The following is a 55,890-nucleotide window of genomic DNA, read 5'->3' as shown; positions in this document are numbered from 1 at the left end:
GGCCAGTTTAACCGAATCGGCCGGGGAAGGTTTGCGCTGGGTCATGTGGGAGCAGGGCGCCCCCACAGATTTCGAGTCGATCAGCCCGGCGGCCAGTTCATCTGACGTTGACCGAGTACGTGCATATGAATGTGGTAGACCGTCTGCCCACCCTTTTCATTGCAGTTCATCACCACCCGGAAGCCTTCTTCGCAACCCAGTTCCAGCGCCAGACGCTGGGCGGTGAACAGAATATGCCCGGCCAGTGCCTTGTCGTCTTCGGTCAGGTCGTTGAGGGTGCGCACCGGTTTCTTCGGGATCACCAGAAAATGCACCGGTGCCTGCGGGGCGATGTCGTGGAACGCCAGAACCTGGTCGTCCTCGTAGATGATCTTCGCCGGGATTTCCCGGTTGATGATCTTGGTGAACAGAGTATCCACAGCTGTTTTCTCCGTTGTGTGAGCTGGGCCGAGTGTACCCACGAGGGATCACCACGCCCAGCCAGTTGCCTGCCGGCCCTTCAGCGCGGGCAGTAAGCTTTGTTGACCATGCCGACGATGGTGCGGTTGAGCCAGCGCGAACCCAGTCTGGGCAGAAAGGCGAACCAGCGGTTCCGGCGCCCGGGAATGATGATTGCGCGGTTTTTTTCCAGGGCGCGCACGGTATACAGCGCGACCTCTTCGGGGCTCATCAGCAGTTTGCTGGCGTTAAGTTTGTCGTTGTTCAGTTGCGCCGTACGGAAGAACGCCGTGCGCGTCGGGCCTGGACAGAGCACCGAGACTTTCACGGCGCACTTTTTCAATTCCACCCGCAGCGCCTCGGAAAAATGCAGAACGTAGGCCTTGCTGGCGTAGTAAGTGCTCATCCACGGGCCGGGATTGAACGCGGCCACCGACGCCACATTGAGAATCTGCCCGCCACCCTGCAGGGCCATGCTGTTACCGATTGCATGGCAGAGGCGGGTGAGGGCGAGGATGTTCACCTCGATCAGGTCTTGCTCGGTCATCCAGTCCTGGGCCAGGAACGGGCCGCACGTACCGATGCCGGCACAGTTCACCAGCAGATCGATCTGCCGGTCGCCTTCTTCAAGCTCCAGCAGAAACCCGGACAGGCGCAGCGGCTCGCCCAGGTCGCAGGCGCGGAACAGCACCTCCACGCCGAAACGCTGGGTCAGTTCAATCGCAATGCTTTCCAGCTGATCACGCTGTCGGGCCACCAGAATCAGGCTGCGGCCACGGCGAGCCAGGGCTTCGGCCATGGCCAGGCCGATGCCGCTGGAGGCGCCAGTGATCAGAGCGTAACGGGTCATGCGGTTCTCCATCGCAACAGCTCCGCGCCGTGGACGCAGGTGTCACGGCGGGGAGCGCTGTTCATTCTTTCGCAGAGTCTACAGGGGCGGGTGCAGGTTCGGCTGCATCATCCACCGGATTCGGCACGGGCTCGACTTCGACATCGACTTCATCGGCAGTCACCGAACCGCTTTCATAACTGCTTTCGAGGCTGGTTTCGTACTCTTGCTGGATGGCGGAAATACCGCCCAGCATTCCACCGACGAAGAACAGGCCGATGAAAACGATCCACAAGGAACACAGTACTTTGACGGCGGTACTGTTCGGCGGCGGTGGTGGGCCATAGCGGTTGGCGCCGGTATTGCCCGGCATGACCATGATCACCAGCGGAAAGAAGCTGCCCACGAACGGAACCAGAGTCAGCAGCCAGAGCCAGCCTGACCAGCCGATGTCGTGCAGACGCTGAATGCTGAACAGGATGCCGACGATTGCGAAGGCCAGGAACAGGAAGAAGGCGAAGATACCGCCGATGATCAGGCCGCTGGTCGAGTCGGTGCTCACCAGCCCCAGACCGATCAGCGCGAAAACGCCGACGATCGGCAGGGTTACCAGACTCAATACCATCGACCATGCCAGGTAGCGCAGGCGTCCGATCCGGCCTTCGACACTGAAGGGTTTGAGCGTGGCGAATTCTGCCAGTCGTTCACCGACACTGGCCCGGGGTGGGGCATATGGGGAGTCAGGGTCTGCCATCGGGGCGGAGTGTTCCTGCACATCGGACAGATTCAGTTCGATGGCTGTTTCCGGTTCGATCCGGGCGTCGATTCCGGTCTTGCCCAGCGCTTGCAGATAAGCCTGGGCATCGCTGTGCGACAGGTCGCGTTTAAGGGCGACGGCGCGTCCATTGAACAGACGTTCGATGGCGGCCACATCGCTCTTGAACAGGTCGGCCAGATTGAGTTTTGCCGTGGTGATATCGACGCCGGGCTGCAGGGCTCCGTCGAAAACGATCTTGTAACGGGGTTCGCTCATGGCCGAGGCATCCTTGTCGCGAAAAAATTGGGTTGATATATATCGCAGCCGCCAAGTGTAAGGCCAGTCAGGCAGCAACTGGCCGGAATTTTCTTAACGCGGCCAGCGGTTCGGGAGCTGTTCTGCGTGTTTCAGGGCCTGCCGATACTCTGCATCGAGGCGCGCCACCAGTTGGTCCACGCTTGGCAGATCTTCGATCTGGCCAACCCCCTGACCTGCCGACCACACGGTTTTCCAGGCTTTGGCCTCATCGTTGATCGGCTTGAGCTTGTCGCCGAAGTTCACTTCACCCTTGCCTTGCAGTGCTGCCATATCGAAACCGGCAGCTTCCAGGCTTTGGCGCATGAAGCTGGCCGGGACTCCAGACACGGCAGGAGTATGAATGATGTCCGCTGCCTTGGCTGTCAGGAGCATCTCCTTGTAGGCGTCGGGCGCATGACTTTCAGTCGTACCGATGAATCGCGTACCGAAGTAGGCCAAATCCGCGCCGAGCAGCTGTGCGGCGAGAATCTCATGGCCGTGGTTCAAACATCCTGCAAGCAGCAGCGTCTTGTCGAAGAACTGGCGAATCTCGGCGATCAGCGAGAACGGGCTCCAGGTGCCAGCATGTCCACCGGCGCCGGCGGCAACCGCAATCAAGCCATCGACGCCTGCTTCGGCGGCTTTTTCCGCATGTCGGCGGGTCGTCACGTCGTGAAAAACCAGGCCGCCGTAGCTGTGCACCGCATCGACCAATTCCTTCACCGCACCGAGGCTGGTGATGACGATGGGCACCTTGTGCTCGACGCAGATGTTCAGATCCGCCTCCAGACGCGGATTGCTTTTGTGAACAATCAGGTTCACGGCATAAGGCGCCGGGTTGTCCAGTGTCGCCAGCCCTGCTTCGATCTGTTCCAGCCAGGCCTTGAAGCCGCTGCTCTCGCGTTGGTTGAGCGCCGGAAAGCTGCCGACCACGCCGTTGCGACAGCACGCGAGCACCAGTTCTGGATTGGAAATCAGGAACATCGGCGCAGCCACGACGGGCAGGCGCAGACGTTGTTCGAGCAGAGCGGGCAGCGACATCGGAAGTCCCCCGGAAAGTTGAACGTATTGAAGTTAGAACGGCTTGACCACGACCAGAATTACGATAGCCAGCAATATCAGAACCGGGACTTCATTGAACCAGCGATAAAAGACATGGCTGCGGGTGTTCTCGCCACGGGCAAAACGTTTTACCTGCGCGCCGCACATGTGGTGATAGCCGATCAACAGCACCACCAGGGTCAGCTTGGCGTGAATCCAGCCACCGCTGCTGAAGATGCCCGGGTTCAGGTAAATCAGCCAGCCGCCGAAGATCAGCGCGGCGATCATCGCCGGGCCCATGATGCCGCGATACAGCTTGCGCTCCATGACGCTGAAGCGTTCCTTGCTGATCGTATCTTCACTTTGTGCGTGATAAACGAACAGTCGCGGCAGGTAGAACAGTCCGGCAAACCAGCACACGATGCTGACGATATGCAGCGCTTTGATCCACAGATAGAGCATTTTGGTTATTCCCTAATACACGGTAGGCCGGATAGTAGAGGCTTGAGCGTCCGCACGTCACCTTGATGGTTGTCGCAGGGCGCGCGCGCCCCTATTATCGACGGCTTTCCAGTGGGTTCGTTGAGGGCAGGTTTATGGTCAAGGTCGGTATCGTCGGCGGCACGGGTTACACCGGTGTCGAACTGCTGCGTCTGTTGGCACAGCATCCGCAAGCAGAAGTGGTTGTGATCACTTCCCGATCCGAGGCCGGTCTGGCCGTGGCTGATATGTACCCGAACCTGCGCGGCCACTACGACGGTCTGGCGTTTAGCGTGCCGGACATCAAGACCCTCGGCGCTTGCGACGTGGTGTTCTTCGCGACTCCGCACGGCGTTGCCCACGCATTGGCTGGTGAATTGCTGGCGGCGGGCACCAAGGTCATCGACCTGTCGGCGGACTTCCGTCTGCAGGACGCCGATGAGTGGGCCAAGTGGTACGGCCAGCCGCACGGCGCGCCGGAGCTGCTGGACGAAGCGGTTTACGGCTTGCCGGAAGTCAACCGTGAGCAAATCAAGAAAGCTCGCCTGATCGCGGTGCCGGGTTGTTACCCGACCGCAACACAGCTCGGTTTCCTGCCATTGCTTGAGGCGGGCATTGCCGACGTTTCCCACCTGATCGCCGACTGCAAGTCCGGTGTCAGCGGTGCCGGTCGTGGTGCTGCCGTAGGTTCGCTGTACTCCGAGACGTCGGAAAGCATGAAGGCTTATGCGGTGAAAGGTCACCGTCATCTGCCGGAAATTCGTCAGGGTCTGCGTCGTGCGGCGGGCAAGGATGTCGGCCTGACTTTCGTGCCACACCTGACGCCGATGATTCGTGGCATTCATTCCACGCTCTATGCGACCGTGGTGGATCGCTCCGTCGATCTGCAGGCGCTGTTCGAGAAGCGTTATGCCAATGAGCCGTTCGTCGACGTGATGCCGGCCGGCAGCCATCCGGAAACCCGCAGCGTGCGTGGCGCGAACGTCTGCCGTATCGCGGTTCACCGCCCACAGGATGGTGATCTGGTGGTGGTGCTGTCGGTGATCGACAACCTGGTCAAGGGCGCGTCGGGTCAGGCGGTGCAGAACATGAACATTCTGTTCGGTCTGGATGAGCGCTTTGGTCTGTCCCACGCGGGCATGTTGCCGTAAGACTGATCTTGCATGAAGAAAAGGCCCGTCTGACGGGCCTTTTTGCATTCCGGGTCGCTGATGGCTTTATTGATATACCGTAACAATAGTTGACCGATTTTCTAGGACAAGCGGATAATGCGCGTCATCACGCATTATGGCGGCGTAACGCCGGGAGATAGTCAGCATGAGCGTCGAATCCTTCACCCCCACGGCTTTGCAATTCACTCAGGGTGCCGCGCACAAGGTGAAGAGCCTGGTCGATGAAGAGGGGAATGATCGCTTGAAGCTGCGCGTATTCGTTACGGGCGGCGGTTGTTCAGGGTTTCAGTACGGCTTCACCTTCGATGAAGATGTGGCCGAGGACGACACCATCGTCGAGCGCGAAGGTGTGAGTCTGGTGGTTGATCCGATGAGCTTCCAGTATCTGGCAGGTGCCGAGGTGGACTACCAGGAAGGTCTGGAAGGTTCGCGCTTCGTGATCAAGAACCCGAATGCCACCACGACTTGTGGTTGCGGTTCTTCGTTCTCGATCTGATCTCGCTTCACCGTACACAACAAAACGCCGCAGAACCTCACGGTTCTGCGGCGTTTTGTTATCTGCGTTTTGTCTTAATTGGGATAGATTGCGCCGAGTACGCGCAGGCCTTTTGCACCGGTGACGCTGGGGCGATTGGCGGTGATGCCTTCAAGGCAGCAATGCGCCAGCCAGGCAAAGGCCATGGCTTCGACCCAGTCTGGATCTACACCGTGGGTCGTGGTGCTGGCGACTTTCGCGTTGGGCAGCAGTTCGGCCAGGCGCTTCATCAGCGTGGCGTTGTGGGCGCCACCGCCGCAGACCAGGAGTTCTTCGGTATTCGATTGGGCGCTTTGCAGCGATTCGACGATGGTCAGCGCTGTCAGTTCGAGCAGCGTTGCCTGTACGTTTTCGGGGGCGAAATCCGGCAGGTGCGACAGTTGCTGTTCCAGCCAGGGCAGGTTGAACACTTCCCGGCCGGTGCTCTTCGGGCCTTTGGTCGAGAAGAAGGAATCGCTCAGCAATGCCTTGAGAAGGGTTGGTTCAACTTTGCCGCTGGCTGCCCATTGACCGTTGCGATCATAGTTTTCGCCACGCTGCCGGTGAATCCACGCATCCATCAGAACATTCCCAGGGCCGCAGTCGAAACCGGCTACAGGCTTGTTCGGCTCAATCAGACTGAGATTGCTGAAACCGCCGACATTCAGGACTGCGCGGTTACCGGTACGCTCTTCGAACAACGCCTCATGGAAGGCAGGAACCAGAGGGGCGCCTTGACCGCCGGCGGCCACATCGCGGCTGCGGAAGTCACTGACTACCGTAATGCCAGTCAGCTCGGTCAGCAGGGCAGGGTTGCCGATCTGTACGGTGAAACCGCGTGCCGGTTCGTGGCGAATGGTCTGGCCGTGGCTGCCGATTGCGCGAATGGCTTCGGGTTTGAGCTGTTGCTGTTCGAGCAGGGCTTGGATACCTGTTGCTGCAAGCTTCACCCAGTTCTGCTGGGCGATGGCCGAGCGGGCAATCTCGTCGGGACCGCTGGCGCACAAGCCAAGCAGCTCGGCGCGCAGGGATTCAGGCATGGGAATGTAGTGCGTGGCGATCAGGTTGATCGCCGAGGCATGCTCGATCAGGGCGATGTCCAGACCATCGAGACTGGTTCCGGACATCACGCCGATATAAAGAGCCATGGCTTAACGCTTGCTCGAGGCCAGCATGGTGGCCTTCTCTTGGTCCATGCGAGCCATCAGCGGCTGGCTCTGCGCCAGGAAGCGCGCGCGCTCGGATTTGGCGATCGGATCGGCCATCGGCAGTTTTTGTCCCAATGGATCGACGTGAACGCCATTGACCTGGAACTCATAGTGCAAGTGCGGGCCGGTGGACAGGCCGGTAGTGCCGATGTAGCCGATGACCTGGCCTTGTTTGACCGTACCGCCGGTTTTCACGCCTTTGGCGAAGCCTTGCATGTGGCCGTAGAGCGTACGGTAGGTATTGCCGTGCTGAATGATCACGGTGTTGCCGTAACCACCACGGCGACCGGCCAGCAATACTTTTCCGTCACCGGCAGCCTTGATTGGCGTACCGCGTGGGGCGGCGTAATCGACACCTTTATGGGCGCGGATCTTGTTGAGGATCGGGTGTTTGCGGCCCATGGAAAACTTGGAGCTGATGCGGGCGAAGTCCACCGGGGTACGGATGAACGCCTTGCGCATACTGTTGCCGTCGGCAGTGTAGTAGCTGCTGTTACCTTGCTTGTTGGTGTAGCGCACGGCGGTGTAAGTCTTGCCGCGGTTGGTGAAGCGGGCGGACAGGATCGGGCCGTTGCCGACGGCTTTGCCATTGACCACTTTCTGCTCGTAGATCACGTCGAACTCGTCACCCTGGCGGATATCCTGGGCAAAGTCGACGTCGTAGCCGAACACGCTGGCCATGTCCATGGTCAGGCTGTGGGACAGGCCGGCGCGGGCGGCGGACTGGGACAGGGAGCTGTTGATCACGCCGTGGACATAGGCGGTACGAACGGTTGGCTTGGCGGTAACGCGGTTGAAGACATAACCCTTGTCGTTCTTGGTCAGGGTGATGGTTTCAACGTCGCTAATCTTGCTGTGCAGATTGGTCAGTTGACCTTGTGGATTGAGTTCGAATTCGAGTTTCTGGCCGTGTTTGAGCTGGCTGAACTGCTTGGCCTGTTTGTCGCTGGCCAGAACTTCGTGTACGGCAGCGGCGGGGAGGCCAACCTTCTCGAACAATGTCGAAAGGGTGTCACCCTTGGAGACGATCACTTCCCTGTGGCCTGGAGTCTTCTTTTCAGGCGCGACCGGTGCAGGCACTGGTGCGGCCTGGGCGGTTTCGGGTGTGTCTTCTGCGCTGTTTTCGATTTGTGCGAAGGGTGAAGCTACCGGCTCATTTGTGGCTTGAACCGCGTCAGCAGCGTCTTGATCTTGTGTCAGTTGTTCGGCAGGACTTTCCAGCTCAAGGCTCAGGGTCGTCTTTTTGGCTTCAACATCACTGGAAGGAAATACCAGGAGCGCCAGGCTGAGAAGGGCGGCGATCCCACTTGCGGCAAGCAGGTGGGTCTTCGGGTAAAGCGGTGGCGCTTTAGACGGTTCAGTGGTCATAAGTAGTTTTGACTTTGAAAAGATGAATTGGAAAAGATGAATGACATGATGAAGATGAAATAACTGTATAAAATATAACCAAATCATCTCTGAGGCAAGTCCGCAGGCATCTCGCTCGTGGATTGGTATCCGTGCGCCGGGCAAAACTTGTAATTGGTGCACGATCTTGTATGGTTGGTTCCCTTTGAATCTGAGCCTTGCGGGTCTGTTATGAAGTCGGTTGAAGAGCAGCTAGCGCTGATTAAACGTGGTGCGGAAGAACTGTTGGTCGAGTCCGAGCTGATCGAAAAGCTCAAGCGTGGCCAGCCGCTGCGAATCAAGGCCGGCTTCGATCCAACGGCGCCGGATCTGCACCTTGGACACACTGTGCTTATTAATAAGCTGCGTCAGTTCCAGGAACTGGGGCATCAGGTGATCTTCCTGATTGGCGACTTCACCGGAATGATCGGTGATCCGAGTGGCAAGAGTGCAACTCGTCCGCCGCTGACCCGTGAGCAGGTTCTGGAAAATGCCGAGACCTACAAGACTCAGGTATTCAAGATTCTTGATCCGGCGAAAACCGAAGTCGCGTTCAACTCCACCTGGATGGATCAGATGGGGCCTGCAGACTTTATTCGTCTGACTTCGCAGTACACCGTTGCTCGTATGCTCGAACGTGATGACTTCGACAAGCGCTACACCACCAATCAGCCAATCGCCATTCATGAGTTCCTCTATCCGCTGGTTCAGGGGTATGACTCGGTTGCATTGCGCGCGGATGTTGAGCTGGGCGGTACCGATCAGAAGTTCAACCTGCTGATGGGGCGCGAACTGCAGCGTGGTTATGGTCAGGAAGCTCAGTGCATTCTGACGATGCCGCTGCTCGAAGGGCTGGATGGCGTTAAAAAGATGTCCAAGTCGTTGGGCAACTACGTCGGTATCCAGGAAGCGCCGGGTGTCATGTACAGCAAGCTGGTTTCGATTCCGGATGCGTTGATGTGGCGCTATTTCGAGCTGCTCAGCTTCCGTTCGATGGATGAGATCAATGCTTTCCGTGCTGATGTAGAGGCGGGTGCCAATCCTCGCGACATCAAGATCAAGCTGGCTGAAGAAATTGTTGCGCGCTTCCATGGTGAAGAGGCTGCTGCCAATGCTCACCGTGGTGCGGGTAACCGTATGAAGGATGGCGAGTTGCCGGATGATTTGCCGGAAGTCGAACTGACTGCTGCCGAAGATATGCCGATTGCTGCCGTCCTTAATAAGGCTGGCCTGGTGAAGAACTCGGCGGCTGCTCGTGATCTGCTGGCTTCCGGTGGTGTGCGTATAGATGGCGAGGTTGTCGATCGCTCCTTTATATATGTGCTGGGCGCGACTCACGTTTGCCAGGCTGGCAAGAAGGCTTTTGCACGGATTACGCTGAAATCCGAGTAAAGTTGAAAATAGGGGTTGACGGCAGATTCTGAGTCTCTATAATTCGCCCCACTTCCGGCGCAGTCGAAACGGAAAACTCCTTGAGATTCAACGAGTTAAGTAGGTTTCGATAGCGGCTCGCTTCAGATCATCGAGGCCTGGAAGGAGTTGGAAATGCCGGCTTGTCTGGCGCTTTCAACGGTTCGGTCTTCTCGATCGAAAGCGGAGAAAAAGAGGTGTTGACAGCAGCGTGTAACGCTGTAGAATTCGCCTCCCGCTAACGAGAGATCGGAAGCGCAAGTGGTTGAAGTTGTTGAGGAAATCTTCGAAAACTTCTGAAAATAATCACTTGACAGCAAATGAGGCTGCTGTAGAATGCGCGCCTCGGTTGAGATGAAAGATCTTAACCAACCGCTCTTTAACAACTGAATCAAGCAATTCGTGTGGGTGCTTGTGGAGTCAGACTGATAGTCAACAAGATTATCAGCATCACAAGTTACTCCGCGAGAAATCAAAGATGTAACCAACGATTGCTGAGCCAAGTTTAGGGTTTCTTAAAAACCCAAAGATGTTTGAACTGAAGAGTTTGATCATGGCTCAGATTGAACGCTGGCGGCAGGCCTAACACATGCAAGTCGAGCGGATGAAGGGAGCTTGCTCCTGGATTCAGCGGCGGACGGGTGAGTAATGCCTAGGAATCTGCCTGGTAGTGGGGGACAACGTTTCGAAAGGAACGCTAATACCGCATACGTCCTACGGGAGAAAGCAGGGGACCTTCGGGCCTTGCGCTATCAGATGAGCCTAGGTCGGATTAGCTAGTTGGTGAGGTAATGGCTCACCAAGGCGACGATCCGTAACTGGTCTGAGAGGATGATCAGTCACACTGGAACTGAGACACGGTCCAGACTCCTACGGGAGGCAGCAGTGGGGAATATTGGACAATGGGCGAAAGCCTGATCCAGCCATGCCGCGTGTGTGAAGAAGGTCTTCGGATTGTAAAGCACTTTAAGTTGGGAGGAAGGGTTGTAGATTAATACTCTGCAATTTTGACGTTACCGACAGAATAAGCACCGGCTAACTCTGTGCCAGCAGCCGCGGTAATACAGAGGGTGCAAGCGTTAATCGGAATTACTGGGCGTAAAGCGCGCGTAGGTGGTTCGTTAAGTTGGATGTGAAATCCCCGGGCTCAACCTGGGAACTGCATCCAAAACTGGCGAGCTAGAGTATGGTAGAGGGTGGTGGAATTTCCTGTGTAGCGGTGAAATGCGTAGATATAGGAAGGAACACCAGTGGCGAAGGCGACCACCTGGACTGATACTGACACTGAGGTGCGAAAGCGTGGGGAGCAAACAGGATTAGATACCCTGGTAGTCCACGCCGTAAACGATGTCAACTAGCCGTTGGGAGCCTTGAGCTCTTAGTGGCGCAGCTAACGCATTAAGTTGACCGCCTGGGGAGTACGGCCGCAAGGTTAAAACTCAAATGAATTGACGGGGGCCCGCACAAGCGGTGGAGCATGTGGTTTAATTCGAAGCAACGCGAAGAACCTTACCAGGCCTTGACATCCAATGAACTTTCCAGAGATGGATTGGTGCCTTCGGGAACATTGAGACAGGTGCTGCATGGCTGTCGTCAGCTCGTGTCGTGAGATGTTGGGTTAAGTCCCGTAACGAGCGCAACCCTTGTCCTTAGTTACCAGCACGTAATGGTGGGCACTCTAAGGAGACTGCCGGTGACAAACCGGAGGAAGGTGGGGATGACGTCAAGTCATCATGGCCCTTACGGCCTGGGCTACACACGTGCTACAATGGTCGGTACAAAGGGTTGCCAAGCCGCGAGGTGGAGCTAATCCCATAAAACCGATCGTAGTCCGGATCGCAGTCTGCAACTCGACTGCGTGAAGTCGGAATCGCTAGTAATCGCGAATCAGAATGTCGCGGTGAATACGTTCCCGGGCCTTGTACACACCGCCCGTCACACCATGGGAGTGGGTTGCACCAGAAGTAGCTAGTCTAACCTTCGGGAGGACGGTTACCACGGTGTGATTCATGACTGGGGTGAAGTCGTAACAAGGTAGCCGTAGGGGAACCTGCGGCTGGATCACCTCCTTAATCGACGACATCAGCTGCTCCATAAGTTCCCACACGAATTGCTTGATTCATTGAAGAAGACGATAGAAGCAGCCCGAAATTGGGTCTGTAGCTCAGTTGGTTAGAGCGCACCCCTGATAAGGGTGAGGTCGGCAGTTCGAATCTGCCCAGACCCACCAATTTTGTGTGGGAAACGCCTGTAGAAATACGGGGCCATAGCTCAGCTGGGAGAGCGCCTGCCTTGCACGCAGGAGGTCAGCGGTTCGATCCCGCTTGGCTCCACCACTACTGCTTCTGAAGTTTGAAAGCTTAGAAATGAGCATTCCATCAGGTTGATGATGAATGTTGATTTCTGGTCTTTGACTGGATCGTTCTTTAAAAATTTGGGTATGTGATAGAAAGATAGACTGAACGTTACTTTCACTGGTAACGGATCAGGCTAAGGTAAAATTTGTGAGTTCTCTTAGTTGAGAAATTCGAATTTTCGGCGAATGTCGTCTTCACAGTATAACCAGATTGCTTGGGGTTATATGGTCAAGTGAAGAAGCGCATACGGTGGATGCCTTGGCAGTCAGAGGCGATGAAAGACGTGGTAGCCTGCGAAAAGCTTCGGGGAGTCGGCAAACAGACTTTGATCCGGAGATGTCTGAATGGGGGAACCCAGCCATCACAAGATGGTTATCTTGCACTGAATACATAGGTGCAAGAGGCGAACCAGGGGAACTGAAACATCTAAGTACCCTGAGGAAAAGAAATCAACCGAGATTCCCTTAGTAGTGGCGAGCGAACGGGGACTAGCCCTTAAGTGGCTTTGAGATTAGCGGAACGCTCTGGAAAGTGCGGCCATAGTGGGTGATAGCCCTGTACGCGAAAATCTCTTGGTCATGAAATCGAGTAGGACGGAGCACGAGAAACTTTGTCTGAATATGGGGGGACCATCCTCCAAGGCTAAATACTACTGACTGACCGATAGTGAACTAGTACCGTGAGGGAAAGGCGAAAAGAACCCCGGAGAGGGGAGTGAAATAGATCCTGAAACCGTATGCGTACAAGCAGTGGGAGCAGACTTTGTTCTGTGACTGCGTACCTTTTGTATAATGGGTCAGCGACTTATTTTCAGTGGCGAGCTTAACCGAATAGGGGAGGCGTAGCGAAAGCGAGTCTTAATAGGGCGTCTAGTCGCTGGGAATAGACCCGAAACCGGGCGATCTATCCATGGGCAGGTTGAAGGTTAGGTAACACTGACTGGAGGACCGAACCGACTACCGTTGAAAAGTTAGCGGATGACCTGTGGATCGGAGTGAAAGGCTAATCAAGCTCGGAGATAGCTGGTTCTCCTCGAAAGCTATTTAGGTAGCGCCTCATGTATCACTGTAGGGGGTAGAGCACTGTTTCGGCTAGGGGGTCATCCCGACTTACCAAACCGATGCAAACTCCGAATACCTACAAGTGCCGAGCATGGGAGACACACGGCGGGTGCTAACGTCCGTCGTGAAAAGGGAAACAACCCAGACCGTCAGCTAAGGTCCCAAAGTTATGGTTAAGTGGGAAACGATGTGGGAAGGCTTAGACAGCTAGGAGGTTGGCTTAGAAGCAGCCACCCTTTAAAGAAAGCGTAATAGCTCACTAGTCGAGTCGGCCTGCGCGGAAGATGTAACGGGGCTCAAACCATACACCGAAGCTACGGGTATCACGCAAGTGATGCGGTAGAGGAGCGTTCTGTAAGCCTGTGAAGGTGAGTTGAGAAGCTTGCTGGAGGTATCAGAAGTGCGAATGCTGACATGAGTAACGACAATGGGTGTGAAAAACACCCACGCCGAAAGACCAAGGTTTCCTGCGCAACGTTAATCGACGCAGGGTTAGTCGGTCCCTAAGGCGAGGCTGAAAAGCGTAGTCGATGGAAAACAGGTTAATATTCCTGTACTTCTGGTTATTGCGATGGAGGGACGGAGAAGGCTAGGCCAGCTTGGCGTTGGTTGTCCAAGTTTAAGGTGGTAGGCTGAGATCTTAGGTAAATCCGGGATCTTAAGGCCGAGAGCTGATGACGAGTTGCCTTTAGGCGACGAAGTGGTTGATGCCATGCTTCCAAGAAAAGCTTCTAAGCTTCAGATAACCAGGAACCGTACCCCAAACCGACACAGGTGGTTGGGTAGAGAATACCAAGGCGCTTGAGAGAACTCGGGTGAAGGAACTAGGCAAAATGGCACCGTAACTTCGGGAGAAGGTGCGCCGGTGAGGGTGAAGGACTTGCTCCGTAAGCCCATGCCGGTCGAAGATACCAGGCCGCTGCGACTGTTTATTAAAAACACAGCACTCTGCAAACACGAAAGTGGACGTATAGGGTGTGACGCCTGCCCGGTGCCGGAAGGTTAATTGATGGGGTTAGCTAACGCGAAGCTCTTGATCGAAGCCCCGGTAAACGGCGGCCGTAACTATAACGGTCCTAAGGTAGCGAAATTCCTTGTCGGGTAAGTTCCGACCTGCACGAATGGCGTAACGATGGCGGCGCTGTCTCCACCCGAGACTCAGTGAAATTGAAATCGCTGTGAAGATGCAGTGTATCCGCGGCTAGACGGAAAGACCCCGTGAACCTTTACTATAGCTTTGCACTGGACTTTGAATTTGCTTGTGTAGGATAGGTGGGAGGCTTTGAAGCGTGGACGCCAGTTCGCGTGGAGCCATCCTTGAAATACCACCCTGGCAACTTTGAGGTTCTAACTCAGGTCCGTTATCCGGATCGAGGACAGTGTATGGTGGGTAGTTTGACTGGGGCGGTCTCCTCCTAAAGAGTAACGGAGGAGTACGAAGGTGCGCTCAGACCGGTCGGAAATCGGTCGTAGAGTATAAAGGCAAAAGCGCGCTTGACTGCGAGACAGACACGTCGAGCAGGTACGAAAGTAGGTCTTAGTGATCCGGTGGTTCTGTATGGAAGGGCCATCGCTCAACGGATAAAAGGTACTCCGGGGATAACAGGCTGATACCGCCCAAGAGTTCATATCGACGGCGGTGTTTGGCACCTCGATGTCGGCTCATCACATCCTGGGGCTGAAGCCGGTCCCAAGGGTATGGCTGTTCGCCATTTAAAGTGGTACGCGAGCTGGGTTTAGAACGTCGTGAGACAGTTCGGTCCCTATCTGCCGTGGACGTTTGAGATTTGAGAGGGGCTGCTCCTAGTACGAGAGGACCGGAGTGGACGAACCTCTGGTGTTCCGGTTGTCACGCCAGTGGCATTGCCGGGTAGCTATGTTCGGAAAAGATAACCGCTGAAAGCATCTAAGCGGGAAACTTGCCTCAAGATGAGATCTCACTGGAACCTTGAGTTCCCTGAAGGGCCGTCGAAGACTACGACGTTGATAGGTTGGGTGTGTAAGCGCTGTGAGGCGTTGAGCTAACCAATACTAATTGCCCGTGAGGCTTGACCATATAACACCCAAGCAATCTGCAGACTCGAAAGAGGCCAGATTGCGGTGTGTGAAGACGAAAGAACCGAAAGTTCGACGCTTACAAAACACCGAAAACTATCCCATACCCAATTTGCTGAAGCGAGGCCAACCGGTCACGAGTCAGTACCCGAATTTCTTGACGACCATAGAGCGTTGGAACCACCTGATCCCATCCCGAACTCAGAAGTGAAACGATGCATCGCCGATGGTAGTGTGGGGTTTCCCCATGTGAGAGTAGGTCATCGTCAAGATTAAATTCCGAAACCCCAATTGCGAAAGCAATTGGGGTTTTGTTTTTTCCGCAGGAAAGTGGGCTGTTTGAATTCTATGCAACAGCTCGGTGCATGGCTATTATTCGGGCCTCATTCCGAGGCGAGACCTGCATGCTGACGTTGTTGAACCTTCTGAAGGATGGGCAATTCCATTCTGGCCAGGCTCTGGGAGCCACCCTGGGAATTAGTCGAAGTGCGGTGTGGAAGCAGCTTCAGCATCTCGAGGCTGAGCTTGGGCTGTCCATACATAAAGTTCGAGGGCGAGGCTACCAGTTGGCTTCGCCGCTGGCGTTGCTCGACCCGCTCAAGATAGAGGAAAGTCTTGCAGGCTGGTCCGTGAGTGTCTTCAGCTCAATCGACTCTACTAACGCCGAATCGCTGCGCGCCGTTGAGCGCGGTCAAATGGCCCCCTTTCTGGTGCTGGCTGAGCGACAAGTATCCGGACGTGGGCGCAGAGGTCGCAAATGGGTAAGCCCGTTTGCCGAGAACCTCTATTACAGTCTCGTGTTGCGTATTGACGGTGGGATGCGCCAGCTTGAAGGGCTAAGTCTTGTTGTCGGTCTTGCGGTCATGCAAACCTTGCGAGCGCTTGGAGTGGCGGGTGCCGGGTTGAAGTGGCCCAATGACGTTTTGGTGGGGCGAAAAAAAATCGCGGGAATCTTGCTGGAGCTGGTTGGGGATCCGGCAGATGTGTGTCATGTAGTGCTGGGTATCGGCATAAACGTGAACATGCAAACAACCGATGAGGTTGATCAGCAGTGGACTTCGATACGGCTCGAGTCGGGAAAGCCATGTGATCGCAATAGTCTGGCGGTTGAGTTGAGTAAGCAGTTGCAACTTTATTTGCAGCGTCACCAGTCAGGCGGTTTCTCAGTGCTTCAGGCAGAGTGGGAGGCGAGCCATTTATGGCAAGGACAGCCGGTTTCTCTCACTGCCGGCGTCACTCATATAGATGGCGTGGTGCTGGGGGTCGATAATCAAGGTGCGCTGCGATTGAATGTAGATGGTGTGGAAAGAGTCTTTAGTGGTGGTGAGCTCAGCTTGAGGTTGCGTGATGATTCTTGAGCTTGATTGCGGAAACAGCTTTATCAAGTGGCGGGTGCTGAATGCCGAGGCCGGTACCTTGATCGCGGAGGGGGTGGTTGACTCTGATGGGGCATTGGTCGGCAATCTTCGCTCGCTCGATAAGTTGTCTCTCGGCAAATGCCGCCTTGTCAGTGTAAGAACAGAAGACGAGACCAATTTGCTGATTGGTCTCCTCAAGCGTGAGTTCGATATATCCGTTGTCTGTGCGAAACCTGCTCGCGAAATGTCTGGCGTTAAGAACGGCTATGAGGACTACGAGCGTCTGGGCCTTGATCGCTGGTTGGCGATGCTTGGTGGCTTTCATCTGGCTGGTGGGGCTTGCCTGGTTCTTGATTTTGGGACGGCGGTGACTGCTGATTTCATCTCGTCGGAAGGGGAGCACCTGGGAGGCTTCATTTGTCCTGGTATGCCATTGATGCGAAATCAATTGCGTACGCATACTCGAAAGATTCGCTATGGCGACCTGGCGGCGGAGCGTGCATTGACGAGTCACGTTCCGGGGCGCAATACGGTCGAGGCGGTGGAGCGTGGCTGTTCGTTGATGCTCAGGGGATTCGTACTGACGCAGTTGGAGATGGCGCGTTCCTACTGGGGGGAAGGCTTCAGTGTTTTCATCACTGGAGGGGACGCCGAGCTGGTGTCGGATGTTGTGCCTGAGGCCAGGGTGGTTCCCGATTTAGTGTTCGTAGGTTTGGCTATGGCATGTCCTTTGTCCTGAGGTTTGTATGCGCTGGTTGTTTCTCCTGCTTCTTGTACTCAATGTGTTTTATTACGTCTGGCATCAGCAGGAGGCGCCATTGCGTGCAAAGGATGTCACGCCTCTGCGTCTTTATAGTGGTTCGCAGCAGGATATCCGTTTGCTGAGCGAGGCTGGTGATGCTACGCGGGGCGTGAAGACTGATGGGCAGTGTCTATATGTAGGTGGGTTGAGTCGTCCTGAAGCGGCACAATCTCTGGGGCTGAGTCTGGCTGAGTTGGGAGTGAAGGCTCAGGCTGTGCCTAAAGACCTTTCCAGCAATGCATATTGGTTCCGAATTACACCCGAAACCCAGCGTTTGCTGGGGGATGTTCAGATGCAAAACCTTTCCAAGGAATTCAATGAGTTAAAACATAAAATAATGCTGTGTGAGGGGGTTGCACCTGCGGAATAGTTTGCATAGAATGGCGCCCGCTCCACAGCGAAGACCTGAAAGGGTTTAAGCGGTGAGGTGATGTCAACGCAGCTAACCTCAGGTTTTTAAATGAGAAAATGCTTGACAAGGGTTCGGCATAGTATAGAATGCCGGCCTGATTAGGAGGGGTTCCCGAGCGGCCAAAGGGATCAGACTGTAAATCTGACGTCTACGACTTCGAAGGTTCGAATCCTTCTCCCTCCACCAGATTTTAGCGTGAGCTGCAGGCTCCGCGGGTATAGTTTAGTGGTAGAACCTCAGCCTTCCAAGCTGATGATGCGGGTTCGATTCCCGCTACCCGCTCCAAGTTTGCAGGTTGTGCAAAGTGTTACGCTCTTGTAGCTCAGTTGGTAGAGCACACCCTTGGTAAGGGTGAGGTCAGCGGTTCAAATCCGCTCAAGAGCTCCATATAACAAGGCAGATATGAAAATATCTGCCTTTGTTTTAATGGCTAGGGTTGTTTGCTTATTTCTTCTGTTAGGGGTGATATCGATGGCTAAGGAAAAATTTGATCGTTCCCTACCGCACGTCAACGTCGGAACTATCGGTCACGTTGACCACGGTAAAACCACTCTGACCGCTGCTCTGACTCGCGTCTGCTCCGAAGTTTTCGGTTCGGCCGTAGTTGAATTCGACAAGATCGACAGCGCTCCAGAAGAAAAAGCTCGCGGTATCACCATCAACACCGCGCACGTTGAGTACAACTCGAACATTCGTCACTACGCTCACGTTGACTGCCCAGGTCACGCTGACTACGTGAAGAATATGATCACCGGTGCTGCCCAGATGGACGGCGCGATCCTGGTTTGCTCGGCTGCCGATGGTCCGATGCCACAAACTCGTGAGCACATCCTGCTGTCCCGTCAGGTAGGCGTTCCGTACATCGTGGTTTTCCTGAACAAGGCTGATCTGGTAGACGACGCAGAGCTGCTGGAACTGGTTGAGATGGAAGTTCGCGACCTGCTGTCCACCTACGACTTCCCAGGCGACGACACTCCGATCATCATCGGTTCGGCTCGTATGGCGCTGGAAGGCAAAGACGACAACGAAATGGGCGCCACCGCTGTCAAGAAGCTGGTGGAAACTCTGGATAGCTACATCCCAGAGCCAGAGCGTGCTATCGACAAGCCATTCCTGATGCCAATCGAAGACGTGTTCTCGATCTCGGGTCGTGGCACCGTGGTAACTGGTCGTATCGAGCGTGGTATCGTCCGCGTTCAGGACGCCCTGGAAATCGTTGGTCTGCGTGACACCACTACCACCACCTGTACCGGTGTTGAGATGTTCCGCAAGCTGCTGGACGAAGGTCGTGCTGGCGAGAACTGCGGCGTTCTGCTGCGTGGTACCAAGCGTGACGACGTTGAGCGTGGTCAGGTTCTGGTTAAGCCAGGTTCGGTTAAGCCGCACACCAAGTTCACCGCAGAAGTTTACGTTCTGAGCAAGGAAGAAGGCGGTCGTCACACTCCGTTCTTCAAAGGCTACCGTCCACAGTTCTACTTCCGTACTACTGACGTGACTGGTAACTGCGAGCTGCCAGAAGGCGTTGAAATGGTAATGCCAGGTGACAACATTCAGATGACTGTTACCCTGATCAAAACCATCGCGATGGAAGACGGTCTGCGTTTCGCTATCCGTGAAGGCGGTCGTACCGTCGGCGCTGGCGTCGTAGCCAAAATCATCGAGTAAGTAGTTGTAATGTATTTTTCAGGCCGGCATAATGGTCGGCCTGATTTTGTTTTAGGTCAGTAGCTCAATTGGCAGAGCGACGGTCTCCAAAACCGTAGGTTGGGGGTTCGATTCCTCCTGACCTGCCAGATTCACTCGGTGTGTCTGGCTTTCTTTTTCACAGGATCTTCATAGATGACTCCTAAGGCTGAAGCTCAAGGCTCTCGCTTCGATCTGCTCAAGTGGCTTGTAGTGGTCGCTTTGGTGGTGGTTGGCGTTGTAGGCAATCAGTATTACTCTGCTTCGCCGATCCTGTACCGTGTACTCGCTTTGCTTGTCATTGCTGCTGTAGCTGCCTTTGTAGGCCTGCAGACTGCCAAGGGCAAGTCTTTCTTTGTACTGGTTAAGGAAGCTCGTACCGAGATTCGTAAAGTCGTATGGCCAACTCGCCAAGAAACCACGCAGACCACTCTGATTGTTGTGGCTGTTGTTCTGGTTATGGCGTTGCTGTTGTGGGGGCTTGATTCCCTGCTCGGCTGGCTTGTTTCCTTGATTGTCGGCTAAGGGTGTCCCGTGGCTAAGCGTTGGTACGTTGTGCATGCTTACTCGGGTTACGAGAAGCATGTCATGCGCTCGCTGATTGAGCGTGTAAAGCTGGCTGGCATGGAAGATGGCTTCGGCGAAATTCTGGTTCCCACTGAAGAAGTGGTTGAGATGCGTAATGGCCAGAAGCGCAAAAGCGAACGCAAGTTCTTCCCTGGTTATGTGCTGGTACAGATGGATATGAATGAGGGTACTTGGCACTTGGTCAAGGATACTCCTCGGGTGATGGGTTTTATCGGCGGTACCGCTGACAAGCCTGCACCAATCACTGATAAAGAAGCCGAGGCGATTCTGCGTCGCGTTGCTGACGGTAGCGACAAGCCGAAGCCGAAGACGTTGTTCGAGCCAGGTGAAACCGTTCGTGTTAATGACGGTCCTTTCGCTGACTTTAACGGTGTTGTTGAAGAAGTTAACTACGAAAAGAGCCGGATCCAAGTGGCAGTGCTCATTTTCGGTCGCTCTACTCCGGTAGAGTTGGAGTTCAGTCAGGTCGAAAAGGTCTAACTGGACAAGCATCCCAACCCCGCAGCCCTAGGCTGTGGGGTTTTGTCGTCACTGGGATAAACGCGCAAGTAACCGGGGAGCCTTTCGAGGCGTTCGAACCCGTAATTGGAGTGCCTCATGGCCAAGAAGATTACCGCTTACATCAAGCTGCAAGTGAAGGCCGCTCAGGCTAACCCAAGCCCACCTGTTGGTCCTGCTCTGGGTCAGCACGGCGTGAACATCATGGAATTCTGCAAGGCTTTCAACGCCCGTACCCAGGGTCTGGAAGCTGGTCTGCCGACTCCAGTGATCATCACTGTCTACAGCGACCGTAGCTTCACTTTCGAAACCAAATCCACCCCTGCTTCGGTTCTGCTGAAGAAGGCGGCCGGTCTGACCAGCGGTTCCGCTCGTCCGAACACCGTTAAGGTTGGCACTGTTACCCGTGCTCAGCTGGAAGAAATCGCGAAAACCAAAAACGCGGATCTGACTGCAGCTGATATGGATGCAGCCGTGCGCACTATCGCCGGTTCTGCTCGTAGCATGGGCCTTAACGTGGAGGGTGTGTAATGGCTAAGCTGACCAAGCGCCAAAAGGCTATCGCTGAAAAGATCGAAGCAGGCAAGTCCTACAACTTCGAAGAGGCCGCAACTCTGCTGGCCTCGCTGCCAGCTGCCAAGTTCGTCGAGTCGTTCGATGTGGCCGTTAACCTGGGTGTAGACCCGCGTAAATCCGACCAGGTCGTTCGTAGCGCTACTGTGCTGCCACACGGCACTGGCAAGACCGTTCGCGTTGCTGTGTTCACCCAGGGTCCAGCTGCCGAGGCCGCTCTGGCTGCCGGCGCTGACCGCGTAGGTATGGACGAACTGGCTGCCGAAATGAAAGGCGGCGACCTGAACTATGACGTAGTGATCGCATCCCCGGATGCCATGCGCGTTGTAGGTCAACTGGGTCAGATCCTCGGTCCACGTGGTCTGATGCCTAACCCGAAAGTTGGTACCGTTACTCCAGACGTAGCCACCGCGGTTAAAAACGCCAAGGCTGGTCAGGTTCGTTATCGCACCGACAAAAACGGCATCATCCACACTTCCGTTGGCAAGATCGGCTTCGATGCCGTCAAGCTGAAGGAAAACGTTGAAGCCCTGATCGCTGACCTGAAGCGTATCAAGCCAGCTTCCTCGAAAGGTATCTACGTCAAGCGCGTTACCCTGAGCACCACCATGGGCCCAGGTCTGGTTATCGACCAGAGCTCGCTGGACGCGTAAGACAAAAATTGGCGCAGGTGACTGCGCCAATTGAAAGATTGGGGTCCCTGCCTGGCGGGGGCTATCCAAGACCGTAGGCGACGCAAGTCTTAAACCTCAAGCCTACGCAGATGGTGCTCCCGGTTCCTTACCGAATCAGACACCAAAACGACATTCGGTTTCGATCGAATGAAACGGTAACAAGCAGGAGTTAAACCCGTGGCAATTAATCTCGAAGACAAGAAGGCCATCGTCGCTGAAGTCAACGAGGCTGCCAAAGTCGCTCTGTCCGCTGTCGTGGTTGATGCCCGTGGCGTAACAGTAGGCGCAATGACCGGACTCCGTAAAGAGGCTCGTGAAGCTGGCGTTTACGTACGTGTTGTACGTAACACCCTGCTCAAGCGCGCTGTTGCTGGCACTTCGTACGAAGTGCTGAACGACGCGTTCACCGGCCCGACCCTGATCGCATTCTCCAACGAACACCCGGGCGCTGCTGCTCGTCTGTTCAAGGAATTTGCCAAGGGTCAGGATAAGTTCGAGATCAAGGCAGCTTCGTTCGAGGGCAAGTTCCTCGCAGCGAATGAGATCGACGTGCTGGCAAGCCTGCCAACTCGCGACGAAGCTATTGCGAAACTGATGAGCGTGATTCAAGGCGCTACCAGCAAGCTGGCTCGTACTCTGGCGGCAATTCGCGATCAGAAAGAAGCTGCTGCAGCCTGAGGCTGAGCGTTTCCAATCTCGCGTATTTTTGTTTATTTCGACGGCCGTACAGGCTGTCCACCAAATCAGGAATTGAGTCATGTCTCTGACTAACGAACAAATCATCGAAGCAATCGGCCAGAAAACCGTTCTGGAAGTTGTTGAGCTGATCAAAGCAATGGAAGAAACCTTCGGCGTGACCGCTGCTGTTGCTGCTGCTGGTCCAGCTGCTGCTGCCGCTGTTGTTGAAGAGCAAACCGAGTTCAACGTTGTTCTGGTTGAAGCCGGCGAGAAGAAAGTAAACGTGATCAAGGCAGTTCGTGAACTGACCGGTCTGGGCCTGAAAGAAGCCAAAGAGAAAGTCGACGGCGCTCCTCAGGTTGTAGCTGAAGGCGTTTCGAAAGAAGCTGCTGAAGACGCTAAGAAGAAGCTGGAAGAAGCAGGCGCTAAAGTCGAGCTGAAGTAAGCATCGACTTTGCTCCTCCAGCCCGAGCGTCAAGCGACAGGCTGATGGCTGGTGGCTCTTGCCACCGGCCTTTTTCCGTTATTGGCAGCCGACTCGGTCGGTGCCGATAACGAGCTGTAACCATCCGATGTGATGGCGCAAACCATGGGGTTTGCACGATTTTCTGGCTGCTCCCGTCGGGAGGGGCCAAACAAGCAGGTGACCAAGCTGGGGAACGCTGATGGCTTACTCATATACTGAGAAAAAACGTATCCGCAAGGACTTTAGCAAGTTGCCGGACGTCATGGATGTGCCTTACCTCCTGGCCATCCAGCTGGATTCGTATCGTGAATTCTTGCAAGCGGGAGCGACTAAAGATCAGTTCCGCGACGTGGGCCTGCATGCGGCCTTCAAATCCGTTTTCCCGATCATCAGCTACTCCGGCAATGCTGCGCTGGAGTACGTCGGTTATCGCCTGGGCGAACCGGCATTTGATGTCAAAGAATGCGTATTGCGCGGTGTAACTTTCGCCGTACCTTTGCGGGTAAAAGTGCGCCTGATCATTTTCGACAAAGAATCGTCGAACAAAGCGATCAAGGACATCAAAGAGCAAGAAGTCTACATGGGTGAAATCCCCCTGATGACTGAGAACGGTACCTTCGTAATCAACGGTACCGAGCGTGTGATCGTTTCCCAGTTGCACCGCTCCCCGGGCGTGTTCTTCGACCACGACCGTGGCAAGACGCACAGCTCCGGCAAACTGCTGTACTCCGCGCGCATCATTCCGTACCGCGGTTCGTGGCTGGACTTCGAATTCGACCCGAAAGACTGCGTGTTCGTACGTATCGACCGTCGTCGCAAGCTGCCGGCCTCCGTACTGCTGCGCGCGCTCGGCTATACCACCGAAGAAGTGCTGGACGCGTTCTATACCACCAACGTATTCCACGTTAAGGGCGAGAGCCTGAGCCTGGAGCTGGTGCCTCAGCGCCTGCGTGGTGAAGTTGCTGTTCTCGATATCCAGGACGACAAGGGCAAGGTGATTGTCGAGCAGGGTCGTCGTATTACCGCTCGCCACATCAATCAGCTGGAAAAAGCCGGGATCAAAGAGCTGGACGTGCCTCTGGACTATGTCCTGGGTCGCACCACCGCCAAGGTCATCGTGCATCCGGCTACCGGTGAAATCCTGGCAGAGTGCAACACCGAACTGACCACTGAAGTCCTGGCGAAGGTCGCCAAGGCTGGTGTCGTTCGTATCGAAACTCTGTACACCAACGACATCGACTGCGGTCCTTTCATCTCCGACACGCTGAAGATCGACTCCACCAGCAACCAGTTGGAAGCGCTGGTCGAAATCTATCGCATGATGCGTCCAGGCGAGCCGCCAACCAAGGACGCTGCCGAGACCCTGTTCAACAACCTGTTCTTCAGCCCTGAGCGCTATGACCTGTCTGCGGTCGGCCGGATGAAGTTCAACCGTCGTATCGGTCGTACCGAGATCGAAGGTTCGGGCGTGCTGTGCAAGGAAGACATCGTCGCGGTACTGAAGACCTTGGTCGACATCCGTAACGGTAAAGGCATCGTCGACGACATCGACCACCTGGGTAACCGTCGTGTTCGCTGCGTAGGCGAAATGGCCGAGAACCAGTTCCGCGTTGGCCTGGTACGTGTTGAGCGTGCGGTCAAAGAGCGTCTGTCGATGGCAGAAAGCGAAGGCCTGATGCCGCAAGATCTGATCAACGCCAAGCCAGTGGCTGCGGCGGTGAAAGAGTTCTTCGGTTCCAGCCAGCTGTCGCAGTTCATGGACCAGAACAACCCGCTGTCCGAGATTACCCACAAGCGTCGTGTCTCCGCACTCGGCCCTGGTGGTCTGACTCGTGAGCGCGCGGGCTTCGAAGTCCGTGACGTACACCCGACTCACTACGGTCGTGTCTGCCCGATTGAAACGCCGGAAGGTCCGAACATCGGTCTGATCAACTCCCTGGCGGCTTACGCTCGCACCAACCAGTACGGCTTCCTCGAGAGCCCGTACCGTGTGGTGAAAGAGGGTGTGGTCACCGACGATATCGTGTTCCTGTCCGCTATCGAAGAAGCCGATCACGTGATCGCGCAGGCTTCGGCGACCATGAACGAGCAGAAAGTCCTGGTCGACGAACTGGTAGCCGTACGTCACCTGAACGAATTCACCGTCAAGGCGCCTGAAGAAGTCACCTTGATGGACGTTTCGCCGAAGCAGGTAGTTTCGGTTGCAGCGTCCTTGATTCCGTTCCTCGAGCACGACGACGCCAACCGTGCGTTGATGGGTTCGAACATGCAGCGTCAGGCTGTACCAACCCTGCGTGCCGACAAGCCGCTGGTAGGTACCGGTATGGAGCGTAACGTGGCTCGCGACTCCGGCGTTTGCGTCGTGGCTCGTCGTGGCGGCGTGATCGATTCCGTCGATGCCAGCCGTATCGTGGTTCGTGTTGCCGATGATGAAGTTGAAACCGGTGAAGCCGGTGTCGACATCTACAACCTGACCAAATACACCCGCTCGAACCAGAACACCTGCATCAACCAGCGTCCGCTGGTTAGCAAGGGTGATCGTGTTCAGCGTAGCGACATCATGGCCGACGGTCCGTCCACCGATATGGGTGAACTGGCTCTGGGGCAGAACATGCGCATCGCGTTCATGGCGTGGAACGGCTTCAACTTCGAAGACTCCATCTGCCTGTCCGAGCGTGTAGTTCAGGAAGACCGCTTCACCACGATCCACATTCAGGAACTGACCTGTGTGGCCCGTGACACCAAGCTTGGCCCAGAGGAAATCACTGCGGACATCCCGAACGTGGGTGAAGCTGCACTGAATAAGCTGGACGAAGCCGGTATCGTTTACGTAGGTGCTGAAGTTGGCGCAGGCGACATCCTGGTTGGTAAGGTCACTCCGAAAGGCGAGACCCAACTGACTCCGGAAGAAAAACTGCTGCGCGCGATCTTCGGTGAAAAAGCCAGCGACGTTAAAGACACTTCCCTGCGTGTACCTACCGGTACCAAAGGCACTGTCATCGACGTGCAGGTCTTCACTCGTGACGGCGTTGAGCGTGATGCTCGTGCACTGTCGATCGAGAAGTCCCAGCTGGACGAAATCCGCAAGGATCTGAACGAAGAGTTCCGCATCGTTGAAGGCGCGACCTTCGAACGTCTGCGTTCCGCTCTGGTAGGCCACAAGGCTGAAGGCGGCGCGGGCCTGAAGAAAGGTCAGGACATCACCGACGAAGTACTCGACGGTCTTGAGCATGGTCAGTGGTTCAAACTGCGCATGGCTGAAGATGCTCTGAACGAGCAGCTCGAGAAGGCTCAGGCCTACATCGTTGATCGTCGCCGTCTGCTGGACGACAAGTTCGAAGACAAGAAGCGCAAACTGCAGCAGGGCGATGACCTGGCTCCAGGCGTGCTGAAGATCGTCAAGGTTTACCTGGCAATCCGTCGTCGCATCCAGCCGGGCGACAAGATGGCCGGTCGTCACGGTAACAAGGGTGTGGTCTCCGTGATCATGCCGGTTGAAGACATGCCGCACGATGCCAATGGCACCCCGGTCGACGTGGTCCTCAACCCGCTGGGCGTACCTTCGCGTATGAACGTTGGTCAGATCCTTGAAACCCACCTGGGCCTCGCGGCCAAAGGTCTGGGCGAGAAGATCAACCGGATGGTCGAAGAGCAGCGCAAAGTCGCTGAGCTGCGTACGTTCCTGGACGAGATCTACAACCAGATCGGCGGTCGTAACGAAGATCTGGACAGCTTCTCCGATCAGGAGATCCTGGATCTGGCGAAGAACCTGCGTGGCGGCGTTCCAATGGCCACTCCAGTGTTCGACGGTGCCAAGGAAAGCGAAATCAAGGCCATGCTGAAGCTGGCGGACCTGCCAGAAAGCGGCCAGATGCAGCTGACCGACGGCCGTACCGGCAACAAGTTCGAGCGTCCAGTTACCGTTGGCTACATGTACATGCTGAAGCTGAACCACTTGGTAGACGACAAGATGCACGCGCGTTCTACCGGTTCGTACAGCCTGGTTACCCAGCAGCCGCTGGGTGGTAAGGCGCAGTTCGGTGGTCAGCGTTTCGGGGAGATGGAGGTCTGGGCACTGGAAGCATACGGTGCTGCTTACACTCTGCAAGAAATGCTCACAGTGAAGTCGGACGATGTGAACGGCCGGACCAAGATGTACAAAAACATCGTGGACGGCGATCACCGTATGGAGCCGGGCATGCCCGAGTCCTTCAACGTGTTGATCAAGGAAATTCGTTCCCTCGGCATCGATATCGATCTGGAAACCGAATAACACGTGACGCGATCGAGAGCGGGGCAGGATTGCCCGCTCTCTGCTCCGCCAGGAGGAAAGGCCTTGAAAGACCTACTGAATTTGCTGAAAAACCAGGGTCAAGTCGAAGAGTTCGACGCCATCCGTATCGGATTGGCCTCGCCTGAGATGATCCGCTCGTGGTCGTTCGGTGAAGTTAAAAAAGCCGGAAACCATCAACTACCGTACGTTCAAACCTGAGCGTGACGGCCTGTTCTGCGCCAAGATCTTTGGCCCGGTAAAGGATTACGAGTGCCTGTGCGGTAAGTACAAGCGCTTGAAGCATCGTGGTGTTATCTGCGAGAAGTGCGGCGTTGAAGTTGCACTGGCCAAGGTTCGTCGTGAGCGCATGGCGCACATCGAACTGGCTTCGCCGGTTGCCCACATCTGGTTCCTGAAATCGCTGCCGTCCCGTATCGGCCTGCTGATGGACATGACCCTGCGTGATATCGAACGCGTTCTCTACTTCGAGAGCTATGTCGTTATCGATCCAGGCATGACCACTCTTGAAAAAGGTCAGTTGCTGAACGACGAGCAGTACTTCGAAGCGCTGGAAGAGTTCGGTGACGATTTCGACGCCCGCATGGGTGCTGAAGCTGTCCGTGAACTGCTGCACGCTATCGACCTGGAGCACGAGATTGGCCGTCTGCGTGAAGAAATTCCGCAAACCAACTCCGAAACCAAGATCAAGAAGCTGTCCAAGCGTCTGAAGTTGATGGAAGCCTTCCAGGGTTCCGGCAACCTGCCAGAGTGGATGGTGCTGACCGTTCTGCCGGTTCTGCCGCCAGATCTGCGTCCACTGGTCCCGCTGGATGGCGGTCGTTTCGCGACTTCCGACCTCAACGATCTGTATCGTCGAGTGATCAACCGTAACAACCGTTTGAAGCGCCTGCTGGATCTGTCCGCTCCGGACATCATCGTGCGCAACGAAAAGCGCATGTTGCAGGAAGCTGTCGATGCACTGCTCGACAACGGTCGTCGTGGCCGCGCTATCACCGGCTCGAACAAGCGTCCTCTGAAATCCCTGGCTGACATGATCAAGGGTAAGCAGGGTCGTTTCCGTCAGAACTTGCTCGGTAAGCGTGTTGACTACTCCGGTCGTTCGGTAATTACCGTAGGCCCGACCCTGCGTCTGCACCAGTGCGGTCTGCCGAAGAAAATGGCTCTCGAGCTGTTCAAGCCGTTCATTTTCGGCAAGCTGGAAATGCGTGGTCTGGCGACCACCATCAAAGCGGCCAAGAAAATGGTCGAGCGCGAGCTGCCGGAGGTTTGGGACGTTCTCGCTGAAGTGATTCGCGAACACCCGGTTCTTCTCAACCGTGCACCGACCCTTCACCGTCTGGGTATCCAGGCTTTTGAACCGGTACTGATCGAAGGTAAGGCTATCCAGCTGCACCCTCTGGTCTGTGCTGCGTACAACGCCGACTTCGACGGCGACCAAATGGCCGTGCACGTACCGCTGACGCTGGAAGCCCAGCTCGAAGCGCGTGCGTTGATGATGTCGACCAACAACATTCTGTCGCCAGCCAACGGTGAGCCAATCATCGTTCCGTCGCAGGACGTTGTATTGGGTCTGTACTACATGACTCGTGAAGCGATCAACGCCAAGGGCGAAGGTCGTGTGTTCGCGGATCTGCAGGAAGTTGACCGTGTGTTCCGTGCCGGCGAAGCCGCACTGCACGCCAAGATCAAGGTTCGTATCAACGAAACCGTGAACGATCGTGACGGCAACAGCGTGAACAACACCCGCATCGTCGACACCACTGTCGGCCGTGCGCTGCTGTTCCAGGTTGTGCCAAAAGGTCTGTCGTTCGACGTCGTCAACCTGCCGATGAAGAAAAAGGCGATCTCCAAGCTGATCAACCAGTGCTACCGCGTGGTTGGTCTGAAAGAGACCGTGATCTTCGCTGACCAGTTGATGTACACCGGTTTTGCCTACTCGACCATTTCCGGCGTTTCCATCGGTGTTAACGACTTCGTTATCCCGGATGAGAAAGCCCGCATCATCGGTGCTGCCACCGACGAAGTGAAAGAGATCGAGAGCCAGTACGCGTCCGGCCTGGTAACCCAGGGCGAGAAGTACAACAAAGTGATCGACCTTTGGTCGAAAGCGAACGACGAAGTCTCCAAGGCGATGATGGCCAACCTCTCGAAAGAGAAAGTCATCGACCGTCACGGCGACGAAGTCGAGCAGGAATCGTTCAACTCGATGTACATGATGGCCGACTCGGGTGCGCGGGGTTCCGCAGCACAGATTCGTCAGCTGGCCGGTATGCGTGGTCTGATGGCCAAGCCGGACGGTTCCATCATCGAAACGCCAATTACCGCGAACTTCCGTGAAGGTCTGAGCGTACTCCAGTACTTCATCTCGACTCACGGTGCTCGTAAGGGTCTGGCGGATACCGCGTTGAAGACCGCGAACTCCGGTTACCTGACTCGTCGTCTGGTAGACGTGGCGCAGGATCTGGTCGTGACCGAGATCGATTGCGGCACCGAGCACGGCCTGGTAATGACTCCGCACATTGAAGGCGGTGACGTTGTAGAGCCGCTGGGTGAGCGCGTATTGGGTCGTGTCATCGCCCGTGACGTATTCAAGCCGGGTACCGAGGACGTCATCGTTCCTGCCGGCACTCTGGTAGACGAGAAGTGGGTCGAGTTCATCGAGCTGAACAGCATCGACGAAGTGATCGTGCGTTCGCCGATCAGCTGCGAAACCCGCTACGGCATCTGCGCCAAGTGCTACGGCCGTGACCTGGCTCGTGGTCACCAGGTGAACATCGGTGAGTCGGTCGGCGTAATCGCTGCCCAGTCCATCGGTGAGCCGGGTACCCAGCTGACGATGCGTACGTTCCACATCGGTGGTGCGGCAAGCCGTACTTCCGCAGCTGACAGCGTTCAGGTGAAGAACGGCGGTACCGTCCGTCTGCACAACCTGAAGCACGTTGAGCGTGTGGATGGCAACCTGGTTGCCGTGTCCCGTTCCGGTGAACTGGCGATTGCCGACGACTTCGGTCGTGAGCGCGAGCGTTACAAGCTGCCGTACGGTGCTGTGATTTCGGTTAAAGAAGGTGACAAGGTCGACGCTGGCGCCATCGTGGCCAAGTGGGATCCGCACACTCACCCGATCGTTACCGAAATGAAAGGTACCGTGACCTACGTGGGCATGGAAGAAGGCATCACGATCAAGCGTCAGACTGACGAATTGACCGGTATGACCAACATTGAAGTACTCGATCCGAAAGATCGTCCGGCTGCCGGCAAGGACATTCGTCCTGCTGTGAAGATGGTCGATGACAACGGCAAGGATCTGTTGCTGCCAGGCACTGACGTTATCGCTCAGTACTTCCTGCCAGCCAACGCCCTGGTCGGTGTTGCGGACGGTGCGAAGATTGCGATCGGTGATGTTATCGCTCGTATCCCGCAGGAAACTTCGAAGACCCGTGACATCACCGGTGGTCTGCCGCGTGTTGCAGACCTGTTCGAAGCCCGTCGTCCGAAAGAAGCGTCGATTCTGGCTGAAGTCAGCGGCACCATCGCGTTCGGTAAAGAGACCAAGGGCAAGCGCCGTCTGGTCATCACTCCGAACGACGGTAGCGATCCGTACGAAGAGCTGATTCCGAAGTGGCGTCACCTGAACGTGTTCGAAGGCGAACAGGTAAACCGCGGCGAAGTTATCTCCGACGGTCCGAGCGATCCGCACGACATCCTGCGTCTGCTGGGTGTGAGCGCGCTGGCCAAGTACATCGTGAACGAGATCCAGGATGTTTACCGCCTGCAAGGCGTGAAGATCAACGACAAGCACATCGAGACCATTCTGCGTCAGATGCTGCGTAAGGTTGAGATCTCCGAATCCGGCGATTCCAGCTTCATCAAGGGCGACCAGATGGAACTGACTCACGTGCTGGTAGAGAACGAGCGTCTGAATGCGGAAGACAAGTTTGTCGCCAAGTTCACCCGCGTTCTGCTGGGTATCACCAAGGCGTCGTTGTCGACCGAATCGTTCATCTCGGCGGCTTCCTTCCAGGAAACCACCCGCGTACTGACCGAAGCGGCCGTAACCGGCAAGCGCGATTACCTGCGCGGCCTGAAAGAGAACGTGGTTGTGGGTCGTCTGATCCCGGCCGGTACCGGTCTGGCTTATCACAGCGAGCGCAAGCGTCGTCGTGATGCAGACAAGCCGTTGCGCGTAAGCGCCAGTGAAGTGGAAGCTGCACTGACCGAAGCGCTGAACTCGAGCGGTAACTGAGTTCTGCGATAAATGAGCTGAGGCCCTGATCTAACCGTTCATCGAATCGAGACAATTTGTCGAGGTTCGATGAACGGGGAGGTCGGGGCCTTGCCTTGACTGGGGACAAGATCCTCTTTAGACTCTTGATCCCCTAAATTTGGCGGGAATCCGTTCCTGCCATTTTGCTTTTCTTGCAAGACAATAGCGTCGCAAGACAACAGTGGAGCTAGTAGATGGCAACTATCAACCAGCTGGTACGTCAGCCGCGTAAGCGTATCGTCGAGAAATCCGACGTGCCTGCGCTGCAGAACTGCCCGCAACGTCGTGGCGTGTGCACCCGTGTGTACACCACTACGCCGAAAAAACCTAACTCGGCACTGCGTAAAGTATGCCGTGTGCGTCTGACCAACGGTTTCGAGGTTTCCTCGTACATCGGTGGTGAAGGCCACAACCTGCAAGAGCACAGCGTGGTACTGATCCGCGGCGGTCGTGTAAAAGACTTGCCAGGTGTTCGTTACCACACCGTTCGCGGCTCCTTGGATACTTCCGGCGTTAAAGGCCGTAACCAGGGTCGTTCGAAGTACGGTACCAAGCGTCCGAAGTAATCGGCCGTTTTGCAGATTTTCATTTTATTGAGTCGATAAGAGTAAGGTCGGGCGCGAATCCTCAAGGATCTGTCCCGAACTAACCTGAAGACCGTTTGAGGGCTTATCAATGCCAAGACGTCGCGTAGCAGCAAAGCGTGAGATTCTGGACGATCCGAAATACGGAAGCCAAATCCTCGCCAAATTCATGAACCACGTTATGGAAAGCGGCAAGAAAGCCGTTGCCGAGCGTATCGTTTATGGTGCCCTGGAAACCGTTGCGGCTCGCAAGACCGGCACCGATCCCCTGGAACTCTTCGAAAAAGCACTCGACGCCATCGCTCCGCTGGTCGAAGTGAAGTCGCGCCGCGTTGGTGGTGCTACTTACCAGGTTCCGGTCGAAGTTCGTCCGTCCCGTCGTAACGCTCTGGCAATGCGCTGGTTGGTAGACTTCGCCCGCAAGCGTGGCGAGAAGTCTATGGCTCTGCGCTTGGCTGGCGAGCTGCTGGATGCTGCTGAAGGTAAAGGTGCTGCTGTTAAGAAGCGTGAAGACGTGCACCGTATGGCCGAAGCTAACAAAGCTTTCTCGCACTACCGCTTCTAATTTTAGCTTCACTAATTTTGCGAGGGCTTTATGGCTCGTACTACTCCGATTAGTCGCTACCGTAACATCGGTATCGTCGCTCACGTGGATGCTGGTAAAACCACCACCACCGAGCGCGTCCTTTTTTACACTGGCAAAAGTCACAAAATGGGCGAGGTGCATGACGGCGCCGCGACCACAGACTGGATGGTTCAGGAGCAGGAGCGTGGTATTACCATTACTTCTGCTGCCATTACCGCCTTCTGGAAAGGTTCCGAGAAGCAGTACCCGCACGAGCATCGCTTCAACGTAATCGATACCCCGGGCCACGTAGACTTCACCATTGAAGTAGAACGTTCCCTGCGCGTACTCGACGGCGCTGTCGTAGTGTTCTGCGGTACTTCGGGTGTTGAGCCTCAGTCGGAAACCGTATGGCGTCAAGCCAACAAATACGGCGTTCCACGTCTTGTTTACGTAAACAAGATGGACCGTGCTGGTGCCAATTTCCTGCGCGTGATCGGTCAGATCAAACAGCGTCTGGGTCACACTCCGGTGCCGATCCAGCTGGCTATCGGTTCGGAAGACAACTTCCAGGGCCAGATCGACCTGATCAACATGCAAGCTGTTTACTGGAACGACTCTGACAAGGGTATGGTTCCTGTTCGCAAGGAAATCCCTGCGGACATGCTCGAGCTGGCCACTGAATGGCGCAGCAACATGGTTGAAGCTGCGGCTGAAGCCAGTGAAGAGCTGATGAACAAGTACCTGGAAGGTGAAGAGCTGTCGATCGCCGAGATCAAGGCTGCTCTGCGTCAGCGTACTATCGCTGGCGAAATCGTTCTGGCTGTTTGCGGTTCGTCCTTCAAGAACAAGGGTGTTCCCCTGGTTCTCGACGCCGTTATCGACTTCCTGCCTGCTCCGACCGACATTCCTGCTATCAAGGGTTCCAACCCTGATAACGAGGAAGAAGAGATGGAGCGTCATGCAAGCGACGACGAGCCGTTCGCGGCTTTGGCGTTCAAGATCGCTACCGACCCATTCGTGGGTACTCTGACCTTCGTCCGCGTTTACTCGGGCGTGTTGAACTCCGGCGACGGCGTGATCAACTCGGTCAAAGGCAAGAAAGAGCGCGTGGGTCGTATGGTGCAAATGCACGCAAACGCCCGTGAAGAGATCAAGGAAGTACGCGCTGGCGACATCGCGGCCCTGATCGGCATGAAGGACGTCACCACTGGTGAAACCCTCTGCAACGCTGACAAGCCAATCATCCTGGTTCGCATGGACTTCCCGGAGCCGGTTATTTCGGTTGCCGTAGAGCCTAAGACCAAGGATGACCAGGAAAAAATGGGTATCGCTCTGGGCAAGCTGGCTCAGGAAGACCCGTCTTTCCGCGTTAAAACTGATGAAGAGACTGGTCAAACGATCATCTCCGGCATGGGCGAGCTGCACCTGGACATCCTGGTTGACCGGATGCGCCGTGAGTTCAACGTCGAAGCCAACATCGGCAAGCCTCAAGTTTCGTACCGTGAGCGCATCACGAAGAACTGCGAAATCGAAGGCAAGTTCGTTCGTCAGTCCGGCGGTCGTGGCCAGTTCGGTCACTGCTGGATTCGCTTTGCTCCTGCTGACGAAGGTCAGGAAGGTCTGCAATTCCTGAACGAAGTAGTAGGTGGTGTGGTTCCTAAGGAATACATCCCGGCTATCCAGAAGGGTATCGAAGAGCAGATGAAGAACGGCGTTGTTGCCGGCTATCCGCTGATCGGCCTGAAGGCTACCGTGTTCGATGGTTCTTACCACGACGTCGACTCCAACGAGATGGCGTTTAAAGTGGCTGCTTCCATGGCGACCAAGCAACTGGCCCAGAAGGGCGGTGGTGAGTTGCTCGAGCCGATCATGGCGGTAGAGGTTGTTACGCCTGAAGACTATATGGGTGACGTGATGGGCGACCTTAACCGTCGTCGCGGCATGATCCAGGGTATGGAAGACACAGTGTCCGGCAAGGTTATCCGTGCCGAAGTTCCACTGGGTGAGATGTTCGGTTATGCGACCGACGTCCGTTCCATGTCTCAGGGTCGCGCAAGCTACTCTATGGAATTCAAAAAATACGATACGGCTCCGTCGCACATCGTCGAATCCGTTACCAAAAAACAAGGCTGATTCAGCCCCTTTAGGCTAGGAGTTAATTGTCGTGGCTAAAGAAAAATTTGATCGTTCCCTACCGCACGTAAACGTTGGCACCATCGGCCACGTTGACCACGGTAAAACCACTCTGACCGCTGCTCTGACTCGCGTCTGCTCCGAAGTTTTCGGTTCGGCCGTAGTTGAATTCGACAAGATCGACAGCGCTCCAGAAGAAAAAGCTCGCGGTATCACCATCAACACCGCGCACGTTGAGTACAACTCGAACATTCGTCACTACGCTCACGTTGACTGCCCAGGTCACGCTGACTACGTGAAGAACATGATCACCGGTGCTGCCCAGATGGACGGCGCGATCCTGGTTTGCTCGGCTGCCGATGGTCCGATGCCACAAACTCGTGAGCACATCCTGCTGTCCCGTCAGGTAGGCGTTCCGTACATCGTGGTTTTCCTGAACAAGGCTGACCTGGTAGACGACGCAGAGCTGCTGGAACTGGTTGAGATGGAAGTTCGCGACCTGCTGTCCACCTACGACTTCCCAGGCGACGACACTCCGATCATCATCGGTTCGGCTCGTATGGCGCTGGAAGGCAAAGACGACAACGAAATGGGCACCACCGCTGTCAAGAAGCTGGTGGAAACTCTGGACAGCTACATCCCAGAGCCAGAGCGTGCTATCGACAAGCCATTCCTGATGCCAATCGAAGACGTGTTCTCGATCTCGGGTCGTGGCACCGTGGTAACTGGTCGTATCGAGCGCGGTATCGTTCGCGTTCAGGACGCCCTGGAAATCGTTGGTCTGCGTGACACCACCACCACCACCTGCACCGGTGTTGAGATGTTCCGCAAGCTGCTGGACGAAGGTCGTGCTGGCGAGAACTGCGGCGTTCTGCTGCGTGGCACCAAGCGTGACGACGTTGAGCGTGGTCAGGTTCTGGTTAAGCCGGGTTCGGTTAAGCCGCACACCAAGTTCACCGCAGAAGTTTACGTTCTGAGCAAGGAAGAAGGCGGTCGTCACACTCCGTTCTTCAAAGGCTACCGTCCACAGTTCTACTTCCGTACTACTGACGTGACTGGTAACTGCGAGCTGCCAGAAGGCGTTGAAATGGTAATGCCAGGTGACAACATTCAGATGACTGTTACCCTGATCAAAACCATCGCGATGGAAGACGGTCTGCGTTTCGCTATCCGTGAAGGCGGTCGTACCGTTGGTGCTGGCGTCGTAGCAAAAATCATCGAGTGATCTCTTTGTTGAGATAGCTTTGATGAGTTGAAAAAGCCCCCGCTTAGCGGGGGCTTTTTTATTGGGTTGACACCTATCTGGGGCGTCTATAGAATTGCGCCTCCTTTTAACGGGCGTATTGCGCCCGGTGGGAATAGCAGCCGGAGTCTGAAATCCAATGCAAAATCAGCAAATCCGTATCAGGTTGAAGGCTTTTGACCATCGCCTGATCGACCAATCAACCCAGGAAATCGTGGAAACCGCGAAACGTACTGGTGCTCAAGTGCGTGGTCCAATTCCACTGCCTACCCGTAAAGAGCGGTTCACCGTTCTGGTTTCCCCGCACGTCAACAAAGACGCGCGTGACCAGTACGAAATCCGCACTCATAAGCGCGTTCTGGACATCGTCCAGCCAACGGATAAAACCGTTGATGCTCTTATGAAGCTTGATCTTGCGGCCGGTGTGGAAGTGCAGATCAGCCTCGGCTAAGACTCGGTCTTGGTCGTGTAACGCTCTGAAATGGGCGGCCATAGCGGGTGAAAGCCCCGTACACTCATGAGGTTTACAACATGACTATTGGTGTAGTCGGTCGTAAAGCGGGTATGACCCGTATTTTCACCGAAGAAGGTGTCTCCATTCCGGTCACGGTCATTGAGATCGAGCCGAATCGCGTCACCCAGTTCAAAACTGAAGAAACCGATGGCTATCGTGCAGTGCAAGTCACTGTCGGCGAGCGTCGTGCTTCCCGTGTTACAGCTGCTCAGGCTGGCCACTTCGCCAAGGCGAACGTTGCCGCTGGTCGTACCGTAATGGAATTCCGCCTTGAAGAAGGCGAGTACCAGGCCGGCGATCTGATCAACGCTGAAATCTTCGCTGCTGGTCAACTGGTTGATGTAACCGGTCAGTCCAAAGGTAAAGGCTTCCAGGGTACGATCAAGCGTTGGAACTTCCGCGGGCAAGATAACACCCACGGTAACTCCGTATCCCACCGCGTCCCAGGCTCTATCGGCCAGTGCCAGACTCCTGGTCGTGTATTCAAGGGCAAAAAAATGTCCGGTCATATGGGCGCTGAGCGCGTGACCGTGCAGTCCCTGGAAGTAGTGCGCGTGGACGCTGAACGCAATCTGTTGTTGGTCAAGGGTGCTGTTCCTGGCGCTACTGGCGGCAACCTGGTTGTACGTCCAGCAGCCAAGGCTCGCGGTTAAGGGGAAGCTGACATGCAATTAAATGTAAATGACGCTCAAGCGATCGAAGTTTCCGAACTGACATTTGGCGGCGAGTTCAACGAGACGCTGGTTCACCAAGCAGTCGTGGCCTACATGGCTGGCGGCCGTCAAGGTAGCAAGCAGCAAAAGACCCGTTCCGACGTTCGTGGTGGCGGTAAGCGCCCATGGCGTCAGAAAGGTACTGGCCGTGCTCGTGCCGGTACTATCCGCAGCCCAATCTGGCGCGGCGGCGGCACCACTTTCGCAGCTCGTCCACAGGATCACTCCCAGAAGCTGAACAAGAAGATGTACCGCGCAGCAATGCGTTCCATCCTTGCTGAGCTGGTGCGTACTGATCGTCTGGTCGTGGTTCAGGATTTCGCAGTTGAAACTCCGAAAACCAAAGACCTGCTGGGCAAACTGAACAACATGAGCCTGACCGACGTTCTGATCGTGTCTGACGCTGTTGATCAGAACCTGTACCTGGCTGCTCGTAACCTGCCACACGTAGATGTACGTGACGTGCAAGGTTCCGATCCAGTTAGTCTGATCGCATACGACAAGGTGTTGATCACCGTGTCGGCCGTGAAGAAATTCGAGGAGCTGCTGGGATGAACCAGGAACGCGTATTTAAAGTTCTGCTTGGCCCGCACGTTTCCGAGAAGGCTACGGTTCTGGCAGACAAGAAAGGCCAGTTCGTTTTCAAGGTTGCTACCGATGCAACCAAGCTGGAAATCAAGAAGGCCGTCGAAAGCCTGTTCAGCGTGAAAGTTGAGCGTGTTACTACCCTGAACGTTCTGGGTAAGAGCAAGCGCACCGCTCGCGGTCTGGGCAAGCGTAATGACTGGAAGAAGGCAGTTATCTCCCTTCAGCCAGGCCAAGATCTCGATTTCAGCAGCAGTGCTGAGTAAGGAAGGGGTGCATCATGGCAATCGTTAAATGCAAACCGACTTCCCCTGGCCGCCGTTTTGTGGTCAAGGTGGTCAACCAGGAGCTGCATAAAGGCGCTCCTCACGCACCGCTGCTCGAGAAAAAATCGAAGTCTGGTGGTCGTAACAACAATGGCCGCATTACCACCCGTCACATCGGTGGTGGTCATAAGCAGCATTACCGTATGGTCGATTTTCGTCGCAACGACAAAGATGGCATCGTCGCCACTGTCGAGCGTATCGAATACGATCCAAACCGTACTGCTCACATCGCACTGCTGTGCTACGCAGACGGCGAGCGCCGCTACATCATCGCCCCTAAAGGCGTGAGTGCTGGCGACCAGCTGATCGCAGGCGCTCTGGCTCCAATCAAGCCAGGCAACGCTCTGCAACTGCGCAACATTCCAGTCGGTTCTACCGTACACGGCATCGAACTGAAGCCAGGTAAAGGTGCACAGATCGCTCGTTCCGCTGGTGCTTCGGCTCAGCTGATCGCTCGTGAAGGTGTCTACGTTACCCTGCGTCTGCGTTCCGGTGAAATGCGTAAAGTGCTGGCTGAGTGCCGTGCGACCCTGGGCGAAGTCTCGAACTCCGAGCACAGCCTGCGTTCGCTGGGTAAAGCTGGTGCCAAGCGCTGGCGTGGCGTTCGCCCAACCGTTCGTGGTGTTGCCATGAACCCGGTTGACCACCCACATGGTGGTGGTGAAGGTCGTACCTCTGGTGGTCGTCATCCGGTATCGCCATGGGGCTTCCCGACTAAGGGCGCGAAGACTCGTGGTAATAAGCGTACCGACAAAATGATCGTCCGTCGTCGCAAGTAAATAGAGGGATACGACAGTGCCACGTTCTCTGAAAAAAGGTCCTTTTATTGATCTTCACCTACTGAAGAAGATCGAAGTGGCGGCGGAAAAGAACGATCGCAAACCAATTAAGACTTGGTCGCGCCGTTCGATGATCCTGCCACAAATGGTCGGTCTGACCATCGCAGTACACAACGGTCGTCAGCACGTCCCAGTTCTCGTTAACGAAGACATGGTCGGCCACAAACTGGGCGAGTTCGCCGGTACCCGCAACTATCGCGGGCACGTGGCAGACAAGAAAGCCAAGCGTTAAGGGGTAAGGAAATGGAAGTAGCCGCTAAGTTGTCGGGCGCTCGAATCTCCGCCCAGAAAGCCCGCTTGGTCGCCGACCAGATCCGCGGGAAGAAGGTGGGCGAAGCGCTCAACCTGTTGGCTTTCAGCAGTAAGAAAGCCGCCGAGATCATGAAAAAAGTGCTGGAGTCGGCCGTAGCCAACGCCGAGCATAACGAAGGCGCAGACGTTGATGACCTGAAGGTCAGCACCGTTTTCGTCAACGAAGGGCGTTCGCTGAAGCGCATCATGCCGCGTGCCAAAGGCCGTGCTGATCGCATCGTCAAGCGGTCTTGCCATATCACTGTCAAGGTTGCTGACAAGTAACGGAGTCGAAGAGATGGGTCAGAAAGTACATCCCATTGGCATTCGCCTGGGAATCGTCAAGGAGCACACCTCCGTCTGGTACGCAGACGGTCGGACTTATGCGGACTATTTGCTCGCAGATCTGAAGGTGCGTGAGTATCTCCAAGACAAACTAAAAAGCGCGTCCGTAAGCCGTATCGATATCCATCGTCCGGCTCAAACTGCACGCATCACCATCCACACCGCTCGTCCAGGTATCGTTATCGGGAAGAAAGGTGAAGATGTTGAAAAACTGCGTCAGGACCTGACCAAGCAAATGGGTGTGCCTGTGCACATCAATATCGAAGAGATCCGCAAGCCGGAACTCGACGGTATGCTGGTTGCCCAGAGCGTAGCTCAGCAGCTGGAGCGTCGTGTGATGTTCCGTCGCGCCATGAAGCGCGCCGTACAGAACGCCATGCGCATTGGTGCCAAAGGCATCAAAATCCAAGTGAGCGGTCGTCTCGGCGGTGCTGAAATCGCACGTACTGAATGGTATCGCGAAGGTCGTGTGCCACTGCACACCCTGCGTGCCGATATCGACTATGCCACCTACGAAGCTCACACCACCTACGGTGTGATCGGTGTAAAGGTTTGGATCTTCAAAGGCGAAGTAATTGGTGGTCGCCAAGAAGAACTGAAACCACAAGCACCAGCGCCTCGTAAAAAAGCTGCTAAGTAAGGGGTACGCCAAATGTTGCAACCAAAGCGTACGAAGTTCCGCAAGCAGATGACCGGCCACAACCGTGGTCTGGCACTGCGCGGTAGCAAAGTCAGCTTCGGCGAGTTCGCGCTGAAGTCTGTTGCTCGTGGTCGTCTCACCGCTCGTCAGATCGAGTCAGCGCGTCGTGCTCTGACCCGTCACGTAAAACGTGGTGGCAAGATCTGGATCCGTGTATTCCCGGACAAGCCGATCTCCAAGAAGCCTCTCGAGGTTCGTATGGGTAAAGGTAAGGGTAACGTGGAATACTGGGTTGCCCAGATTCAGCCAGGCAAAGTCCTGTATGAAATCGAGGGTGTTTCTGAAGAGCTGGCGCGTGAGGCTTTCGCCCTGGCTGCTGCAAAGCTGCCGCTCGCCACCTCCTTTGTTAAACGGACGGTGATGTGATGAAAGCGAATGAACTTCGTGAAAAATCCGCACAGCAGCTGAACGAGCAACTGCTCGGCTTGCTGCGCGACCAGTTCAATCTGCGCATGCAGAAAGCAACTGGCCAGTTGGGGCAGTCTCATCTGCTCTCGCAAGTTAAGCGTGACATCGCTCGCGTGAAGACTGTGCTCAACCAGCAGGCAGGTAAGTGATCATGGCTGAAGCCGAAAAAACTGTCCGTACGCTGACTGGCCGTGTTGTCAGCGACAAGATGGACAAAACCATCACCGTTCTGATCGAGCGTCGCGTTAAGCACCCGATCTACGGTAAATACGTTAAGCGTTCGACTAAGCTGCACGCGCACGACGAAACCAATCAGTGCCACATCGGCGACAAAGTCACTATTCGTGAAACTCGTCCGATGGCCAAGACCAAGTCTTGGGCGCTGGTTGATGTTCTCGAACGCGCTGTGGAAGTCTAAGGGCTAGGGGTCGGAGAAATTATATGATTCAGACTCAATCCATGCTCGATGTGGCCGATAACAGCGGCGCTCGCCGCGTTATGTGCATCAAGGTGCTGGGTGGCTCCCATCGTCGTTACGCTGGTATCGGTGACATCATCAAAGTTACCGTGAAGGAAGCAATTCCTCGCGGTAAAGTGAAAAAAGGCCAAGTGATGACTGCTGTTGTAGTCCGCACTCGTCACGGCGTACGTCGTGCTGATGGCTCCATTATCCGCTTTGATGGCAACGCTGCTGTTCTTCTGAACAACAAGCAAGAGCCGATCGGCACCCGTATCTTTGGGCCAGTGACCCGTGAACTTCGTACTGAGAAGTTCATGAAGATCGTCTCGCTCGCCCCAGAAGTGCTGTAAGGAGATCCGACATGCAAAAGATTCGTCGTGACGACGAGATCATCGTGATCGCCGGCAAAGACAAAGGTAAGCGCGGTAAGGTGCTGAAGGTTCTTGCTGACAACCGTCTGGTTGTTGGTGGTCTGAACCTGGTCAAGCGTCATACCAAGCCTAACCCGATGTCGGGCGTACAGGGCGGTATCGTCGAGAAAGAAGCGCCACTGCACGCTTCCAACGTCGCCATCTTCAACGGCGAAACCAACAAGGCTGACCGCGTTGGTTTCAAAGTAGAAGACGGTAAGAAAATTCGTGTCTTCAAGTCGACCCAAAAAGCGGTTGATGCTTGAACACTGCTAGGTAGAAGACCATGGCACGACTAAAAGAGATTTACCGGAAGGAAATCGCACCGAAACTTAAGGAAGAACTTAAGCTTTCGAACGTGATGGAAGTTCCGCGCGTTACCAAAATCACCCTGAACATGGGTCTGGGCGAAGCGATCGGCGACAAAAAAGTCATCGAGCACGCTGTTGCTGACCTGGAAAAGATCACCGGCCAGAAAGTCGTTGTGACCTACGCTCGCAAATCCATCGCTGGCTTTAAAGTCCGTGAAGGTTGGCCGATCGGCGTCAAAGTGACCCTGCGCCGTGAGCGTATGTACGAGTTCCTGGATCGTCTGCTGTCGATCTCCCTGCCTCGGGTTCGCGACTTCCGCGGCCTGAATGCCAAGTCCTTCGATGGTCGTGGCAACTACAGCATGGGCGTGAAAGAGCAGATCATTTTCCCGGAAATCGACTACGACAAGATCGATGCTCTCCGCGGTCTGGACATTACCCTGACCACCACTGCCAAGAACGATGACGAAGGCCGCGCTCTGTTGCGTGCTTTCAAATTCCCGTTCCGCAACTGATTGGAGTAGGAAAATGGCCAAGAAGAGCATGAAAAACCGTGAGCTGAAGCGTCAGCTCACCGTTGCCAAGTACGCCACCAAGCGTGCAGCGCTGAAAGCTATCATCGTTGATCTGAACGCAAGTCCAGAAGCGCGCTGGGAAGCTACCGTAGCTCTGCAGAAGCAGCCACGTGACGCAAGCGCTTCGCGCATGCGTAACCGCTGCCGCCTGACTGGTCGTCCGCACGGCGTTTACCGCAAGTTCGGCCTTGGCCGTAACAAGCTGCGTGAAGCTGCAATGCGTGGTGACGTTCCAGGTCTGGTTAAAGCCAGCTGGTAATTGCTGTCAATGTCTCGATGGTCGGGGTCGCAAGAACCTGACCATCGGTGGCCTTGAACATGAATCAAGCCCCTTTTGGGGCTTGATTCATTTCTGGGGTGTGTCTAGAATGACCGGCTCGCCTGAGCCCGTGTTTTTCTGCCCGGAATTTCTCGGCGACAAGTAGTAGCCGCAAGGCTAATTTTTCTGTATTAGGAGCGTCTAGCCCATGAGTATGCAGGACCCGTTAGCGGACATGCTAACTCGAATCCGTAATGCCCAGATGGCTGAAAAGTCCGTCGTAAGCATGCCTTCTTCCACGTTGAAGGTGGCTGTAGCTAAAGTCCTGAAGGACGAAGGTTACATCGCGGGTTATCAGATCAGCAGCGAAACCAAGCCACTGCTGTCTATCGAGCTGAAATATTTCGAAGGCCGTCCGGTTATCGAAGAAGTCAAGCGCGTTAGCCGTCCAGGCCTGCGTCAGTACAAGTCCGTCGAAGAGCTGCCAAAAGTACGTGGCGGTCTCGGCGTGTCTATCGTCTCCACCAACAAAGGTGTGATGACTGATCGTGCTGCGCGCGCTGCCGGTGTCGGCGGCGAAGTTCTTTGCACTGTGTTCTAAGGGGGATAAGCATGTCTCGCGTCGCTAAGAACCCCGTTAAGCTGCCAGCCGGTGTCGAAGTAAAATTCGCAGGCCAACAGCTTTCGGTGAAGGGTGCCAAGGGTACTCTTGAACTGAACGTCCATTCGTCCGTTGAGATCGTTGAAGAAGCCGGTGAGCTGCGTTTTGCTGCTCGCAATGGCGATCAGCAGACTCGCGCAATGGCCGGTACCACTCGTGCGTTGGTAAACAACATGGTCCAGGGCGTAAGCCAAGGCTTCGAGCGCAAGCTCCAGCTGGTCGGTGTTGGTTACAAAGCGCAAGCAAAAGGTCAGGTGCTGAACCTGGCTCTTGGCTTCTCGCACCCAGTGGATTACGAACTGCCGGAAGGCATCACCGCTGAGACTCCTAGCCAGACCGATATCCTGATCAAGGGCATCGACAAGCAGCTGGTAGGTCAAGTGGCCGCCGAGATCCGCGACTTCCGTCCACCAGAGCCGTACAAAGGCAAAGGTGTGCGCTACGCGGACGAAGTCGTCCGTCGTAAAGAAGCCAAGAAGAAGTAGGGCATAGCAAATGACCGACAAAAAAGTTACTCGACTGCGTCGCGCTCGCAAAGCACGCCTGAAAATGCACGAACTCGAAGTCGTGCGTCTCTGCGTGTTCCGCTCTTCGCAGCACATCTACGCCCAGGTCATTTCGGCCGACGGCAACAAAGTCCTGGCAAGCGCCTCGACTTTGGATAAAGAACTGCGTGATGGCGCCACTGGCAACATCGACGCGGCCACTAAGGTTGGCCAGCTGGTCGCTACGCGTGCTAAGGCCGCTGGCGTCTCGCAGGTGGCTTTCGACCGCTCTGGCTTCAAGTACCACGGCCGCGTAAAAGCGCTGGCTGATGCTGCTCGTGAAGCTGGGCTGGAGTTCTAAGTTATGTCAAATAACGACCAAAAGCGCGACGAAGGCTACATCGAGAAGCTGGTTCAAGTTAACCGCGTAGCCAAAACCGTTAAAGGCGGCCGTATCTTCACTTTCACCGCGTTGACCGTGGTTGGTGATGGTAAGGGCCGTGTTGGCTTCGGCCGTGGCAAGTCGCGTGAAGTGCCTGCTGCGATCCAGAAGGCAATGGAAGCTGCTCGCCGCAACATGATCCAGGTTGATCTGAACGGCACCACTCTGCAGTACGCAATGAAGTCCGCTCACGGCGCTTCGAAGGTGTACATGCAGCCTGCTTCTGAAGGTACCGGTATCATCGCTGGCGGCGCTATGCGTGCTGTCCTCGAAGTTGCTGGCGTTCAGAACGTTCTGGCCAAGTGCTACGGCTCGACTAACCCTGTAAACGTGGTTCACGCCACTTTCAAGGGTCTGAAGGCTATGCAGTCTCCTGAGTCCATCGCAGCCAAGCGTGGCCTGCGTGTTGAGGAGATCAAGTAATCATGGCTACCGTTAAAGTTACGCTGATCAAAAGCATGACCGGCCGCATCCCTAACCACAAACTGTGCGTTAAGGGTCTGGGTCTGCGTCGCATCGGTCACACTGTAGAAGTCCAGGATACTCCCGAGAATCGCGGGATGATCAACAAGGCTTACTACATGCTGCGTGTCGAGGGTTAATCGATGAAACTCAATGATCTGAGTCCAGCGCCGGGTTCCCGTCGCGAAAAGCATCGTCCGGGCCGTGGTATCGGTAGTGGTTTGGGTAAGACTGGTGGCCGTGGTCACAAAGGTCAGACCTCCCGCTCCGGTGGCACCATTGCTCCAGGCTTTGAAGGCGGTCAACAGCCGCTGCATCGTCGCCTGCCGAAGTTCGGTTTCGTTTCCCTGAAAGCCATGGATCGCGCAGAAGTGCGTCTGTCCGAACTGGCTAAAGTGGAAGGCGACATCGTCACCGTGCAGTCCCTGAAAGATGCCAACGTGATCAACGTCAACGTACAGCGTGTGAAAATCATGCTGTCCGGTGAAGTGACTCGCGCTGTCACTATCGGCAAGGGAATCGGCGCCACCAAAGGTGCGCGTGCGGCTATCGAAGCAGCTGGCGGCAAGTTCGAGGAATAAATGGCTAAGCAAGGTGCTCTCTCTGCGCTCGGCAAAGGCGGTATGTCTGAACTCTGGGCTCGTCTGCGTTTTCTGTTCCTGGCGATTATCGTCTACCGAATAGGCGCACACATCCCGGTTCCAGGTATCAACCCGGACCGACTCGCGGACCTGTTTCGACAGAATGAGGGGACCATTCTTAGCTTGTTCAACATGTTTTCCGGCGGCGCGCTGGAACGGATGAGCATCTTTGCACTGGGGATCATGCCGTACATTTCGGCATCGATCATCATGCAACTGATGACCGCCGTCAGCCCGCAGCTGGAGCAGTTGAAGAAGGAAGGTGAAGCTGGCCGTCGCAAGATCAGCCAGTACACCCGCTACGGCACCGTCGTCCTCGCTCTCGTTCAGGCCATTGGCATGTCCATTGGCCTGGCGGGGCAGGGCGTTGCGTTCACTGGTGACTTTGGCTTCCATTTCGTCGCGGTATCCACGTTTGTGGCTGGTGCGATGTTCATGATGTGGCTGGGTGAGCAGATTACTGAGCGTGGTGTAGGCAACGGTATCTCGATGTTGATTTTTTCGGGAATCGTCGCCGGTCTTCCGAGAGCAATCGGGCAGTCTTTCGAGTCTGCGCGTCAGGGTGATATCAACATCTTCGCCCTGGTTGCCATCGGTTTGCTGGCAGTAGCGATTATCGGTTTCGTGGTGTTCATTGAGCGTGGTCAGCGTCGTATCGCTGTTCACTACGCCAAGCGTCAGCAAGGCCGCAAGGTTTTCGCTGCGCAGACTAGCCACTTGCCGCTGAAGGTGAACATGGCCGGTGTTATTCCGGCTATTTTCGCGAGCAGCATTTTGCTGTTCCCGGCTTCGTTGGGTGCCTGGTTCGGTCAGTCTGAAGGTATGGGCTGGTTGCAGGACATCTCGCAGTCGATCGCTCCTGGTCAGCCGTTGAATATTCTGCTGTTTAGTGCAGGGATTATTTTCTTCTGCTTCTTCTATACGGCGTTGATGTTCAATCCGAAAGACGTAGCGGAAAACCTGAAGAAGTCCGGTGCCTTTATTCCGGGCATCCGTCCAGGTGAGCAGTCTGCGCGCTACATTGATGGCGTTCTGACTCGCTTGACCATGTTCGGTGCTCTTTACATGACGGCCGTGTGCCTGTTGCCCCAGTTCCTGGTGGTTGCAGCAAACGTTCCGTTCTACCTTGGCGGGACCTCGTTGCTGATCGTGGTCGTGGTTGTGATGGACTTCATGTCCCAAGTACAATCGCACCTCGTTTCGCACCAGTACGAATCCCTGATGAAGAAAGCCAACCTGAAGGGTTACGGCAGCGGCATGTTGCGCTGAGTACCCATAAGGTTCGAGGAGTTGGTGATGAAAGTTCGTGCATCGGTGAAAAAGCTGTGCCGTAACTGCAAGATTATTCGCCGCGAAGGTGTTGTTCGAGTAATTTGCAGCGCGGAACCGCGTCACAAACAGCGCCAAGGCTGAGTGTGATTGTGCTTCAAGCCCGGCAGCTAGTGCGCTGCCGGGTTGATTATTTGTTATTACAGCGATATTATCTCGCGCCCTATTTCTTGGCTTCCGGGGCGTAGGTAGCTGTCAATTGGAGTCCCACTGAATGGCCCGTATTGCAGGCGTTAACATTCCAGATAACAAGCATACTGTTATCTCGCTGACCTACATCTATGGTGTTGGTCGCACTACTGCGCAGAAAATCTGTGCAGTGACTGGGGTAAACCCAGCAGCAAAGATCAAGGATCTGAGCGACGAGCAAATTGAACAGCTGCGTGGCGAAGTGGCGAAGTTCACCACTGAAGGTGACCTGCGTCGCGAAATCAACATGAAAATCAAGCGCTTGATGGACCTCGGTTGCTATCGCGGTCTGCGTCATCGTCGTGGTCTGCCAGTACGCGGTCAGCGTACCAAGACCAACGCGCGTACCCGTAAAGGTCCGCGTAAGCCGATCCGCAAGTAATCGCCCCAGCGAATCGACAGGAATTTAATCATGGCAAAACCTGCTGCTCGTCCTCGTAAAAAAGTTAAAAAGACAGTGGTTGATGGCATCGCCCACATCCATGCCTCTTTTAACAACACCATCGTGACCATTACCGACCGTCAAGGTAACGCTCTTTCCTGGGCTACCTCCGGTGGTTCGGGTTTCCGCGGTTCCCGCAAGTCCACCCCGTTCGCTGCTCAAGTAGCTGCTGAGCGTGCTGGTCAAGCTGCGCTGGAATACGGCCTGAAAAACCTCGACGTAAACGTCAAGGGCCCAGGTCCAGGTCGTGAATCCGCAGTCCGCGCTTTGAACGGCTGTGGCTACAAGATCGCCAGCATCACCGACGTGACGCCAATCCCGCACAACGGGTGCCGTCCGCCGAAGAAGCGCCGCGTGTAATCCAGGAGATTGTAAAGAATGGCTCGTTACATTGGTCCAAAATGCAAACTCGCTCGTCGCGAAGGCACCGATCTCTTCCTGAAGAGCGGCGTGCGCGCGATCGAATCGAAGTGCAACATTGAAGCAGCACCTGGTATCCACGGCCAACGCCGCGGTCGCCAGTCCGACTACGGCACCCAACTGCGTGAAAAGCAGAAGGTCCGTCGTATCTACGGCGTTCTCGAGCGTCAGTTCAGCGGCTACTACAAAGAAGCTGCTGGCAAGAAAGGTGCAACCGGTGAAAACCTGCTGCAACTGCTCGAATGCCGTCTGGACAACGTCGTATACCGTATGGGCTTTGGTTCGACTCGTGCCGAATCCCGTCAGCTGGTATCGCACAAGTCGATCAGCGTTAACGGTCAGACCGTAAACGTTCCTTCGTACCAGGTTCGTGCTGGTGACGTGGTCGCTGTTCGCGAGAAAGCAAAAAATCAACTTCGCATTGTCCAAGCTCTCGATCTGTGTGCTCAACGTGGCCGCGTAGAGTGGGTAGAAGTAGACACTGAGAAGAAGTCGGGCGTTTTCAAGAACGTTCCTGCTCGCAGTGATCTGTCCGCCGACATCAACGAAAGCCTGATTGTCGAGCTCTACTCCAAGTAAGGGCTAGAAAATAGGTGCATCCATGCAGATTTCGGTAAATGAGTTCCTGACACCCCGCCATATTGATGTGCAGGTTGTCAGTCCAACCCGCGCCAAGATCACTCTCGAGCCTCTCGAGCGTGGTTTCGGCCACACCCTGGGCAACGCGCTGCGCCGCATCCTGTTGTCCTCAATGCCCGGCTGCGCAGTAGTCGAGGCCGAGATTGACGGTGTGCTCCACGAGTACAGCGCCATCGAAGGTGTACAGGAAGACGTAATTGAAATCCTGTTGAACCTTAAAGGTCTGGCTATCAAGCTGCATGGCCGTGACGAAGTTACGCTGACCTTGTCGAAGAAGGGTTCGGGGGTGGTTACCGCTGCCGATATTCAGCTGGATCATGATGTCGAGATCGTTAATCCCGATCACGTAATCGCTAACCTGGCGTCTAACGGCGCCCTGAACATGAAGCTCACCGTAGCTCGTGGTCGTGGTTATGAACCAGCCGACTCGCGTCAGAGCGATGAAGACGAAAGCCGCAGCATCGGTCGCTTGCAGCTTGACTCTTCGTTCAGCCCGGTTCGCCGTATCGCATACGTGGTGGAAAACGCCCGTGTCGAGCAGCGTACCAACCTGGACAAGCTGGTTATTGATCTGGAAACCAACGGTACTCTGGATCCTGAAGAGGCTATCCGTCGTGCTGCAACCATCCTGCAACAGCAGTTGGCTGCGTTCGTCGACCTCAAGGGTGACAGTGAGCCAGTGGTTGTCGAGCAGGAAGACGAGATCGATCCGATCCTGCTTCGCCCGGTTGACGATCTGGAACTGACTGTACGTTCGGCTAACTGCCTTAAGGCGGAAAACATCTACTACATCGGTGACCTGATTCAGCGTACCGAAGTAGAGCTGTTGAAGACTCCGAACCTGGGCAAGAAATCCTTGACTGAAATCAAGGACGTTCTGGCCTCCCGCGGTCTGTCCCTCGGCATGCGCCTCGACAACTGGCCGCCTGCAAGTCTTAAGAAGGACGACAAGGCGACTGCCTGATCGTCGTAATCACCGAACGTAGTGTTTGGTAAGGAATGAACCATGCGTCATCGTAAAAGTGGTCGCCACCTGAGCCGCACCAGCTCGCACCGCAAGGCCATGTTCCAAAACATGGCTGTGTCGCTGTTCGAGCACGAGCTGATCAAAACTACTCTGCCAAAAGCCAAAGAACTGCGCCGCGTTGCCGAGCCGCTGATCACTCTGGCCAAGACAGACAGCGTTGCTAACCGTCGTCTGGCTTTCGACCGTACTCGTTCGAAAGCTATCGTTGGTAAGCTCTTCAACGACCTGGGCAAGCGTTACGCTACCCGTGAGGGTGGCTACCTGCGCATCCTCAAGTGCGGTTTCCGCGCTGGCGACAACGCGCCTATGGCGTACGTCGAACTGGTTGATCGTGCTGTCGGCGGTGAAGCTGTATCCGCTGAGTAAGACGTCAGTCTGAAACAAAGAACCGGGCCTAGTGCCCGGTTTTTTGTGCCTGTAAGAAATGCGCCGTTCGTACAATCTTCTACCCTGTTTGGGTCTGCACTATGTGCTGGGTTTTATTGTTAGTTATTTTCTATTGATGATCATGAGTTAATGAATTTGTGGCTGTCATATTGATGATCGATACTCCCCAACAAGCCGATTAGCCGGCAGTTCAAGACTGACAGAGGAAGAAGATCGCATGAGCCAGAACAAGACGCTTACGACTGCCAGCGGCGCGCCAGTCGCCGACAACCAGAACTCTCGCTCCGCCGGGCCCCGCGGACCGCTGCTGCTCGATGACTTTCATTTGATCGAGAAGCTTGCTCACTTCAACCGCGAAAACATTCCTGAACGCCGTGTGCATGCCAAGGGTTCGGGCGCCTACGGTACTTTCACAGTCACTCGCGATATCACGCAGTACACCAGCGCCAAGCTGTTCTCCGCTGTGGGTAAGCAGACACCGACTTTCTTGCGATTCTCCACAGTCGGCGGTGAACGTGGTTCAGCTGACACCGAGCGCGACCCTCGTGGTTTTGCCCTGAAGTTCTACACCGAAGAAGGCAACTGGGACATCGTTGGCAACAACACACCCGTGTTCTTCATTCGTGATCCGCTGAAGTTTCCTGACTTTATCCACACCCAGAAACGCCTGCCGCAAAGCAATCTGAAAAGTGCGCAGATGATGTGGGATTTCTGGTCGCACTCGCCCGAGGCGCTGCATCAGGTCACCATTCTGTTCTCTGACCGCGGTATCCCGGATGGTTACCGTCATATGCACGGCTTCGGTAGCCACACTTACAGCTTGATCAGTGCTCAAGGCGAGCGTCACTGGGTGAAGTGGCACTACAAGACCAAGCAAGGGATCAAGAACCTCGCGCCGGCAGATGCGGCACGCCTGGCGGGCACTGATCCGGATTACGCGCAGCGCGACTTGTTCGAGGCCATCGAGCGTGGTGACTTCCCGAAATGGAGCGTGTGCATCCAGATCATGACCGAGGCCCAGGCCGCGGCGCATTACGAGAACCCGTTTGACGTGACCAAGACCTGGTCGCAGAAGGAGTTCCCGCTGATCGAAGTCGGTGAGCTGGAGTTGAATCGCAATCCGCTGAACTACTTTGCTGAAGTCGAGCAAGCCGCGTTCGGCCCGAGCAACATGGTGCCAGGCGTCGGCCTTTCGCCGGATCGCATGCTGCAAGGCCGCGTGTTCGCTTATGCCGATGCACATCGCTATCGCGTAGGCACCAATCACCAGCAACTGCCGGTGAACGCCCCGCGCAGCCCGGTAAATACCTACCAGCGTGACGGTTCGATGGCTTTTGGCAGCAATGGTGGTGCGGCCCCGAACTACGAGCCGAACAGCTACGTGGAGTCGCCGAAACAAGCTCCGCACTACGCCGAGCCGGCACTGGCCCTGAGCGGTGCGGCTGATCGCTACGATCACCGCGAAGACACCGACTACTACAGCCACGCGGGTGCGCTGTTCCGTTTGATGAGCGACGAGCAGAAAGCCTTGCTGGTCAGCAACATCGCCGGTGCGATGGCCGGTGTTTCGAGTGACGTGGTGGACCGTCAGTTGCAGCATTTCTACAAGGCCGACCCGGCGTACGGAGAAGCAATCGCAAAGCTGCTCAACGTACAGCTTAACGAAGTCTAAACGAGAAGCAGAACCGCCCTCATTAGGGCGGTTTTTGCGTTATTTAACCTGCTTTTCTCAGAATATCTTCGCTTTTATTGCGCGAAGTAAGTGACCTTGCGGTCATGTTGGTTCAAACTACAGACTTTCAAGAAGGGAGATGTAGGGCGATGCAAGGCCACCCAGACGTTATCGATTACCTCAACACGTTGCTGACCGGCGAACTGGCCGCGCGTGACCAATATTTCGTTCACTCGCGGATGTATGAGGACTGGGGATTCACCAAGCTCTACGAACGAATCAACCACGAAATGGAAGAGGAAGCCGGTCACGCCGATGCGCTGATGCGCCGGATTCTCATGCTCGAAGGTACCCCGCGCATGCGTCCGGATGACCTGGATGTCGGCACCACGGTGGAGACCATGCTCGAAGCGGATCTGCGACTCGAGTACAAGGTTCGTGCCGCACTGTGCAAAGGCATCGAGTTGTGCGAGAAGCACGGCGACTATGTAAGCCGCGATATCCTCAAGCTTCAGCTGCATGACACCGAAGAAGATCACACCTACTGGCTGGAAAAGCAGTTGGGCCTGATCAAGTTGATCGGTATCCAGAACTACCTGCAATCTCACACGTCCTGATTGCAGCCGTTACAAAAAAGCCCCTGTCACTGATGAAGTGACAGGGGCTTTTTTCATGCCCGGTGATCAGGCCCGATCGCGGACCAGCAGTGGCTTGAGGTAATGCCCGGTGTGAGATTGCTTCATCTCGGCCACTTCCTCCGGCGTACCGGTAGCGATGATCTGCCCACCTTTCGAGCCACCCTCGGGGCCGAGATCCACCAGCCAGTCGGCGGTCTTGATCACGTCGAGGTTGTGCTCGATCACCACCACGGTGTTGCCGTGGTCGCGCAGGCGATGCAGCACATCGAGCAGTTGCTGGATATCCGCGAAGTGCAGACCGGTGGTCGGCTCATCGAGGATGTACAGGGTCTTGCCGGTGTCACGCTTGGACAGCTCGCGAGACAACTTGACCCGCTGCGCCTCACCGCCGGACAGCGTGGTCGCCGACTGTCCGAGCTTGATGTACGACAGGCCCACATCCATTAGCGTCTGCAGCTTGCGCGCCAATGCCGGCACCGCGTCGAAGAACTCCCGCGCTTCCTCGATCGTCATCTCGAGGGTTTCGTGGATGCTCTTGCCCTTGTATTTGATTTCCAGGGTTTCGCGGTTGTAGCGCTTACTCTTGCACACATCGCACGGCACGTAGATGTCCGGCAGGAAGTGCATTTCCACTTTGATCAGACCGTCGCCCTGGCAAGCCTCGCAACGACCGCCCTTGACGTTGAACGAGAAACGCCCAGGGCCATAACCACGGGAGCGGGACTCCGGTACGCCGGCGAACAGTTCGCGGATCGGCGTGAACAGCCCGGTGTAGGTCGCCGGGTTGGAGCGCGGTGTACGGCCAATCGGGCTCTGGTCGATATCGACGACCTTGTCCAGATGCTCCAAGCCCTTGATGCTGTCGTGAGCTGCCGCTTCCAGAGTGGTCGCGCCGTTGAGGGCCGTGGCGCTCAACGGGAACAGCGTGTTGTTGATCAGCGTCGATTTGCCCGAGCCGGAAACGCCGGTCACGCAAGTCAGCAAGCCGATCGGGATCTCCAGGTCGACATTGCGCAGGTTGTTGCCCCGCGCGCCCTTGAGCGACAGCACCTGCTTTTTGTTGCGCGGCGTGCGTTTGGCCGGCACTTCGATCTTGACCCGACCCGACAGGTATTTGCCGGTGAGCGAGTCCGGGTGCGCCATGACTTCGTCCGGCGTGCCTTCGGCGACGATTTGCCCGCCATGAACCCCGGCACCCGGGCCGATATCCACAACGTAGTCAGCCAGACGGATCGCGTCTTCGTCGTGCTCGACCACGATCACCGTGTTACCGATATCGCGCAGGTGCTTGAGGGTGCCGAGCAGACGGTCGTTGTCACGCTGGTGCAGACCGATGGACGGCTCATCGAGGATGTACAGAACGCCAACCAGACCGGCGCCGATCTGGCTGGCCAGACGAATCCGCTGGGCTTCGCCACCAGATAACGTGTCCGCACTGCGATCCAGCGACAGGTAATCCAGCCCCACGTTGACCAGGAACTGCAGACGCTCGCGGATTTCCTTGAGAATTTTGTCGGCGATTTCGCCACGGCGGCCGGTCATCTTCAGCTCGCCGAAGTAGTCGCAGGCATCGCCGATCGGCAGGTTGGTCACCGCCGGCAGGGTTTTCTCGCCAACCCACACATGTCGCGCTTCACGACGCAGGCGGGTGCCGCGGCAATCCGGGCAGGACTGGGTGCTGAGGAACTTTGCCAGTTCTTCGCGCACGCTCGCCGACTCGGTTTCGCGGTAGCGGCGCTCGAGGTTCGGCACGATGCCTTCGAACGGATGCGAACGTTTGACGATGTCGCCCCGGTCGTTGAGGTACTTGAAGTCGACGTTCTGCGAACCGCTGCCATGCAGAATGTATTTCTGCTGATCGGCCGGCAGCTCGTTGAACGGCTGCTCAAGGCTGAAGCCGTAATGCGCGGCCAGTGAACCAAGCATCTGGAAGTAATAGACGTTGCGCCGGTCCCAACCGCGAATCGCGCCCTCGGCCAGCGTCAGCTCACCGTTGATCAGACGCTTGATGTCGAAGAACTGCTTCACGCCCAGACCGTCACAGGTCGGGCAGGCGCCGGCCGGGTTGTTGAAGGAAAACAGCTTGGGTTCCAGCTCGCTGATCGCATGGCCGCAGATCGGGCACGCGAAGCGCGCGGAGAAGATCATCTCTTCGCCCGGTTCGTCATCCATCGGTGCGACGAGGGCGATGCCATCCGCCAGTTTCAGGGCGGTCTCGAAGGATTCGGCCAGACGCTGCTGCAAATCGGCGCGAACCTTGAAGCGGTCGACCACGACTTCAATGGTGTGCTTCTTCTGTTTATCCAGCTTCGGCAGCTCGTCGAGCTCGCAGAGCCGGCCATTGACCCGGGCCCGGACGAAGCCCTGGGCACGCAGCTCTTCGAACACCGACAGATGCTCGCCCTTGCGCTCGCGGATCACCGGCGCCAGCAGCATCAGCTTGCTGCCTTCCGGCTGGGCCAGCACCAGATCGACCATCTGGCTGACGGTCTGGGCTTCCAGCGGGATGTCGTGATCCGGGCAGCGCGGTGTGCCGACGCGTGCATAAAGCAGACGCAGGTAGTCGTAGATCTCGGTGATGGTGCCGACCGTGGAGCGCGGGTTGTGCGAGGTCGACTTCTGTTCGATGGAGATCGCCGGCGACAGGCCTTCGATGGTGTCGACGTCGGGTTTTTCCATCATCGACAGGAACTGCCGGGCATAGGCCGACAGGGATTCGACATAGCGGCGCTGACCTTCGGCATAGAGCGTGTCGAAGGCCAGGGACGACTTGCCGGATCCGGACAGGCCGGTGATGACGATCAGTTTGTCCCGTGGCAGGGTCAGGTCGATGTTCTTCAGGTTGTGGGTACGGGCCCCACGTATCAGGATCTTGTCCAAAGTGGCCTCGCTCGGCGGGCGTCGAAAACACAGGAGTATACGGCCAAATACTGGATGGATGCACACTATCGAATGAAGGGTTTTCCACCTTGCATGAAGAGAGTTTCATCTATACGCGTCATAGCGTCGCGATATACCCCGTCTTTCGATGGGACTGGTAGAATCGCCGCCGGTTCACACGAGGTTTTTCCATGCACGATCCCCACAGCGAACGCATGAGTGGCAGCGAGACCCGCGCGGCGAGCGGTCTGGCCCTGGTGTTCGCCTTCCGTATGCTTGGTATGTTCATGGTGCTGCCGGTACTGGCCACCTATGGCATGGATCTGGCGGGAGCGACCCCGGCCCTCATCGGGCTGGCGATTGGCGCTTACGGCCTGACCCAGGCGATTTTCCAGATTCCGTTCGGGATCATTTCCGACCGTATCGGTCGTCGCCCGGTGATCTACCTGGGGCTGATCGTCTTCGCTCTCGGCAGCGTGCTGGCGGCTCAGGCCGACTCGATCTGGGGCGTGATTGCCGGCCGGATCCTGCAGGGTGCCGGGGCAATTTCCGCAGCGGTCATGGCGCTGCTTTCCGACCTGACTCGCGAACAGCACCGCACCAAGGCCATGGCGATGATCGGCATGACCATCGGCCTGTCGTTCGCGGTGGCCATGGTGGTCGGTCCGCTGCTGACTCGCGCATTCGGTCTTTCCGGCCTGTTCCTGGCTACCGGCGGCATGGCGCTGGTGGGGATCGTGATCGTGCTGTTCATGGTGCCGAAATCCACCGGGCCGCTGAGTCATCGTGAGTCTGGCGTGGCGCGTCAGGCGTTGATGCCGACGCTCAAGCACCCGGACCTGCTGCGCCTGGATCTGGGCATTTTTGTGTTACATGCGATGTTGATGTCGAGCTTCGTCGCGCTGCCCCTGGCCCTGGTCGAAAAAAGCCGGGCTGCCCAAGGAGCAGCACTGGTGGGTCTATCTTACTGCCTTGTTGATCTCTTTCTTCGCCATGATCCCGTTCATCATCTACGGC

The 55,890-nt window shown here is 55.9% G+C and carries 56 protein-coding genes, 6 tRNA genes, 3 rRNA genes and 2 pseudogenes (1 of these 67 cut by a window edge); 59 read left to right on the top strand and 8 right to left on the bottom strand.

The features are described 5' to 3' along the window. Nucleotides 1-80 precede the first annotated feature (80 nt). From R1A29_RS25990 to hemJ, 5 genes are all read right to left on the bottom strand, one after another. Nucleotides 81-419, bottom strand: coding sequence for a histidine triad nucleotide-binding protein (locus R1A29_RS25990; protein ID WP_003228789.1), 339 nt, complete (start codon nt 417-419; stop codon nt 81-83). 80 nt (nt 420-499) lie between these two features. After that, nucleotides 500-1,288 (bottom strand): SDR family NAD(P)-dependent oxidoreductase, encoded by a 789-nt coding sequence (locus R1A29_RS25985; protein WP_007956321.1) that lies wholly within the window; start codon nt 1,286-1,288, stop codon nt 500-502. Nucleotides 1,289-1,349: 61 nt separating this feature from the next. Next, the gene (locus R1A29_RS25980; RefSeq protein WP_438299939.1) at nt 1,350-2,300 is read right to left on the bottom strand and encodes a DUF805 domain-containing protein; all 951 of its coding nucleotides are present in this window, start codon (nt 2,298-2,300) and stop codon (nt 1,350-1,352) included. A gap of 93 nt (nt 2,301-2,393) precedes the next feature. Beyond that, nucleotides 2,394-3,362: an NAD(P)H-dependent flavin oxidoreductase gene (locus R1A29_RS25975; RefSeq protein WP_438299937.1), complete on the bottom strand. Its 969-nt coding sequence runs from the start codon at nt 3,360-3,362 to the stop codon at nt 2,394-2,396. Between the two features lie 33 nt (nt 3,363-3,395). Beyond that, a complete protein-coding gene (gene hemJ, locus R1A29_RS25970) occupies nt 3,396-3,824 on the bottom strand; it encodes a protoporphyrinogen oxidase HemJ (protein WP_248740060.1) in 429 nt (142 codons plus the stop codon). Between the two features lie 134 nt (nt 3,825-3,958). On the opposite strand from hemJ, the gene argC reads away from it, so the two are divergent. Together argC and erpA are read left to right on the top strand one after the other, a co-directional pair. Continuing rightward, nucleotides 3,959-4,993, top strand: coding sequence for an N-acetyl-gamma-glutamyl-phosphate reductase (gene argC, locus R1A29_RS25965; protein ID WP_438299936.1), 1,035 nt, complete (start codon nt 3,959-3,961; stop codon nt 4,991-4,993). A gap of 166 nt (nt 4,994-5,159) precedes the next feature. After that, nucleotides 5,160-5,510: an iron-sulfur cluster insertion protein ErpA gene (gene erpA / locus R1A29_RS25960; RefSeq protein ID WP_003228776.1), complete on the top strand. Its 351-nt coding sequence runs from the start codon at nt 5,160-5,162 to the stop codon at nt 5,508-5,510. A 74-nt stretch (nt 5,511-5,584) separates the two neighbouring features. On the opposite strand, the gene R1A29_RS25955 is transcribed toward erpA, so the two are convergent. Both R1A29_RS25955 and R1A29_RS25950 read right to left on the bottom strand, forming a co-directional pair. Continuing rightward, complete coding sequence (locus R1A29_RS25955; protein ID WP_438299935.1) at nt 5,585-6,676, bottom strand: anhydro-N-acetylmuramic acid kinase; 1,092 nt, start codon at nt 6,674-6,676, stop codon at nt 5,585-5,587. Nucleotides 6,677-6,679: 3 nt separating this feature from the next. Further along, on the bottom strand, nt 6,680-8,104 hold the full coding sequence (locus R1A29_RS25950) for a peptidoglycan DD-metalloendopeptidase family protein (RefSeq protein WP_438299934.1): 1,425 nt from the start codon (nt 8,102-8,104) through the stop codon (nt 6,680-6,682). Between the two features lie 210 nt (nt 8,105-8,314). Between R1A29_RS25950 and tyrS the strand changes: the two genes are divergently transcribed. From tyrS to bfr, 56 genes and pseudogenes are all read left to right on the top strand, one after another. After that, on the top strand, nt 8,315-9,514 hold the full coding sequence (gene tyrS, locus R1A29_RS25945) for a tyrosine--tRNA ligase (RefSeq protein WP_085731729.1): 1,200 nt from the start codon (nt 8,315-8,317) through the stop codon (nt 9,512-9,514). Nucleotides 9,515-10,067: 553 nt separating this feature from the next. Further along, nucleotides 10,068-11,604, top strand: a 16S ribosomal RNA gene (locus tag R1A29_RS25940). Nucleotides 11,605-11,685: 81 nt separating this feature from the next. Next, nucleotides 11,686-11,762: transfer RNA gene (locus tag R1A29_RS25935), tRNA-Ile, on the top strand. Nucleotides 11,763-11,792: 30 nt separating this feature from the next. Further along, nucleotides 11,793-11,868, top strand: a tRNA-Ala gene (locus tag R1A29_RS25930). A gap of 247 nt (nt 11,869-12,115) precedes the next feature. Further along, nucleotides 12,116-15,006 (top strand): 23S ribosomal RNA (locus R1A29_RS25925). 155 nt (nt 15,007-15,161) lie between these two features. Continuing rightward, a 5S ribosomal RNA gene (rrf, locus tag R1A29_RS25920) occupies nt 15,162-15,277 on the top strand. The 16S, 23S and 5S rRNA genes sit together here with 2 tRNA genes alongside, the layout of an rRNA operon. 132 nt (nt 15,278-15,409) lie before the next feature. Continuing rightward, a complete protein-coding gene (gene birA, locus R1A29_RS25915) occupies nt 15,410-16,363 on the top strand; it encodes a bifunctional biotin--[acetyl-CoA-carboxylase] ligase/biotin operon repressor BirA (RefSeq protein WP_438299933.1) in 954 nt (317 codons plus the stop codon). Beyond that, nucleotides 16,353-17,102, top strand: coding sequence for a pantothenate kinase (locus tag R1A29_RS25910; protein ID WP_438299932.1), 750 nt, complete (start codon nt 16,353-16,355; stop codon nt 17,100-17,102). The genes birA and R1A29_RS25910 overlap by 11 nt, the downstream gene beginning before the upstream one ends. 7 nt (nt 17,103-17,109) lie before the next feature. After that, nucleotides 17,110-17,535 (top strand): hypothetical protein, encoded by a 426-nt coding sequence (locus R1A29_RS25905; RefSeq protein WP_438299931.1) that lies wholly within the window; start codon nt 17,110-17,112, stop codon nt 17,533-17,535. Between the two features lie 143 nt (nt 17,536-17,678). Beyond that, nucleotides 17,679-17,763, top strand: a tRNA-Tyr gene (locus R1A29_RS25900). Between the two features lie 25 nt (nt 17,764-17,788). Continuing rightward, a tRNA-Gly gene (locus R1A29_RS25895) sits at nt 17,789-17,862 on the top strand. A gap of 26 nt (nt 17,863-17,888) precedes the next feature. Beyond that, nucleotides 17,889-17,964, top strand: a tRNA-Thr gene (locus tag R1A29_RS25890). 84 nt (nt 17,965-18,048) lie between these two features. Next, nucleotides 18,049-19,242: an elongation factor Tu gene (tuf, locus tag R1A29_RS25885; RefSeq protein WP_438299930.1), complete on the top strand. Its 1,194-nt coding sequence runs from the start codon at nt 18,049-18,051 to the stop codon at nt 19,240-19,242. Nucleotides 19,243-19,295: 53 nt separating this feature from the next. Next, nucleotides 19,296-19,370, top strand: a tRNA-Trp gene (locus R1A29_RS25880). 46 nt (nt 19,371-19,416) lie between these two features. Beyond that, nucleotides 19,417-19,785, top strand: coding sequence for a preprotein translocase subunit SecE (secE, locus tag R1A29_RS25875; protein ID WP_007916493.1), 369 nt, complete (start codon nt 19,417-19,419; stop codon nt 19,783-19,785). Nucleotides 19,786-19,794: 9 nt separating this feature from the next. Then, the gene (gene nusG / locus R1A29_RS25870; RefSeq protein ID WP_007957598.1) at nt 19,795-20,328 is read left to right on the top strand and encodes a transcription termination/antitermination protein NusG; all 534 of its coding nucleotides are present in this window, start codon (nt 19,795-19,797) and stop codon (nt 20,326-20,328) included. Nucleotides 20,329-20,445: 117 nt separating this feature from the next. After that, nucleotides 20,446-20,877, top strand: a complete 432-nt coding sequence (rplK, locus tag R1A29_RS25865) for a 50S ribosomal protein L11 (protein ID WP_003228756.1) — start codon at nt 20,446-20,448, stop codon at nt 20,875-20,877. Continuing rightward, nucleotides 20,877-21,572 (top strand): 50S ribosomal protein L1, encoded by a 696-nt coding sequence (gene rplA / locus R1A29_RS25860; protein WP_011336175.1) that lies wholly within the window; start codon nt 20,877-20,879, stop codon nt 21,570-21,572. Before rplK ends, rplA begins: the two co-directional genes overlap by 1 nt. Nucleotides 21,573-21,770: 198 nt before the next feature. Further along, complete coding sequence (gene rplJ, locus R1A29_RS25855; RefSeq protein WP_011336174.1) at nt 21,771-22,271, top strand: 50S ribosomal protein L10; 501 nt, start codon at nt 21,771-21,773, stop codon at nt 22,269-22,271. Nucleotides 22,272-22,350: 79 nt separating this feature from the next. Then, nucleotides 22,351-22,716, top strand: a complete 366-nt coding sequence (rplL, locus tag R1A29_RS25850; RefSeq protein ID WP_007957596.1) for a 50S ribosomal protein L7/L12 — start codon at nt 22,351-22,353, stop codon at nt 22,714-22,716. A gap of 220 nt (nt 22,717-22,936) precedes the next feature. Further along, complete coding sequence (gene rpoB / locus R1A29_RS25845; RefSeq protein ID WP_438299929.1) at nt 22,937-27,010, top strand: DNA-directed RNA polymerase subunit beta; 4,074 nt, start codon at nt 22,937-22,939, stop codon at nt 27,008-27,010. A gap of 63 nt (nt 27,011-27,073) precedes the next feature. Next, nucleotides 27,074-31,274, top strand: a pseudogene (gene rpoC, locus R1A29_RS25840) (DNA-directed RNA polymerase subunit beta'). Between the two features lie 215 nt (nt 31,275-31,489). After that, on the top strand, nt 31,490-31,861 hold the full coding sequence (rpsL, locus tag R1A29_RS25835) for a 30S ribosomal protein S12 (RefSeq protein WP_003186084.1): 372 nt from the start codon (nt 31,490-31,492) through the stop codon (nt 31,859-31,861). Nucleotides 31,862-31,970: 109 nt separating this feature from the next. Further along, nucleotides 31,971-32,444, top strand: a complete 474-nt coding sequence (gene rpsG, locus R1A29_RS25830; protein WP_007957592.1) for a 30S ribosomal protein S7 — start codon at nt 31,971-31,973, stop codon at nt 32,442-32,444. A 30-nt stretch (nt 32,445-32,474) separates the two neighbouring features. Then, complete coding sequence (gene fusA, locus R1A29_RS25825; protein WP_085712351.1) at nt 32,475-34,580, top strand: elongation factor G; 2,106 nt, start codon at nt 32,475-32,477, stop codon at nt 34,578-34,580. A gap of 31 nt (nt 34,581-34,611) precedes the next feature. Continuing rightward, nucleotides 34,612-35,805, top strand: coding sequence for an elongation factor Tu (tuf, locus tag R1A29_RS25820; RefSeq protein WP_010220303.1), 1,194 nt, complete (start codon nt 34,612-34,614; stop codon nt 35,803-35,805). Nucleotides 35,806-35,962: 157 nt separating this feature from the next. After that, nucleotides 35,963-36,274, top strand: coding sequence for a 30S ribosomal protein S10 (gene rpsJ, locus R1A29_RS25815; protein ID WP_003186070.1), 312 nt, complete (start codon nt 35,963-35,965; stop codon nt 36,272-36,274). Between the two features lie 80 nt (nt 36,275-36,354). Then, nucleotides 36,355-36,990, top strand: coding sequence for a 50S ribosomal protein L3 (rplC, locus tag R1A29_RS25810; protein WP_007955641.1), 636 nt, complete (start codon nt 36,355-36,357; stop codon nt 36,988-36,990). Between the two features lie 12 nt (nt 36,991-37,002). After that, nucleotides 37,003-37,605 carry a 50S ribosomal protein L4 gene (gene rplD, locus R1A29_RS25805; protein WP_003228735.1) on the top strand — a complete coding sequence of 201 codons (603 nt, stop codon included), beginning with the start codon at nt 37,003-37,005 and terminating at the stop codon, nt 37,603-37,605. Continuing rightward, nucleotides 37,602-37,901, top strand: coding sequence for a 50S ribosomal protein L23 (gene rplW / locus R1A29_RS25800; protein ID WP_002555488.1), 300 nt, complete (start codon nt 37,602-37,604; stop codon nt 37,899-37,901). The genes rplD and rplW overlap by 4 nt, the downstream gene beginning before the upstream one ends. A 14-nt stretch (nt 37,902-37,915) precedes the next feature. Then, nucleotides 37,916-38,740, top strand: coding sequence for a 50S ribosomal protein L2 (gene rplB, locus R1A29_RS25795; RefSeq protein ID WP_016772943.1), 825 nt, complete (start codon nt 37,916-37,918; stop codon nt 38,738-38,740). Nucleotides 38,741-38,756: 16 nt separating this feature from the next. Next, complete coding sequence (gene rpsS, locus R1A29_RS25790) at nt 38,757-39,032, top strand: 30S ribosomal protein S19 (RefSeq protein WP_011336172.1); 276 nt, start codon at nt 38,757-38,759, stop codon at nt 39,030-39,032. A gap of 11 nt (nt 39,033-39,043) precedes the next feature. Beyond that, nucleotides 39,044-39,376 (top strand): 50S ribosomal protein L22, encoded by a 333-nt coding sequence (gene rplV, locus R1A29_RS25785; protein WP_003103908.1) that lies wholly within the window; start codon nt 39,044-39,046, stop codon nt 39,374-39,376. A 13-nt stretch (nt 39,377-39,389) separates the two neighbouring features. Beyond that, complete coding sequence (rpsC, locus tag R1A29_RS25780) at nt 39,390-40,076, top strand: 30S ribosomal protein S3 (RefSeq protein WP_085688068.1); 687 nt, start codon at nt 39,390-39,392, stop codon at nt 40,074-40,076. Nucleotides 40,077-40,088: 12 nt separating this feature from the next. Beyond that, entirely contained in the window at nt 40,089-40,502 is a 414-nt protein-coding gene (gene rplP, locus R1A29_RS25775; RefSeq protein WP_003228729.1) for a 50S ribosomal protein L16, read from the top strand. After that, nucleotides 40,502-40,693, top strand: a complete 192-nt coding sequence (gene rpmC / locus R1A29_RS25770; protein WP_002555481.1) for a 50S ribosomal protein L29 — start codon at nt 40,502-40,504, stop codon at nt 40,691-40,693. The genes rplP and rpmC overlap by 1 nt, the downstream gene beginning before the upstream one ends. A gap of 2 nt (nt 40,694-40,695) precedes the next feature. Next, nucleotides 40,696-40,962 carry a 30S ribosomal protein S17 gene (gene rpsQ, locus R1A29_RS25765; RefSeq protein WP_003194644.1) on the top strand — a complete coding sequence of 89 codons (267 nt, stop codon included), beginning with the start codon at nt 40,696-40,698 and terminating at the stop codon, nt 40,960-40,962. Nucleotides 40,963-40,985: 23 nt separating this feature from the next. Next, complete coding sequence (gene rplN / locus R1A29_RS25760; RefSeq protein ID WP_002555479.1) at nt 40,986-41,354, top strand: 50S ribosomal protein L14; 369 nt, start codon at nt 40,986-40,988, stop codon at nt 41,352-41,354. 11 nt (nt 41,355-41,365) lie between these two features. Continuing rightward, nucleotides 41,366-41,680: a 50S ribosomal protein L24 gene (gene rplX / locus R1A29_RS25755; protein ID WP_003186046.1), complete on the top strand. Its 315-nt coding sequence runs from the start codon at nt 41,366-41,368 to the stop codon at nt 41,678-41,680. Nucleotides 41,681-41,700: 20 nt separating this feature from the next. Beyond that, a complete protein-coding gene (rplE, locus tag R1A29_RS25750; RefSeq protein ID WP_003210069.1) occupies nt 41,701-42,240 on the top strand; it encodes a 50S ribosomal protein L5 in 540 nt (179 codons plus the stop codon). Between the two features lie 13 nt (nt 42,241-42,253). After that, a complete protein-coding gene (gene rpsN, locus R1A29_RS25745; protein WP_003228726.1) occupies nt 42,254-42,559 on the top strand; it encodes a 30S ribosomal protein S14 in 306 nt (101 codons plus the stop codon). Between the two features lie 208 nt (nt 42,560-42,767). Further along, complete coding sequence (gene rpsH, locus R1A29_RS25740; protein ID WP_011336171.1) at nt 42,768-43,160, top strand: 30S ribosomal protein S8; 393 nt, start codon at nt 42,768-42,770, stop codon at nt 43,158-43,160. 11 nt (nt 43,161-43,171) lie between these two features. Continuing rightward, on the top strand, nt 43,172-43,705 hold the full coding sequence (rplF, locus tag R1A29_RS25735) for a 50S ribosomal protein L6 (protein WP_065259511.1): 534 nt from the start codon (nt 43,172-43,174) through the stop codon (nt 43,703-43,705). A gap of 10 nt (nt 43,706-43,715) precedes the next feature. Further along, complete coding sequence (gene rplR / locus R1A29_RS25730; protein ID WP_003186037.1) at nt 43,716-44,066, top strand: 50S ribosomal protein L18; 351 nt, start codon at nt 43,716-43,718, stop codon at nt 44,064-44,066. Between the two features lie 3 nt (nt 44,067-44,069). After that, on the top strand, nt 44,070-44,570 hold the full coding sequence (rpsE, locus tag R1A29_RS25725) for a 30S ribosomal protein S5 (RefSeq protein WP_007955637.1): 501 nt from the start codon (nt 44,070-44,072) through the stop codon (nt 44,568-44,570). A gap of 2 nt (nt 44,571-44,572) precedes the next feature. Further along, nucleotides 44,573-44,749 (top strand): 50S ribosomal protein L30, encoded by a 177-nt coding sequence (rpmD, locus tag R1A29_RS25720; protein ID WP_003176408.1) that lies wholly within the window; start codon nt 44,573-44,575, stop codon nt 44,747-44,749. Nucleotides 44,750-44,752: 3 nt separating this feature from the next. Further along, nucleotides 44,753-45,190 (top strand): 50S ribosomal protein L15, encoded by a 438-nt coding sequence (rplO, locus tag R1A29_RS25715; RefSeq protein ID WP_003228720.1) that lies wholly within the window; start codon nt 44,753-44,755, stop codon nt 45,188-45,190. After that, on the top strand, nt 45,191-46,519 hold the full coding sequence (secY, locus tag R1A29_RS25710) for a preprotein translocase subunit SecY (protein ID WP_003228718.1): 1,329 nt from the start codon (nt 45,191-45,193) through the stop codon (nt 46,517-46,519). A gap of 27 nt (nt 46,520-46,546) precedes the next feature. Continuing rightward, a complete protein-coding gene (gene rpmJ, locus R1A29_RS25705; RefSeq protein WP_002555468.1) occupies nt 46,547-46,663 on the top strand; it encodes a 50S ribosomal protein L36 in 117 nt (38 codons plus the stop codon). A 130-nt stretch (nt 46,664-46,793) separates the two neighbouring features. Beyond that, nucleotides 46,794-47,150 carry a 30S ribosomal protein S13 gene (gene rpsM, locus R1A29_RS25700; RefSeq protein WP_003186020.1) on the top strand — a complete coding sequence of 119 codons (357 nt, stop codon included), beginning with the start codon at nt 46,794-46,796 and terminating at the stop codon, nt 47,148-47,150. 30 nt (nt 47,151-47,180) lie between these two features. Further along, nucleotides 47,181-47,570, top strand: a complete 390-nt coding sequence (gene rpsK, locus R1A29_RS25695) for a 30S ribosomal protein S11 (protein WP_002555466.1) — start codon at nt 47,181-47,183, stop codon at nt 47,568-47,570. Nucleotides 47,571-47,588: 18 nt separating this feature from the next. Continuing rightward, nucleotides 47,589-48,209 (top strand): 30S ribosomal protein S4, encoded by a 621-nt coding sequence (gene rpsD, locus R1A29_RS25690; protein ID WP_003176404.1) that lies wholly within the window; start codon nt 47,589-47,591, stop codon nt 48,207-48,209. Between the two features lie 22 nt (nt 48,210-48,231). Next, nucleotides 48,232-49,233 carry a DNA-directed RNA polymerase subunit alpha gene (locus R1A29_RS25685; RefSeq protein WP_003186012.1) on the top strand — a complete coding sequence of 334 codons (1,002 nt, stop codon included), beginning with the start codon at nt 48,232-48,234 and terminating at the stop codon, nt 49,231-49,233. Between the two features lie 42 nt (nt 49,234-49,275). Then, nucleotides 49,276-49,662 (top strand): 50S ribosomal protein L17, encoded by a 387-nt coding sequence (gene rplQ / locus R1A29_RS25680; protein WP_007955635.1) that lies wholly within the window; start codon nt 49,276-49,278, stop codon nt 49,660-49,662. 238 nt (nt 49,663-49,900) lie between these two features. After that, nucleotides 49,901-51,355 carry a catalase gene (locus R1A29_RS25675; protein ID WP_438299925.1) on the top strand — a complete coding sequence of 485 codons (1,455 nt, stop codon included), beginning with the start codon at nt 49,901-49,903 and terminating at the stop codon, nt 51,353-51,355. Nucleotides 51,356-51,504: 149 nt separating this feature from the next. Further along, nucleotides 51,505-51,972: a bacterioferritin gene (gene bfr, locus R1A29_RS25670; protein ID WP_065259514.1), complete on the top strand. Its 468-nt coding sequence runs from the start codon at nt 51,505-51,507 to the stop codon at nt 51,970-51,972. 66 nt (nt 51,973-52,038) lie between these two features. Here the strand turns inward: bfr and uvrA are convergent, their stop codons facing one another. Beyond that, nucleotides 52,039-54,873: an excinuclease ABC subunit UvrA gene (gene uvrA, locus R1A29_RS25665; RefSeq protein ID WP_438299924.1), complete on the bottom strand. Its 2,835-nt coding sequence runs from the start codon at nt 54,871-54,873 to the stop codon at nt 52,039-52,041. 191 nt (nt 54,874-55,064) lie between these two features. Here uvrA and R1A29_RS25660 point away from each other — a divergent pair. Continuing rightward, a pseudogene (locus tag R1A29_RS25660) lies at nt 55,065-55,890 on the top strand (MFS transporter); it runs 573 nt beyond the window's last position.

Origin of the sequence: Pseudomonas sp. NMS19W (assembly GCF_051554255.1) — a bacterium.
GTDB lineage: Bacteria > Pseudomonadota > Gammaproteobacteria > Pseudomonadales > Pseudomonadaceae > Aquipseudomonas > Aquipseudomonas kribbensis.
Note: the sequence above shows the minus strand (reverse complement) of the source record. Positions and strands in the feature narration are given on the sequence as shown.

Excerpts from the sequence above, each read along its gene's own strand:
- rpsC (WP_085688068.1), top strand. The coding sequence starts at position 39,390 with ATGGGTCAGAAAGTACATCCCATTGGCATTCGCCTGGGAATCGTCAAG.
- secY (WP_003228718.1), top strand. The coding sequence starts at position 45,191 with ATGGCTAAGCAAGGTGCTCTCTCTGCGCTCGGCAAAGGCGGTATGTCT.
- rpsQ (WP_003194644.1), top strand. The coding sequence starts at position 40,696 with ATGGCTGAAGCCGAAAAAACTGTCCGTACGCTGACTGGCCGTGTTGTC.
- rplV (WP_003103908.1), top strand. The coding sequence starts at position 39,044 with ATGGAAGTAGCCGCTAAGTTGTCGGGCGCTCGAATCTCCGCCCAGAAA.
- R1A29_RS25675 (WP_438299925.1), top strand. The coding sequence starts at position 49,901 with ATGAGCCAGAACAAGACGCTTACGACTGCCAGCGGCGCGCCAGTCGCC.
- rplK (WP_003228756.1), top strand. The coding sequence starts at position 20,446 with ATGGCCAAGAAGATTACCGCTTACATCAAGCTGCAAGTGAAGGCCGCT.
- rpsM (WP_003186020.1), top strand. The coding sequence starts at position 46,794 with ATGGCCCGTATTGCAGGCGTTAACATTCCAGATAACAAGCATACTGTT.
- tyrS (WP_085731729.1), top strand. The coding sequence starts at position 8,315 with ATGAAGTCGGTTGAAGAGCAGCTAGCGCTGATTAAACGTGGTGCGGAA.
- rpmC (WP_002555481.1), top strand. The coding sequence starts at position 40,502 with ATGAAAGCGAATGAACTTCGTGAAAAATCCGCACAGCAGCTGAACGAG.
- bfr (WP_065259514.1), top strand. The coding sequence starts at position 51,505 with ATGCAAGGCCACCCAGACGTTATCGATTACCTCAACACGTTGCTGACC.
- rplR (WP_003186037.1), top strand. The coding sequence starts at position 43,716 with ATGACCGACAAAAAAGTTACTCGACTGCGTCGCGCTCGCAAAGCACGC.
- rpsE (WP_007955637.1), top strand. The coding sequence starts at position 44,070 with ATGTCAAATAACGACCAAAAGCGCGACGAAGGCTACATCGAGAAGCTG.
- rplA (WP_011336175.1), top strand. The coding sequence starts at position 20,877 with ATGGCTAAGCTGACCAAGCGCCAAAAGGCTATCGCTGAAAAGATCGAA.
- rplE (WP_003210069.1), top strand. The coding sequence starts at position 41,701 with ATGGCACGACTAAAAGAGATTTACCGGAAGGAAATCGCACCGAAACTT.
- rplW (WP_002555488.1), top strand. The coding sequence starts at position 37,602 with ATGAACCAGGAACGCGTATTTAAAGTTCTGCTTGGCCCGCACGTTTCC.
- rpsJ (WP_003186070.1), top strand. The coding sequence starts at position 35,963 with ATGCAAAATCAGCAAATCCGTATCAGGTTGAAGGCTTTTGACCATCGC.
- rpsD (WP_003176404.1), top strand. The coding sequence starts at position 47,589 with ATGGCTCGTTACATTGGTCCAAAATGCAAACTCGCTCGTCGCGAAGGC.
- R1A29_RS25910 (WP_438299932.1), top strand. The coding sequence starts at position 16,353 with ATGATTCTTGAGCTTGATTGCGGAAACAGCTTTATCAAGTGGCGGGTG.
- rplC (WP_007955641.1), top strand. The coding sequence starts at position 36,355 with ATGACTATTGGTGTAGTCGGTCGTAAAGCGGGTATGACCCGTATTTTC.
- rplP (WP_003228729.1), top strand. The coding sequence starts at position 40,089 with ATGTTGCAACCAAAGCGTACGAAGTTCCGCAAGCAGATGACCGGCCAC.
- rpsL (WP_003186084.1), top strand. The coding sequence starts at position 31,490 with ATGGCAACTATCAACCAGCTGGTACGTCAGCCGCGTAAGCGTATCGTC.
- R1A29_RS25985 (WP_007956321.1), bottom strand. The coding sequence starts at position 1,288 with ATGACCCGTTACGCTCTGATCACTGGCGCCTCCAGCGGCATCGGCCTG.
- rpsG (WP_007957592.1), top strand. The coding sequence starts at position 31,971 with ATGCCAAGACGTCGCGTAGCAGCAAAGCGTGAGATTCTGGACGATCCG.
- rpmD (WP_003176408.1), top strand. The coding sequence starts at position 44,573 with ATGGCTACCGTTAAAGTTACGCTGATCAAAAGCATGACCGGCCGCATC.
- rplO (WP_003228720.1), top strand. The coding sequence starts at position 44,753 with ATGAAACTCAATGATCTGAGTCCAGCGCCGGGTTCCCGTCGCGAAAAG.
- R1A29_RS25685 (WP_003186012.1), top strand. The coding sequence starts at position 48,232 with ATGCAGATTTCGGTAAATGAGTTCCTGACACCCCGCCATATTGATGTG.
- rpmJ (WP_002555468.1), top strand. The coding sequence starts at position 46,547 with ATGAAAGTTCGTGCATCGGTGAAAAAGCTGTGCCGTAACTGCAAGATT.
- rpsH (WP_011336171.1), top strand. The coding sequence starts at position 42,768 with ATGAGTATGCAGGACCCGTTAGCGGACATGCTAACTCGAATCCGTAAT.
- rplL (WP_007957596.1), top strand. The coding sequence starts at position 22,351 with ATGTCTCTGACTAACGAACAAATCATCGAAGCAATCGGCCAGAAAACC.
- rpsK (WP_002555466.1), top strand. The coding sequence starts at position 47,181 with ATGGCAAAACCTGCTGCTCGTCCTCGTAAAAAAGTTAAAAAGACAGTG.
- R1A29_RS25905 (WP_438299931.1), top strand. The coding sequence starts at position 17,110 with ATGCGCTGGTTGTTTCTCCTGCTTCTTGTACTCAATGTGTTTTATTAC.
- rplB (WP_016772943.1), top strand. The coding sequence starts at position 37,916 with ATGGCAATCGTTAAATGCAAACCGACTTCCCCTGGCCGCCGTTTTGTG.
- fusA (WP_085712351.1), top strand. The coding sequence starts at position 32,475 with ATGGCTCGTACTACTCCGATTAGTCGCTACCGTAACATCGGTATCGTC.
- hemJ (WP_248740060.1), bottom strand. The coding sequence starts at position 3,824 with ATGCTCTATCTGTGGATCAAAGCGCTGCATATCGTCAGCATCGTGTGC.
- rpsN (WP_003228726.1), top strand. The coding sequence starts at position 42,254 with ATGGCCAAGAAGAGCATGAAAAACCGTGAGCTGAAGCGTCAGCTCACC.
- R1A29_RS25950 (WP_438299934.1), bottom strand. The coding sequence starts at position 8,104 with ATGACCACTGAACCGTCTAAAGCGCCACCGCTTTACCCGAAGACCCAC.
- rplD (WP_003228735.1), top strand. The coding sequence starts at position 37,003 with ATGCAATTAAATGTAAATGACGCTCAAGCGATCGAAGTTTCCGAACTG.
- argC (WP_438299936.1), top strand. The coding sequence starts at position 3,959 with ATGGTCAAGGTCGGTATCGTCGGCGGCACGGGTTACACCGGTGTCGAA.
- birA (WP_438299933.1), top strand. The coding sequence starts at position 15,410 with ATGCTGACGTTGTTGAACCTTCTGAAGGATGGGCAATTCCATTCTGGC.
- rpoB (WP_438299929.1), top strand. The coding sequence starts at position 22,937 with ATGGCTTACTCATATACTGAGAAAAAACGTATCCGCAAGGACTTTAGC.
- rplX (WP_003186046.1), top strand. The coding sequence starts at position 41,366 with ATGCAAAAGATTCGTCGTGACGACGAGATCATCGTGATCGCCGGCAAA.
- rplN (WP_002555479.1), top strand. The coding sequence starts at position 40,986 with ATGATTCAGACTCAATCCATGCTCGATGTGGCCGATAACAGCGGCGCT.
- R1A29_RS25975 (WP_438299937.1), bottom strand. The coding sequence starts at position 3,362 with ATGTCGCTGCCCGCTCTGCTCGAACAACGTCTGCGCCTGCCCGTCGTG.
- tuf (WP_438299930.1), top strand. The coding sequence starts at position 18,049 with ATGGCTAAGGAAAAATTTGATCGTTCCCTACCGCACGTCAACGTCGGA.
- R1A29_RS25980 (WP_438299939.1), bottom strand. The coding sequence starts at position 2,300 with ATGAGCGAACCCCGTTACAAGATCGTTTTCGACGGAGCCCTGCAGCCC.
- erpA (WP_003228776.1), top strand. The coding sequence starts at position 5,160 with ATGAGCGTCGAATCCTTCACCCCCACGGCTTTGCAATTCACTCAGGGT.
- rplQ (WP_007955635.1), top strand. The coding sequence starts at position 49,276 with ATGCGTCATCGTAAAAGTGGTCGCCACCTGAGCCGCACCAGCTCGCAC.
- secE (WP_007916493.1), top strand. The coding sequence starts at position 19,417 with ATGACTCCTAAGGCTGAAGCTCAAGGCTCTCGCTTCGATCTGCTCAAG.
- rplF (WP_065259511.1), top strand. The coding sequence starts at position 43,172 with ATGTCTCGCGTCGCTAAGAACCCCGTTAAGCTGCCAGCCGGTGTCGAA.
- R1A29_RS25955 (WP_438299935.1), bottom strand. The coding sequence starts at position 6,676 with ATGGCTCTTTATATCGGCGTGATGTCCGGAACCAGTCTCGATGGTCTG.